This window comes from Vibrio sp. Of7-15 (genome assembly GCF_022347565.1).
In the GTDB taxonomy this organism is placed as follows: Bacteria; Pseudomonadota; Gammaproteobacteria; order Enterobacterales; family Vibrionaceae; genus NORP241.
This window is the reverse complement of the sequence record NZ_JAKRGH010000001.1, coordinates 576,714-625,677: the sequence shown is the minus strand read 5'-3', so window position 1 is coordinate 625,677 and position 48,964 is coordinate 576,714. Positions and strand designations below refer to the sequence as shown.

General features: G+C 41.3%; 38 protein-coding genes, 1 pseudogene and 1 riboswitch (1 of these 40 running past the window's edge). Of the genes and pseudogenes, 22 read left to right on the top strand and 17 right to left on the bottom strand.

Features of this window, described 5'->3' with window-relative positions:
* Window positions 1–615: 615 nt before the first annotated feature.
* Window positions 616–1,131 (top strand): outer membrane beta-barrel protein, encoded by a 516-nt coding sequence (locus MHO82_RS02490; RefSeq protein WP_239182261.1) that lies wholly within the window; start codon window positions 616–618, stop codon window positions 1,129–1,131.
* Between the two features lie 48 nt (window positions 1,132–1,179).
* Here the strand turns inward: MHO82_RS02490 and yciH are convergent, their stop codons facing one another.
* Both yciH and MHO82_RS02480 read right to left on the bottom strand, forming a co-directional pair.
* Window positions 1,180–1,491 carry a stress response translation initiation inhibitor YciH gene (gene yciH, locus MHO82_RS02485; RefSeq protein ID WP_239182260.1) on the bottom strand — a complete coding sequence of 104 codons (312 nt, stop codon included), beginning with the start codon at window positions 1,489–1,491 and terminating at the stop codon, window positions 1,180–1,182.
* A 53-nt stretch (window positions 1,492–1,544) separates the two neighbouring features.
* On the bottom strand, window positions 1,545–1,901 hold the full coding sequence (locus tag MHO82_RS02480) for a DUF3319 domain-containing protein (protein ID WP_239182259.1): 357 nt from the start codon (window positions 1,899–1,901) through the stop codon (window positions 1,545–1,547).
* 175 nt (window positions 1,902–2,076) lie between these two features.
* Here MHO82_RS02480 and MHO82_RS02475 point away from each other — a divergent pair, with 175 nt between their 5' ends.
* Window positions 2,077–3,045 (top strand): tyrosine-type recombinase/integrase, encoded by a 969-nt coding sequence (locus MHO82_RS02475; protein WP_239182258.1) that lies wholly within the window; start codon window positions 2,077–2,079, stop codon window positions 3,043–3,045.
* A 37-nt stretch (window positions 3,046–3,082) separates the two neighbouring features.
* On the opposite strand, the gene lpxC is transcribed toward MHO82_RS02475, so the two are convergent.
* The 3 genes from lpxC to MHO82_RS02460 form a co-directional block, all read right to left on the bottom strand.
* A complete protein-coding gene (lpxC, locus tag MHO82_RS02470; RefSeq protein ID WP_239182257.1) occupies window positions 3,083–4,000 on the bottom strand; it encodes a UDP-3-O-acyl-N-acetylglucosamine deacetylase in 918 nt (305 codons plus the stop codon).
* A gap of 141 nt (window positions 4,001–4,141) precedes the next feature.
* Window positions 4,142–4,227, bottom strand: a riboswitch (cyclic di-GMP riboswitch).
* A gap of 173 nt (window positions 4,228–4,400) precedes the next feature.
* A complete protein-coding gene (locus MHO82_RS02465) occupies window positions 4,401–5,393 on the bottom strand; it encodes a D-alanine--D-alanine ligase (RefSeq protein WP_239182256.1) in 993 nt (330 codons plus the stop codon).
* A 230-nt stretch (window positions 5,394–5,623) separates the two neighbouring features.
* A complete protein-coding gene (locus tag MHO82_RS02460; RefSeq protein ID WP_239182255.1) occupies window positions 5,624–6,208 on the bottom strand; it encodes an SPOR domain-containing protein in 585 nt (194 codons plus the stop codon).
* Between the two features lie 249 nt (window positions 6,209–6,457).
* Here MHO82_RS02460 and MHO82_RS02455 point away from each other — a divergent pair, with 249 nt between their 5' ends.
* Entirely contained in the window at window positions 6,458–9,139 is a 2,682-nt protein-coding gene (locus MHO82_RS02455) for a bifunctional acetate--CoA ligase family protein/GNAT family N-acetyltransferase (protein ID WP_239182254.1), read from the top strand.
* A gap of 54 nt (window positions 9,140–9,193) precedes the next feature.
* On the opposite strand, the gene MHO82_RS02450 is transcribed toward MHO82_RS02455, so the two are convergent.
* Window positions 9,194–10,075 carry a LysR family transcriptional regulator gene (locus MHO82_RS02450; RefSeq protein ID WP_239182253.1) on the bottom strand — a complete coding sequence of 294 codons (882 nt, stop codon included), beginning with the start codon at window positions 10,073–10,075 and terminating at the stop codon, window positions 9,194–9,196.
* Between the two features lie 303 nt (window positions 10,076–10,378).
* Here MHO82_RS02450 and MHO82_RS02445 point away from each other — a divergent pair, with 303 nt between their 5' ends.
* Window positions 10,379–12,526: a TonB-dependent hemoglobin/transferrin/lactoferrin family receptor gene (locus tag MHO82_RS02445; RefSeq protein ID WP_239182252.1), complete on the top strand. Its 2,148-nt coding sequence runs from the start codon at window positions 10,379–10,381 to the stop codon at window positions 12,524–12,526.
* Window positions 12,527–12,589: 63 nt separating this feature from the next.
* Here the strand turns inward: MHO82_RS02445 and MHO82_RS02440 are convergent, their stop codons facing one another.
* The 3 genes from MHO82_RS02440 to MHO82_RS02430 all read right to left on the bottom strand — a co-directional run bounded on the left by MHO82_RS02440 (window position 12,590) and on the right by MHO82_RS02430 (window position 17,532).
* Complete coding sequence (locus MHO82_RS02440; protein ID WP_239182251.1) at window positions 12,590–14,092, bottom strand: EAL domain-containing protein; 1,503 nt, start codon at window positions 14,090–14,092, stop codon at window positions 12,590–12,592.
* 304 nt (window positions 14,093–14,396) lie between these two features.
* On the bottom strand, window positions 14,397–15,413 hold the full coding sequence (gene galE / locus MHO82_RS02435) for a UDP-glucose 4-epimerase GalE (RefSeq protein ID WP_239182250.1): 1,017 nt from the start codon (window positions 15,411–15,413) through the stop codon (window positions 14,397–14,399).
* Window positions 15,414–15,489: 76 nt separating this feature from the next.
* Window positions 15,490–17,532, bottom strand: a complete 2,043-nt coding sequence (locus MHO82_RS02430) for a diguanylate cyclase (protein ID WP_239182249.1) — start codon at window positions 17,530–17,532, stop codon at window positions 15,490–15,492.
* Window positions 17,533–17,970: 438 nt separating this feature from the next.
* Between MHO82_RS02430 and MHO82_RS02425 the strand changes: the two genes are divergently transcribed.
* The gene (locus tag MHO82_RS02425) at window positions 17,971–18,699 is read left to right on the top strand and encodes a transporter substrate-binding domain-containing protein (RefSeq protein ID WP_239182248.1); all 729 of its coding nucleotides are present in this window, start codon (window positions 17,971–17,973) and stop codon (window positions 18,697–18,699) included.
* Window positions 18,700–18,775: 76 nt separating this feature from the next.
* Complete coding sequence (locus MHO82_RS02420) at window positions 18,776–19,507, top strand: transporter substrate-binding domain-containing protein (RefSeq protein ID WP_239182247.1); 732 nt, start codon at window positions 18,776–18,778, stop codon at window positions 19,505–19,507.
* A gap of 106 nt (window positions 19,508–19,613) precedes the next feature.
* On the opposite strand, the gene MHO82_RS02415 is transcribed toward MHO82_RS02420, so the two are convergent.
* The 4 genes from MHO82_RS02415 to MHO82_RS02400 form a co-directional block, all read right to left on the bottom strand.
* Window positions 19,614–21,065, bottom strand: a complete 1,452-nt coding sequence (locus tag MHO82_RS02415) for a bifunctional 2-methylcitrate dehydratase/aconitate hydratase (protein ID WP_239182246.1) — start codon at window positions 21,063–21,065, stop codon at window positions 19,614–19,616.
* A 19-nt stretch (window positions 21,066–21,084) separates the two neighbouring features.
* Window positions 21,085–22,251, bottom strand: coding sequence for a 2-methylcitrate synthase (gene prpC, locus MHO82_RS02410; protein ID WP_239182245.1), 1,167 nt, complete (start codon window positions 22,249–22,251; stop codon window positions 21,085–21,087).
* Between the two features lie 132 nt (window positions 22,252–22,383).
* Window positions 22,384–23,268: a methylisocitrate lyase gene (prpB, locus tag MHO82_RS02405; protein ID WP_239182244.1), complete on the bottom strand. Its 885-nt coding sequence runs from the start codon at window positions 23,266–23,268 to the stop codon at window positions 22,384–22,386.
* A 58-nt stretch (window positions 23,269–23,326) separates the two neighbouring features.
* On the bottom strand, window positions 23,327–24,046 hold the full coding sequence (locus tag MHO82_RS02400) for a GntR family transcriptional regulator (protein ID WP_239182279.1): 720 nt from the start codon (window positions 24,044–24,046) through the stop codon (window positions 23,327–23,329).
* A gap of 306 nt (window positions 24,047–24,352) precedes the next feature.
* Here MHO82_RS02400 and MHO82_RS02395 point away from each other — a divergent pair, with 306 nt between their 5' ends.
* Window positions 24,353–26,323, top strand: a complete 1,971-nt coding sequence (locus MHO82_RS02395; RefSeq protein WP_239182243.1) for a RecQ family ATP-dependent DNA helicase — start codon at window positions 24,353–24,355, stop codon at window positions 26,321–26,323.
* A 16-nt stretch (window positions 26,324–26,339) separates the two neighbouring features.
* On the opposite strand, the gene MHO82_RS02390 is transcribed toward MHO82_RS02395, so the two are convergent.
* Both MHO82_RS02390 and MHO82_RS02385 read right to left on the bottom strand, forming a co-directional pair.
* Window positions 26,340–28,286 carry an ATP-binding protein gene (locus MHO82_RS02390; RefSeq protein WP_239182242.1) on the bottom strand — a complete coding sequence of 649 codons (1,947 nt, stop codon included), beginning with the start codon at window positions 28,284–28,286 and terminating at the stop codon, window positions 26,340–26,342.
* Window positions 28,287–28,298: 12 nt separating this feature from the next.
* Window positions 28,299–29,249, bottom strand: a complete 951-nt coding sequence (locus MHO82_RS02385; RefSeq protein ID WP_239182241.1) for an ABC transporter substrate-binding protein — start codon at window positions 29,247–29,249, stop codon at window positions 28,299–28,301.
* A gap of 446 nt (window positions 29,250–29,695) precedes the next feature.
* On the opposite strand from MHO82_RS02385, the gene MHO82_RS02380 reads away from it, so the two are divergent.
* The 6 genes from MHO82_RS02380 to MHO82_RS02355 all read left to right on the top strand — a co-directional run bounded on the left by MHO82_RS02380 (window position 29,696) and on the right by MHO82_RS02355 (window position 37,072).
* Window positions 29,696–30,781, top strand: a complete 1,086-nt coding sequence (locus MHO82_RS02380; RefSeq protein WP_239182240.1) for a TRAP transporter substrate-binding protein — start codon at window positions 29,696–29,698, stop codon at window positions 30,779–30,781.
* Between the two features lie 65 nt (window positions 30,782–30,846).
* Entirely contained in the window at window positions 30,847–31,371 is a 525-nt protein-coding gene (locus MHO82_RS02375; RefSeq protein ID WP_239182239.1) for a TRAP transporter small permease subunit, read from the top strand.
* Between the two features lie 12 nt (window positions 31,372–31,383).
* The gene (locus tag MHO82_RS02370) at window positions 31,384–32,667 is read left to right on the top strand and encodes a TRAP transporter large permease subunit (RefSeq protein WP_239182238.1); all 1,284 of its coding nucleotides are present in this window, start codon (window positions 31,384–31,386) and stop codon (window positions 32,665–32,667) included.
* A gap of 128 nt (window positions 32,668–32,795) precedes the next feature.
* Window positions 32,796–34,163 carry a cache domain-containing protein gene (locus MHO82_RS02365; protein WP_239182237.1) on the top strand — a complete coding sequence of 456 codons (1,368 nt, stop codon included), beginning with the start codon at window positions 32,796–32,798 and terminating at the stop codon, window positions 34,161–34,163.
* A 17-nt stretch (window positions 34,164–34,180) separates the two neighbouring features.
* Entirely contained in the window at window positions 34,181–34,819 is a 639-nt protein-coding gene (locus MHO82_RS02360) for a response regulator transcription factor (protein ID WP_239182236.1), read from the top strand.
* 123 nt (window positions 34,820–34,942) lie between these two features.
* Window positions 34,943–37,072 carry a methyl-accepting chemotaxis protein gene (locus tag MHO82_RS02355; RefSeq protein WP_239182235.1) on the top strand — a complete coding sequence of 710 codons (2,130 nt, stop codon included), beginning with the start codon at window positions 34,943–34,945 and terminating at the stop codon, window positions 37,070–37,072.
* A 191-nt stretch (window positions 37,073–37,263) separates the two neighbouring features.
* Here MHO82_RS02355 and MHO82_RS02350 read toward each other — a convergent pair.
* Window positions 37,264–37,807 (bottom strand): annotated as a pseudogene (locus MHO82_RS02350) (DUF3332 domain-containing protein).
* Window positions 37,808–38,038: 231 nt separating this feature from the next.
* Here MHO82_RS02350 and MHO82_RS02345 point away from each other — a divergent pair.
* Window positions 38,039–40,021: a methyl-accepting chemotaxis protein gene (locus MHO82_RS02345; RefSeq protein ID WP_239182234.1), complete on the top strand. Its 1,983-nt coding sequence runs from the start codon at window positions 38,039–38,041 to the stop codon at window positions 40,019–40,021.
* Between the two features lie 308 nt (window positions 40,022–40,329).
* Complete coding sequence (locus MHO82_RS02340) at window positions 40,330–41,568, top strand: OFA family MFS transporter (protein ID WP_239182233.1); 1,239 nt, start codon at window positions 40,330–40,332, stop codon at window positions 41,566–41,568.
* Between the two features lie 139 nt (window positions 41,569–41,707).
* Here the strand turns inward: MHO82_RS02340 and MHO82_RS02335 are convergent, their stop codons facing one another.
* Window positions 41,708–41,893 (bottom strand): restriction endonuclease subunit S, encoded by a 186-nt coding sequence (locus MHO82_RS02335; protein ID WP_239182232.1) that lies wholly within the window; start codon window positions 41,891–41,893, stop codon window positions 41,708–41,710.
* 202 nt (window positions 41,894–42,095) lie between these two features.
* On the opposite strand from MHO82_RS02335, the gene MHO82_RS02330 reads away from it, so the two are divergent.
* The 7 genes from MHO82_RS02330 to MHO82_RS02300 form a co-directional block, all read left to right on the top strand.
* A complete protein-coding gene (locus MHO82_RS02330; RefSeq protein ID WP_239182231.1) occupies window positions 42,096–43,340 on the top strand; it encodes a glycosyltransferase in 1,245 nt (414 codons plus the stop codon).
* Between the two features lie 222 nt (window positions 43,341–43,562).
* Complete coding sequence (locus MHO82_RS02325; RefSeq protein ID WP_239182230.1) at window positions 43,563–44,519, top strand: MoxR family ATPase; 957 nt, start codon at window positions 43,563–43,565, stop codon at window positions 44,517–44,519.
* A complete protein-coding gene (locus MHO82_RS02320) occupies window positions 44,516–45,490 on the top strand; it encodes a DUF58 domain-containing protein (protein ID WP_239182229.1) in 975 nt (324 codons plus the stop codon). Before MHO82_RS02325 ends, MHO82_RS02320 begins: the two co-directional genes overlap by 4 nt.
* Window positions 45,480–46,004 (top strand): DUF4381 domain-containing protein, encoded by a 525-nt coding sequence (locus MHO82_RS02315; RefSeq protein ID WP_239182228.1) that lies wholly within the window; start codon window positions 45,480–45,482, stop codon window positions 46,002–46,004. Before MHO82_RS02320 ends, MHO82_RS02315 begins: the two co-directional genes overlap by 11 nt.
* Window positions 45,997–46,959 carry a VWA domain-containing protein gene (locus MHO82_RS02310; protein WP_239182227.1) on the top strand — a complete coding sequence of 321 codons (963 nt, stop codon included), beginning with the start codon at window positions 45,997–45,999 and terminating at the stop codon, window positions 46,957–46,959. Before MHO82_RS02315 ends, MHO82_RS02310 begins: the two co-directional genes overlap by 8 nt.
* Entirely contained in the window at window positions 46,952–48,877 is a 1,926-nt protein-coding gene (locus MHO82_RS02305) for a VWA domain-containing protein (protein WP_239182226.1), read from the top strand. Before MHO82_RS02310 ends, MHO82_RS02305 begins: the two co-directional genes overlap by 8 nt.
* Window positions 48,878–48,895: 18 nt before the next feature.
* Window positions 48,896–48,964, top strand: the beginning of a protein-coding gene (locus tag MHO82_RS02300; protein WP_239182225.1) for a BatD family protein. Its footprint extends 1,650 nt past the window's final position; 69 of the gene's 1,719 nt are visible here — the first part of the coding sequence; it begins with the start codon at window positions 48,896–48,898; its stop codon lies off the right edge, out of view.

Sequence of the window (48,964 nt, the reverse complement as noted above, 5' to 3'; positions counted from 1 at the left end):
TAAACCTCACGATTCTTTTTTTCTTTTGATGGTTTTTATCGATGGGTAAATCGGGTTTTAATCGACAAAAGCGATGAAACGGCCAAAAGTGACATAATGTCCGAAGCGTGCCCAATTTACTGGACACATAGATACAGACAATTGAAATGGAGATAAATACAAAGAAATGAGAATAACTGGTTGATGAACATAGAAAAAATAAGTCAGCGTTTACAAAATAGATGACCTTAATCCAAATGTTACAATAACTTACGCGAGTGCGTATTATGTACGTTATGTTAAATTAAGTTTGGCGGTATAAGTATAAGCTTATCTATTTATAGCCTCTTCTAGTATTCCTATCACCCACTCCATACTCTGAAGAGATATCAGAAGTTTATACAATTTAACCATAATTGGTATTTACCATAAAATAGCTAATAAACACTATCTGTGAGACTGGCCAACAAAGTTGCTCAGCCTCACAGCTAATCTTTTTAGCTTTCTGTATTGTAAGATTAGGATTACAAATTCTAGAATACAGTGCCTGTAAGTTAGTAAATTAAAAAAGATTTTAGTAGTAGTTGCGTAATTTTGATATATGCTTAATTAATATGGAATGACATGGAGGTTTCAATGCATTTAACAAAACCCATTACCTTACTTGGAGCAGTTGCAGTCTCCATATTTCCGATACTAAGTCATGCTGAAGTTTTACCACTTGCTATTGATGTTAGTGCTGGTACTACACAAGTTGAGTACAAAGAACAGAAAGAAACAGGTATAACTTGGTCTGTAAATGCACGGTATCAGGTAGCCCCAATGAGCAGTATCTATACTGGGTATAGTGAAACCAGTGCCGATCTTTCTACAGCGACCAACCCAAATACAACATTTAAATCTTATACGATTCCAGTAGGATTACGATTTGATGTGCCATTGATTATTGGAGATACCTACCTTCGTGGTGGTGGTGAATATTATAGCTTAGAACATGGAACTGATTCAGAAAAAGGCTGGGGATACCAACTCGGATTTGGGTATCGGTTAGGTATGATCGTAGGCCCAAGCTTAGGCTTTGAAGTGCTTCTATCTGAAAATGATGATATTACGACGACGACATTTTCACTAAATGGTAGTGTGGCTTTTTAGTTAAAAAATAAGGGCAGTAATCATTTACTGCCCTACTCTTTTTATATTTTATCCGCCAGCAAGCTTAACTGTATGTCCTTTCTTTTCAAGATGTTGTTTGATTTTATCTCTATTGTCGCCTTGAATTTCAATCGTGCCATCTTTAACAGCACCTCCACAACCACACACTTTTTTAAGCTCTGCCGCAACCAGCTTTAGCTGAGGATCATCTAGGTCTAATCCAGTAACAATACAAACGCCTTTGCCTTTTCGTCCTTTGGTTTGGCGAGAGATTCTCACAATACCATCGCCTTTAGGACGTTGCACTGGCGCTTTTTCTTCTGTGACTCGACCAACACCTGTGGAGTAAACTAAAGTCATTTTTCTTCTCGAACTGTTGTTAATTTATTGAGAGTAACAAAGAGCATACAGGATTATTCTTTCTTTGGTAATTTATCAATGTAGCCTTTTAAGGCTTTTAATGAGCCTTTTACCAATTGGCCACCATGCATGACATACCATTCTTTTGGTTCACCAGTATCATTTCGAAGATTATAGCCAAGATATTCTTCTTGCTGTTTTTTACCTTCTTTTTCAGCTTTGGCTTCTGCACCCATATCACCCAGTTCACTCGGGTCGATAATAGAGGCAGTATCACACCACCAATCAATACTTTTTTTAACTGCAGCTAAATGCCCTGTTAATACTCGGTTTTTGATTCGTATTTTCCAACCATCTTCTGCATCGCCAGTATTTTCGATGCAATACCCTTTATGATAAACTCGGCCCATGGATATCTCCTGTTCTGCGTACTTATATGATTTATAGCAAAAAAAACACAGAATGTATGCTTACCTGCTAACTTTATTCTGTCATATTTTTTTTTGTATATGTAGCCATTTATAATGAAATAATTAATAAATTTGACTATGCTATCACTAATTATAGTGCACTAGGTAAAATTTGATGACTAAAAAGATTGCTCCTATCGATTGTCCGCAACAAGTGAAAAAAAGTCTTACTCAGTTTTCACAGTTTCTGGAAGATGAAGAACTATTACGCGTATTAACTCACCATCAATATGCAAAAAATTCTCTTATTTCAATGAAGAACGATTGGAATAATTTTTTGCTATTTTGTCTGGATAAATCAGTGTCTCCTTTACCTGCTTCAGTAACAGCGGTGAGACTTTATATTGAAAAGCAAGCACAAACAAAAAAATTATCAACCATAAAAAGATATTTAGTCACGATTGGACTGTTACATCGGTGTCATTCATTACAAGATCCTACCAATCATCGTCAGGTTCGCTTTTTAGTTAAATCTCTGCAAATAGAAAAGAAAGACGATAGTCAGCAGGCCGCCGCCTTTACGCACAATCACCTACTCGCCCTGAATAACAGTTTTGCTGATTCAAGCATTTTAAAAGACATTCGAGATGTATGCATATGGAATGTCATGTTTGAAACCATGCTAAAACGCCGTGAAGCTGGTGATCTCGATGTTAGGCAAATTGAATACAATAATGATGGAACTTTGGCATTAAATATTGAGCTCACCACTTATCAGCTCAGCGATGATACCTCTTCCTTTTTAAAAAGATGGTTAGACTCTTCTGGAATTGAGTATGGCCCTATTTTCAGGCGACTCGATAGACACGGAAATGTCGGCGATAAACCACTGGATGATTCCTCTTTGTACCGAGTATTTCGTAGAGCCAGTGATGAACTGGGCCTAGCCAATGAGCAAGCCTTTTCTGGTCAATCGACACGTGTTGGTGCAACAAGAGAGCTAGCAAAGCAAGGGTACAACTTACATGATATTCAATCTTTTGGGCGATGGGTTAGCCCAGTAATGCCAGCACAATACCTTGGACACAAAGAAAACAGTGAGAAAGGTAAACTAGTATTTAAGAAAATAAAAAGCTGGGATTAATTACCCAGCTTTCATCAATTTAAGAAGAAGAGAAATATTAAGCCGTTAGCATTGTTGGTAAAGCAAATGGTTCAGACGAGGTGGTTTCATTTTCAAATGTAACCCATTCCCATGCTTCTTGATTAGCTAAAACCGCTCGTAGTAGTTGATTATTCAAAGCGTGCCCAGATTTATACGCCCTCATCTCACCAATGATGTTATGGCCGCACATATAAAGGTCACCAATCGCATCAAGGATTTTGTGCTTAACAAACTCTCCTTCGAATCTTAGGCCATCGTTATTCAAAATATTGTAGTCATCCAGTACGATGGCGCAATCGAAGCTTCCTCCTAAGCACTTATTCTGACTTTGTAGGTATTCAATATCTCTCATAAAGCCAAATGTTCTCGCTCTTGAAATACAATCAACAAATGCTTGAGATGAAAAATCAAAGATTAAATTTTGCTCATCATCTTCAATTGCAGGGTGCTTAAAGTCGATTGTGAAATTTAATCGGAACCCCTCATGTGGATGGAACTCTGCCCATTTATCTCCGTCTTCAACACGAATTACATCCTTAATACGCAAAAAGCGTTTAGGTGTATTTAATGTTTCAATTCCAGCAGTTTGCAAAAGGTATACGAAAGGATTGGCACTGCCGTCCATGATTGGAATTTCAGGAGCGTCGATTTCTACAATGACGTTATCAATGCCAAAAGCTGCTAATGCCGCATTGAGATGCTCAACAGTGGCAATCGTCACTCCATCATCATTTATCATGGTGGAGCATAGAGTTGTATCACGAATAAGAGATGGGTCAGAAGAGAAATCTACAGGTGGGTTTAGATCCACACGTCGGTATATGACACCAGTATTAGCAGCAGCTGGTCTTAGAGATAATGTGACCTTTTCACCAGAATGAAGCCCAACCCCTGTCACTTGAACTATTGTTTTTAACGTTCTCTGCCTAATCATAATCTCCTCCCATAAGATTTTTTTTGATTTCTGTATGCATTTTCATTTCCTTTTAAAATCAGAGGATAAAAATAGAAAGAACATGCTAAAAAGGCAGTAATACAGCGCTATAACATTAAGGAGGGAGTTAAACTCGCCAGCCTTGGTAACCCCGCTATCGTAAGAATCTTTCCCTTAGACCGGAGGCTTTGCGTCCTAAGCTTTCACTTAGTTTGCCATTTCAACTTGCTTTGAAAAACACACGATGTCATCAAAAGATAACCACCGTGTAACACAGTATAACAACAATGACAGAATATATAAAATATCTATAAGTTATATAATTAAGCTTAAGACCCTATGAGTACGATGAGCACTCATGAAGGTCTTAAAAATTGCTTGATTTAGATACCTAGTATGTCTATTTTCGACGTACAGCCTGAGCTAAAAACTCTTTGAAATCATGGCCATTATGTTCTAGAAGTTTCGGGAACATTGAAATTGGTGTCATGCCAGGGAACGTATTTACTTCGTTCAAGAAAATCTCATTATCTTCTGTTAAAAAGAAATCAATTCTAGACAGATCTTTCAGTTTCATCTGAACAAACACTTTACGCGCATAGTGTTCGATTTTCTCTAGTTGTTCCTGTGTTAACCCTTCAGCTTCTAATGACGTTGTTGAATGGCTCGTACTGCTGTACTTCTCTTCGTACGTATAAAACACACCGTCAGGACAGCTTACTTCACCTGGTTTAGTAATGAAAAGTTCACCATTAAACTCGTAAGCTGACACTTCAAGCTCCCTTGGTTTCACTGCTTTTTCAACCAATACTTGCTCTGAAAATCCAAATGCCTTTTCTACTGCATCCTGAAGCTCAGTCTTATTAGTGACACGGTAACAACCAACCGAAGAGCCTTGGCAAGCAGCTTTAACAAAAAGAGCTCCCCACTGATTCAACGCATTGTGCGCTTTTTCGTATGAAGCCGTTGTGTTTTCCGTTAAGAAAACATAAGGAGTATTTGGGATCTCTAGCGCGTCATACCACAGCTTTGATGTGATTTTATTAAAACTATGCACACTTGATTCTGCATCACACCCCAAATAAGGCACCTGTGCCAATTCAAATAGAGATTGAATATCACCAGTTTCTCCAGGAAAGCCATGTAAGCATGGAATAATATAATCAATATTAACAGTGCCATCACTAAGCCCTGTTAATGTGCCGTCGAGGCTGAACTGGCATGGATGATTGTTCGATGCTAAAAACCAGCCTGATGATTGTATTTCAACACGAATTACATTGAATCCATCCGTTTGATTCAATTGCTGTTCTAAATAGTTTGCTGAAACCAAAGACACTTCATGCTCTGAACTGCCTCCACCACAAAGGAGTAAAATATTCATATTGCTCATCTAATTAATCATTCCATGTACCATTGAACATACCACATACCAAGAGATCGATATCACCTATGGCATTGGCTGTCAGTAATACCATGTAAAATACCAGAAAATCAGACTTCTCTACTACTAAAAAATAATCATAGAGGAAATACTTAGTACTACATGCTATTTGAATGGATATATTTCTTTATTTTATAAAAAAGGAGAGCCGAAGCTCCCCTTATCAATTTTGTTTATGTTTAATTTAACTTTTGCATTTTAGGGTATGCTGAGTTTTTAATGTCATCGATACTGCGTACAAACGGACCATAAGCTCTTACTTTTGCAGGTAAAGAAGCAATTGCGGCTTTCGCTTGCTGTTTAGTAGCAAAATCACCATACAAAATCGTATACCAAGGTGAGCCATTGACTTCTTTTTGGTTCATCCAGATTGGGTTGCTACCTGGCAATACTTGAGCACGTTTTTTAATTTCTTTATCGTGACTTAATGCCATTACCTGAATCGTGTAACCAAAGCGGCGGTGTTCAACCATCTGCTTTTTCGTTGGCGGCATAATTTTAACGCCACCATTTACTGGTACCGTATCTTTTACAATCACTTCTTTTGATACTGGAGGCATAGCAGCCGTATGAGTAACAATAGGCTCCATTACTTCAACAGGCGGTGGTGCTGTCTCCATAACAGGTTCCATTTCAACAACCGGCTTTTCCTGAGCGAAGCTATACGTTTCTTCCGATGAATTTGATGTAATTTGAGTTGTGTAGCTACCACCTGCACAACCAGTAATTACAGCAGCTAGAGCTAGGGTGACAATTTTTTTCATGTTAAATGTTGCCTACAAAGAGAGTTGATATCATTCTGCCCCGATGCTGCACAGCAATCAAGTGTAAGATCATGATTACACAATGACTATCCGTTATAAGTCACAACTTTCCTCTTTGTATTCCCATCTATTTTCTTTGTGTATAAAAATCTATTAGTGATTGATCACAACCAACCTATCGAATTCTCCCACTATGATATTTTACGCGTAAGATATTTTACTAGGTGCTTATTGATGTAAGGATGATGAATGCGCGGGCTGGATAAACTCTTAAAACCTCAATCAATCGCAGTTATTGGTGCTTCAGATACGCCATACCGAACTGGCAACATAGTCATGAAGAACTTGTTATCTGATGGCTTTCAAGGCCCTATTATGCCAGTGACACCCAAATACGCATCAGTCCGAGGAGTTCTGGCATACGCCAGTGTTGATGACTTACCCATTTCTCCTGATCTTGCTATTCTGTGTACAAATGCTCATCGTAATCCGCAAATTATCAGACAACTAGGTGAAAAAGGTGCAAAAACGGCCCTTATTCTCTCTGCGGAAATGGCCATTAATACAAATAGTGAGGGGATTTCCGAGCAGCAAGAAATGCAGGCCATTGCGAAGAAGTATAACATGCGACTTTTAGGTCCAAACAGCATGGGGATCATTCTACCTTGGCTTAATTTGAACGCCTCTTTTTCTCCTATCAAAGCCCTTCCTGGAAAAATTGCTTTTGTTTCACAATCCGCTGCCGTATGTACCACCATTCTCGACTGGGCTAATGAAAAGAAAATCGGTTTCTCTACTTTCATATCTTTAGGTGACGCTTGTGATATCAACTTCGCTGAGCTCTTAGATTGCTTATGTACCGACAGTAAAACCGATGCGATTCTTCTCTATGTCGATTCAGTTAAAGACGCTAGACGCTTTATGTCGGCTGCTCGTGCTGCTTCACGAAATCGCCGCATTCTGGTGGTTAAAAGCGGACGAACAAAAGCAGGAAGTGATGCTGCGCACATACATACGGGGGGAGAAATAGGCTTAGATGCGGTGTACGATTCTGCCATAAGGCGTGCTGGTATGCTCCGCGTATCAAATACTCATGAGCTCTTTGCCGCCGTAGAAACACTTGCCCATTCCGTACCGTTAAGAGGCGAAAGACTCGCTATCATCACAAATGGCGGTGGCCCAGCAATCATGGCCGTCGATGCCTTAATTGAACGAGGTGGTAAGCTTGCAGCATTAAGTGAAACAACCACTCAAAAACTAAACGCGTTACTTCCTAAAAGCTGGTCACGCACAAATCCAATCGATCTCGTCGGAGACGCAGATTGTGATCGCTACTGTAAGGCATTGAACATTTTACTCGACAGCGACGATTTTGATGCGCTGCTTATCATGCATTGCCCCTCTGCTATTGCCCCCTCCACCGATTCAGCCAAAAAAATCATTGAGCTAATCAAAGACCACCCCAAAAGCCGTCACTATAATATTCTGACTAATTGGTCAGGTGAACAAACGTCTAAAGAGGCGAGAAACTTATTTACTGATGCAGGATATCCAACTTACCGAACACCAGAAAGTGCGGTGTCTGCCTTCATGCACCTTGTGGAGTACAGACGTAACCAAAAGCAACTAATGGAAACTCCTGTCTCCACTGGACATATACCAAAGCAAGATGTGGCTAAAGCAAGAAAATGGCTAAGCCAATGTTTAACGGAAGGGCTAAAGCAGCTAGATAGCCACCAAGTCACCTCTTTATTCGAGTCTTATGCATTTTCTACGTTAAGAACCTGGATTGCCTCTGATCCATCCGAAGCGGTACTGGTTGCTGAACAAATTGGTTACCCTGTTGCGGTAAAACTGCGTTCTCCGGATATTCAGCATAAGTCGGATGTACAGGGAGTTATGCTCCATTTGCGCAGTGCCAATGAAGTAGCCAATGCCGCCCACGCCATACTTGATCGTGTTGCTCTTACCTACCCCAAAGCCCGCATTCAAGGCTTGCTCGTCCAAGGAATGGCTCACCGAGCTGGCGCACAAGAACTACGCATAACCGTGAAAACCGACCCCGTTTTTGGCCCTGTGATCTTGCTCGGTGAAGGCGGCTCCGAATGGGATATCACTAAAGATGCTGCTGTGGCTATTCCGCCACTTAATATGGCTCTAGCACGCTACTTAGTTATTAATGCGATAAAAACAGGCAAAATACGTAATCAAAATTTACCACAAAAAATGAGCATCACTGGCTTATGTGAGTTTTTAGTCAAGCTGTCTCAAATGATCATTGATTGCCCTGAAATTACTCAGCTAGACATTCACCCTCTGTTAGCTACTGGCAACGACTTCACCATTATCGATGCATCGGTCAATATAGAACCATTTATTGGTGACTCACACAGCAGACTAGCGATCAGACCTTACCCCAACCACTTAGAAGAAAACACTGTCCTACGTAACGATGCCGAAGTGTTATTACGGCCGATTCTTCCTGAAGATGAACCAAACCATAAAGAATTTATTTCGCACGTTTCTGTAGAAGATCTTTATAAACGCTTTTTCTCCGATGTTGGTGAGCTCAACCATGAAGCACTAGCCAATTTAACTCAAATTGATTACGACAGAGAAATGGCCTTTGTGGCAGTTCAAATGGTAAACAATAAAGAACGTATACTTGGTGTCGCCCGAGCTTTAGCTGACCCCGAAAACATCGATGCGGAATTTGCGATTCTTGTCCGGTCTGATTTAAAAGAACAAGGGTTAGGCAAGATACTGATGAATAAAATCATCCAATATTGTAAGGATCATGGAACTAAACAGATCTCAGGAATGACCATGCCTTCTAACCGAGGCATGATCATGCTCGCTCAAAAGGTTGGGTTTAAAATCGATATTCAAATGGAAGATGGTGTAGTAGATATGTTACTGCCTCTGCAATAAAAACGACTTAATGAAGTTAATGAGCCAAAGTAAACTCATTAACTTCATTTCGAATTATACCCCATGTTTTTTAAGATAATTTACACACCAGCTCTTGGCCTTACCCATCCTATTTCTTCGCCAAGCAATCACTAACTCAATACCAGATTCTTCAGCGCCATGAATCACTTTTAGCGCTCCACTTTCAATCAATGGCTTAATCATCTTTGTTGGAAGAGTTCCTATGCCTAAGCCTGCGACAATGGCATCTTTTTTGGCACTCATGCACGATACCGTTAATCTAGGCTGCTCATCTAATAAATTATGGCTCAGTGGCGGTGCTTGTCGTGCTGTATCTGCGGCTGCTATTCCTCGGTATTTCGCCCGAGTTTCTGGTAATAAAGGCTCCGGCTCTGAATGAATTGGATGTTCAGGAGCGGCAACCCATATGCTGTCAATTTTACCTATTGCCTCAATTTTAACTTCCGAAGGAACCACCATCGGCATTGGAGCAATCAGTATATCGGCTCGATCTTGAGTAAGAGCCTCCCAACATCCCGCGAGAATTTCTTCTTGTAATTTAACTCTCGTTTTAGACTTCTTCCCTAATAATTCCACCATAGGAAACAATTCAGAAGCACAAATTAGACCATCAAACGCAATCGTTAGATCTAACTCCCAACCATGAGCAAGCACATTAGCATCAGCCACGATTTCTTCCGCCGCATGAATTAGCATCCGGCCTCGATCAAGAAGTAATTGGCCTGCTTTTGTAAAACTAGCCCTATGCCCCGAACGATCAAAAATCATTAAATCTAAGTCTTGTTCTAATTTTTGAACTTGATAACTCAAAGAAGATGGTGCTCGATTCAGCTCTTCAGCCGCCGCTGCAAAACTCCCCCTGCGATCAATCGCATCTAATACAACCAAAGCCTCAAACGACAATAACTGACTCACAATCTTCCTTAACATAAGTATTTAATAACGACAGTTTATCCTTCCTGACATAGGTCTTCTAGAAAAATATATAAAGCATCGTACGTGATCTGAATCTCATTTTTCATACATTTACACCCTGAATACCTAAAATTAAAAAAATTCTAAGACAATGATTTTAATACATATTGGCAGGCATACGATTAAATATCGTCAAAAATAAAACCTAAGTAATAAAATTAATGATAGCCATTATCATTCTCATTGATCTATTATGCGCACAACCAACGATAAGTTATCCATTTGTATTTACGGAAAAACACGATGTCTTACAAGAAAAGTTTCCTCGTAACTTCTATTCTAGCCTCCCTTTCTAGCCCAGTTTTAGCAGAAGAGCACACCCAATTTGATGAGGTTGTTGTCTCTGCAATACGTACAAATCAAACCATCGAAAACACAGCCGCTTCTGTAGCCGTTATTTCTGATAAAGAAATTGAAGAAAATATGGCTAAGAGCGTTGAAGAGGTTTTTGAATATACGCCTGGTGTAACCATGAATTCCAGCCCTCGCCAAGGTGCCCAAACCATTAACATTCGTGGAATGGAAGGAAAGCGAGTAAAAATTCTTGTTGATGGATCATCCCAGCCTGGCTCATTTGATGGTGGCCCGTACAGCTTTATCAATTCTAGTGCTATCACGATTGATCCAGACATGCTAAAAAGTGTTGAAATAGTCAAAGGCGCGGCATCAAGTTTACACGGTAGTGATGCTATTGGGGGCGTTGTTGCCTTTGAAACGAAAGATCCAAGTGATTTCCTAAAAGACGGTGAAGATTTAGGTGGTCAAGTTAAACTGACCTACTCTTCTGAAGATAAATCATTCAGTGAGCATGTAGCTCTAGCAAATCGCTTCGGTGATCTAGAAACTTTAATCGCATTCACACGTCGCGATGGTGAAGATGTTCAGAACTTCCGTGATCAAAATAACCTTCAAAACTATTCAATTGATTCACAAGATACCGCTGCGAATAACTTACTGGTGAAGCTGCAATACCAAGTTGATGATAATCACCGCATCGAATTTCTTGCTGAATTAATCCAAGACACAACAGACTCAGATATTCACCATTCATCCTACCCTAGTTTTACTGGTGAAGATGAAACCAAACAAAATCGCTTTGCAATTAAGCATATTTGGTTCGCTGATTCACCATTTGCAGATACCATAACCAGCAAAGCATCTTATATTGCTAAAGATGAAAACGGTGTGACTAAGCGATTCCAACCAGCAAGTGCCGGTAGACCACCATGGGTACCTGCTAACAATGACAATAACCAAACAAAAGATTATGTTTACAAGGAAGATAAAGTCGAGCTTGAATCTCAGCTAGATAAAGAAATTAATAACCATTATTTAGTTTATGGCCTTTCTTACACACATAGCGACATCAGTAATACCAATATGGAGTACAACTCCGATCCCGCTACTGCTGATAAGATCTACGTTTATACACCAGATGCAAAAGAACAAAAATTTGGTTTCTTCTTACAAGACGAGATCGCTTTAGCTAATGATAAACTCGTTATAACTCCTGGTGTTCGATTTGATCATTTTTCAACAGATCCAGGCGATAATACAGGCGAAAAACTAGAAAAATTCAGTGATTCAGCAGTAACTGGGCGTATCGGTGCGACTTACCAAGCAACAGACTCAGGTACTGTCTTCGGTCAGGTAAGCCAAGGTTTCAGAGCGCCTTCATTTGATGAGCTCTACTACACTTATGATAACCCTGCCCACAGATATGTGAACGACCCGAATCCTAACCTAAAGTCTGAAACAAGCCTATCTTATGAACTAGGCTACCGTCACCGAACACAAGCGACCTCTTCAGAATTTGCTGTCTATTACAGTGATTACGATAAGTTCATCGAGCAAGTTATCACTGAAAAAACAGGTACTTTGACTCGTTATTCTTATGTAAACATTGAGTCAGCAAAGATTAAAGGTATCGAACTATCTAACCAAATTTTATGGAATGAGCTTGTTGGGGCTCCTGACGGCCTATCCACAAACTTTGTTGCTTCTTACACTGAAGGTGAAGACGGAAAAGGTAATGCGCTAAATAGTGTTAACCCATGGAATGCAGTACTGGCATTAAACTTTGATGCACCAAGTCGCAATTGGGGTACAAGCCTGAAGTTAAACTACACAGCTGATAAATCACGTCGTGATATAAATACTGACGAAAATAACGGCGGTAAAGCAGATCAAGTTGAGCTGCCTAGTGCGACAGTTCTTGACTTAACCGCTTACTATAAGCCAGTGAAAGATGTAACAATTCGAGCCGGTGTCTTTAACCTAACAGATAAAGAATACTACCGCTGGAATGACGTTCGTGGAGATGATGAACTATTTAAAGACAACTCTCAGGCAGAACGTAATTACTCAATTTCAGTAAAATACGATTTCTAAACAAATCATACTGTGAGTAAAAAAGGCTTCTGAGATTTTCAGAAGCCTTTTTAGTTTTGACTATTAAATACTATATTGAGAAAACTGCTCTACAGGCATTGGTTTACCAAATAAAAACCCTTGCTGTAAGTACACCCCTCTCTCACTCAAATATTCTGATTGCTCTTGTGTCTCGACCCCTTCTGCAATCATCTCCATGCCAGATTGCTGTCCAAAAGCAATGATGGAATCCAATACTGAGAGTTTCAAATCGCTGGTGCCAATCGTTTCAACAAACATCTTGTCTATTTTCATACTCCGAAGGTTCAAAGATTGAATATAACCAAATCCACCATATCCTGTCCCAACATCATCAAGTTTAACTTCGACACCTTGTAAACGAAGTTTATCGATCACCGCAGACGCCGCAGTAATATCACTAAATCGTTTACGCTCAGTAATTTCAAAAGAAACTTGGGTCGACGACATTTTATGATTTTTCAGTAATTCAGCTAACTGCTCAGCAAGTTGCTCACACTCCAGTTGATCAGGTATTACATTAATCGTTAAGACATGAGCTGTCTCTTGCCAGCCTAATTCACTTAACTCTCTGATCGCTTTTTTCATTAGCTGGTGAGTTAAAGGTTTAATTTGACCACTATTTTCAGCGTACGGGATAAATTCATCTGGTTGGATAATACTCTTTCCAATTCGGTTCCAACGCGCTAATACCTCACATCCATAAAGTGCATTTGTCTGTGTATTTACAATAGGCTGATAATAAGGCACAAATTCATTTTTTATCAAGGCTCTCTCTATAACAGAATAAATTGACACTTTTCGTTGAAGTAAGCTTTTTTGCAAGGAGAGGAGCAACAACGTAATGATAATCCCCAACATAGCCAAAGGGATCATGGCTAGATCGCAGTATTTTTGAATAAGTTCACGTGAAGCCCGTGCAGATAAAATGATGGAGTCGTTAATGTTATAGTTGAGTAAAGCTGGCTGACTAAAAAGTTGATGCTCTCCCCGCCAATATACGATTGTTGGGTTAGATAAGCTGTAAATGGAGGTTAATAAACAGGCTGAACAATATTTATGACTTAGTGCGCTCATTACTAAAGGTTCAAGGTAAATAATCAATTCACCTTTTGGTGTTTTTTCTTTTACAACAAGCACATTATCTTCTTGATTCGGGTAATTAGTGACCCATAAAGAAAGATCTTTTTTAAAATTAGGCTCAAGCAGTTTGAACTTTGAATTACCCAATACATCATCATGACTAGAGCATTGGACACCATTAGCAAGATTTAATGAAATTCGACGAACAGTAAGATCCGTATAAACCAGTTTTCGTAGACGATGAAGATCTTCAGGTGTGCAAGTGTATGAAAATGAACTGCTTAATAAAGCAATATTATCAAGGTAGGTATTATATTGCTCTCTATAACTAGAAAAAAGCTGGGCGGTGTCATTCTTAATTTGATGCTTAAGGTACAGTTGGCCAGAAATAGGTGCTAAAGAAATACATAAGCCAATAATGACGCTGAAAAGTACAATTCTGGGTATCACAACCTTTAAAAGCATAAGGCCACATTTATTGTATAAAATGAGGTGATAACACCGTCAGCATGTCCTATTTGTCTGACATCTCTTTTTTAACAATAACCGCTGCAACAACAATAAATGCAACTAATAAAACAATTTCCATCACCAACACTCCCCGTTTTAAACAAATTTTAAACCACTAATCAACAAGCACCGCAAATCTATCATACAATTGATTGTGAGTTCGAGCGCACATAATAATTTGTGAGCAATATCGATACAATTTAATAAAACAAATGCAACAAGGGCCTAAACATGGCCCTTTATAAATCAATCAATTTTATCAACTATTTGGATAACCATGAGGGTTAGCTTCTTGCCAACGCCACGTATCTTGTGTCATTTCATCGAGACCACGGCGCGCCTTCCAACCAAGCTCTGACGCTGCTTTTTCTGGTGCTGCCCAGCATTCCGCAATATCTCCTGGACGACGATCCACCAGCTTATAAGCTACTTCTTTCCCAGAAGCATTTTCAAACGCTTTTACCATGTCAAGCACACTATAACCATTACCTGTGCCAAGGTTATAAACATGTAAACCAGCCTTGTTGCCTACGCGATTTAACGCCGCTAAGTGGCCATCTGACAGATCAAGAACATGAATATAATCACGCACACCAGTCCCGTCTTTTGTTGGGTAATCGCTGCCAAATACAGATAAAAATTCACGACGACCAACTGCCACTTGAGACACAAACGGCATTAGATTATTAGGAATACCTTGTGGGTCTTCACCTAATTGACCTGAAGGATGGGAACCAACAGGGTTAAAGTAACGCAGCAGTGTAATGCTCCAATCTGGGTTGGCTTTTTGGAAATCCGTTAAGCACTCTTCCACCATTAGCTTACTGCGACCATATGGGTTAGTCGCACTGGTTGGAAAATCTTCTTTAATGGGAACAGACGCAGGATCGCCATATACAGTTGCCGACGAACTGAAGACTAACGAAGTAACACCCGCTTCGCGCATAGCATCAACTAAAACCAATGTGCCATTAACGTTATTATCGTAATACTCCAACGGCTTTTCAACAGACTCACCCACGGCTTTCAAGCCAGCAAAGTGAATCACAGCATCGATTTGTTGTTCAGAAAAAACATGATTTAAGAAAGACTTATCTCGAACATCCCCTTGATAGAACAGCGGCCTAGTCCCTGAAACAGCTTCAATTCTTTCTAAAACCGTTTGTTTACTGTTATCTAGGTTATCTAAAATCACTGGTGTCATACCAGCTTCGATCATTTGAATACAAGTGTGACTTCCGATGTAACCCATACCACCTGTAACTAATACACGCATCATTAAATACCTAATCTGTAAAAATCTAAAAGTAGTTTACTCGATAATTTTAGTTTATATACAAGAAAACAGCCATTTAACACTTATTTGATACTATCTCATCACCATAGTTTTTATTTTCACTATTGTCTGAAGAGAAATGAATCATATGGTAACGCCCTTTCCCGGACATTTTTGCATGATACATGGCACCATCAGCCGCCTTGAGTAATTCGTCTTGTAAGTAACGCTTCCCGCCCGTAACAATATTAACCCCGATACTTGCTCCAACAAACATGGCTTCATTTTTATAAAACATAGGCTTTTTCAATGATTCCAGCATACGTGTCACAAGAGCTTTAATGTGTTTTTCGTTATCCACATAATCAATTAAAATAACAAATTCATCACCCGCTAATCGAGCCACAGTATCGGTACTTCTTACCGACTCACATAATCGTTGAGCCACCGCTTTAAGCACTAAATCCCCGGCATCATGGCCAAATGTATCATTAACTAATTTAAAACCATCCAGATCCAAATACAGTACAGCAAATTGAGCATGAGTATTTAAGTGAGCATGAATTGTCTTATCAAGAACTTGATGTAATTTGGCTCTATTGGCTAAGCCCGTTAATGAATCATGATGAGCCATATGATCTAAACGCTCGACTTCTTTAACTGTACTCATGTCAGAAGCCATTAATACAATACTATCTTCTTCGGTATGTTGTTCAGCATGAATTTTGGTTGCTTTAACAAACATCGGGACCAAGCCTCCATTTTTATGGCGCTCCCATAGCTCTCCTTGCCATTGACCATACCTTTCTAGCGACTCTGCAATATCATCGGCTAATGCAGCAAACTGCTGACATTCAAAAACAGAGCGTAATTTTTTCCCATGTAGCTCTTGCTGACTATAACCAAGCAACCTCGTGACAGCTGGGTTTGTCATTGTAACCACCCCTTCAGGCGTTAAAATAATCAAACCATCTTGGCTATTTTCAAAAACACCCGCAGCCAACTTTTGCCTTCTAATGGCTCGTTGTTTTTCCGTTACGTCTTCAATAGCAAATAAAATCTGTTCTTTATCCGCTAACCTTTTTGAAGACATACTATAAGTAATACTTTTTCCAAACGAATCAGTCGATGTAATGAAAGTATCGTCTAAAAAAATCGTACCGTGAAAGGCTTGTTGAAGTAAGTTTTTATCTGGTTCCGATGGATTAACAATAGATAAAAAACTCTGATCAATGAGATCAGTTGGAGATTGCTTAAATACCCGCCCAGAAGCTTCATTGGCTAGGTCCACCGTTCCTTTGTTATTTACCGCTAACAAAGCATGTTGAACAGTTTGAATAACATCGTCAGCGTAAGCTTTTTCTTTTGCTAACTTATCAAGTGTGTAATGAACTTGCCGCTCACGCTCATGCAGTTTATCCAACATAGTATTAAAGCAGTCCACCAGCTCTCCAAGTTCATCTTCTGTTCTTACTACTGGTCGAACAAAGTCACCACGATGCTCAATCACCCCTCTCATAGCATGAATAAGATCAGTAACTGGAGTAATAACCCAGTTTTGAATTCGCTGAATTAAACACAAACCTAACAGCAATAAAATAACGAACAGAAGTGTACTGGTTTGAAATAAGCGCAGCTTACCTTGAGTAAAGCGCTCTAATGACACGGTAATACGCATCATTGCTAATTGTTCAGTACCTACTGTAACGGGAAGAAGGATATAAAGAAAATTACTACCAATACTAACCCCGTCGCTTCGAATTTCTGCTGCTTCTAGCTCATTAGGTTGTATAAAGCTCACAGATGGCTCTTGATAAGTCACAAAAGATTCATCACTTTTTATGTCCCAAACCACCACTTTTACAATTTCTTTATCCACTTTAAACGCCGATAATACTTCTTCCGCTGCATACTTATCATCAAATAATAAAGCCGCTTGCATGTTTACAGCCACCCCATTAGCAAGCACTTGTACCCGTTCAATTAAGCTCTTCTTTTCATATTCGATGGTGGTGTAATAAGTGTAAATTTGGAAACTGCAAAAAACGCAAAAAGTAAACGCAAGGATGGGAATAGACAATTTTTGGCGCAAAGATAGACGATGAATAAAATAATTCATTATTCACCTCCTTGTACTAATGTCGCTACACACAAAAGTGGAGAAGTAATACTCAGCCCGGAACTTTTTATAGTGGTATATGTGAAAGGACTTACCCAAAAGCATGATAAAGACAGAATAAATACATACAAAAATCGATTCATCAACACTCCCATGCCGATCTCAAATAATTTCTTTTATATCTAAGGCATACCCCTCATCGTAATGAAGGCCACCATAACTTACTGCATATCATTCTATCTTCTTATTGAGAATTGCATACACTACAGACGCAACATCATCTGAATTTTCCAAATTTCGGGACACAAGAAGAGACTTGAGTAACAACTTGAGATAAACCACCCAATGACATCTGTACAAGTTTGAGAAGCCACTAAATAAACCTATCCTGTAAATTGACTACACTTGTTAAGAGCAAAATAGTTTTGAGTGAACACCATGAAAGTATTGGTTTTGTTAATTCTGGCTTTCATATCTTCAGGGTTACACGCTAGACAAATCTCAATGGAAACAACCTCTTGGGAGCCTTTTTATAATGACACCTTACTTAACAATGGTGTCATTGTGGAAATTGTTAACCGAGCTTTTCAGCGTGTTGGACATGATACAGCTGTTCGCTTTGTGGTGTGGCGCAGAGCCATGAGAAATGTAAAAGCGGGTGATGTGGATGTTCTAGTCGGGGCTTATTACACTAAAGAAAGAGATAAAAACTATCGCTTTAGCGATCCTATCTTTGATATCGATATCGGCTTTATCGCTTTAAAATCTTTAAACCTGACACATTACCGCAAATTAGATGATCTAAAAGGTTACAGCATAGGTATTGGTGATGATTGGTCTTATGGAGAAGAGTTTGATAAAGCACCATTAAAAAAGGAAACGGTGATCAGCTCTACACAGAACGTCAAAAAACTCTTTCGAAATCGAGTCGACCTAATCGCGATGGCCATTCCTGTATTCCACTATGAACGTAACATGCTAAAGCACAATAAGAATGATGAGATTGTCATTTTATCTCCCCTCATAACCAGTCAACCTTTACACATCATGGTCGGGCGAAACTTGAAAGATGGTGTGCAGATCATCGAAGATTTTAATCGTGGATTAAAAGCCATCAAAGCCGATGGCACTTATGATCATTTATTAAAAAAGCACGGCTTTAAGTAACTTCAAATCTCAAAAGCCTGTTTCTGACATTGACTACACTATAAGTATTCCTATTTGCTACAACGGTTACTTACTAATGAAAGCTCTGCTTCCTTTACTGCTTATTTTCTGCTCCATTACCACGTATTCTCGTGAAATAACCATGGAATCGGTAGCTTGGGAGCCATTTTACAGTGATACTCTTTTAAACAACGGCATCGTTAATGAAATCGTGGATACCGCATTTAAAGAAGCTGGCTATACAACAGACATCCAGTTTTTTTCTTGGCGTCGTGCTATGCAGAATGTGAAAGAGGGAAATACTGATGTGTTGCTTGGTGCCTACTATACCGAGGAAAGAAACAAAATCTATCGCTACAGTAAGCCTATTTTTGATATCGATATTGGCTTAATTGCTCTTGAAGAGCTCGGGATTGTGCAATACGACCAATTGGAAGATTTAAAAAAATACACTATTGGTGTTGGCGATGACTGGTCTTATGGAGAAGAGTTTGATTCCGCGACCTACTTAAACAAAGATCCTGTCATCAGCTCTACCCAGAATGTGCGTAAGCTCTTTAGAAATCGCGTTGATATGATTGCGATGGCTATTCCTGTTTTTAAATACGAGTACAACCAAATTCGCCGTAATAAGAAAAACAAAGTTGTAATTTTAAAACCCTTACTCGCCTCCCAACCTATCTATATCATGGTTGGTAGAAGCCTTCCTGATGGAGAAAAAATCATCGAAGATTTCAACAGAGGATTGGATATCATCAAAAAAAATGGTACTTACGATCATCTACTCAAAAAGCATGGGTTTAAATAATGGACACTATTATCAAGAAGAAGCAGGCAGCCGCATCGAACTGCCTGCTTTGACCCTTAATGATTTGTAGTACTCATGCTTAACGGCATTAATATTTAAATAGGCACTAGTTTATCGTAAACAACTCCATAAACTCGTTCACATAAGTCGCTTCTAAGCGTTGTTGATCACAGCACAATTCAAAAATGTTATTGCTTTTAGCCACAGGGAATCGAGTATTTAAGTTACTCAGAAACTTCTGTTCAAGCACTGGAATACCTTCTTCACGGCGACGACGGTGCCCTATAGGATATTCCACTTCAATTTTTTCCGTTGAAGTGCCATCAGAAAAATGAATTTGAATGGCATTCGCGATGGATCGCTTATCCGATTCCAAGTATTCGGCGCTATAACGTGGGTCTTCGATAATTTCCATTTTCTCGCGTAGCAAATCAATGCGAGGATCAGCATGATGGAAGCTATCCTCATAGTGTTCTGCAATCAAATCACCATATATAAGAGGCACTGCTATCATATATTGCAAGCAATGATCGCGATCTGCTGGGTTTGCCAAGTCACCCACCTTGGAAATGATACGTATTGCTGACTCGTGAGTGATGACTTCAATCTTCTCGATTTGGTCAATACGATCTTTCACTTGTTCATGTAGAGTTACCGCTGCCTCAACCGCAGTTTGTGAATGGAACTCTGCTGGGAATGAGATTTTAAAAAGCACATTTTCCATAACATAGCTATTAAATGACTGATTAACTTTAAAAGACTCTCCTTTAAACAGCACATCATAATAACCCCACTGTGGTGCTGTTAGTACCGATGGTAATCCCATTTCTCCCTTCATGGTGATCATGGCTAAGCGTACTGCACGTGAAGTTGCGTCTCCTGCTGCCCATGATTTTCGTGATCCTGCATTAGGCGCATGGCGATAAGTACGAAGTGAGCAACCATCGACCCAAGCTTGAGACACCGCATCAATAATCTGCTCTTTCGTTCCTCCCAGCATCTTGGTGACGACAGCAGTCGAAGCCACTCGAACCAACAAGACATGATCTAATCCAACACGGTTATAGCTGTTTTCTAAAGCGAGTACACCTTGAATCTCATGCGCTTTGATCATTGCCGTTAGCACATCACGCATGGTTAGTGGCTCTTTCCCCTGAGACACAGCAACACGACTCAAGTAGTCCGCAGTGGCCAAAATTCCACCTAAATTGTCAGATGGGTGCCCCCACTCTGCCGCCAGCCAAGTATCATTAAAATCTAACCAGCGGATCATGCAACCAATATTAAATGCAGCAGTAACCGGATCCAGTTCATGAGAAGTACCTGGCACACGAGCCCCATTTTGCACGGTTGTTCCAGGAACAATAGGTCCCATGTGTTTTGTGCATTCAGGAAAGCGCAGTGCTAGCAAACCGCAACCTATGGTATCCATCAAGCAATTTCTGGCTGTGTTATAAGCTTCGGTTGATTCAATCTCGGTATCGACAACGTATTGCGCAATTTCTACCAATAATGCATCTGGTGCTGGGCGTTCATTAATATCTACATTTGTACTCATTATTCTTACTTCCTTGTAATTATCGCTTCTCAATTGGTAACCAATCTTGATGTTCTGGGCCTTCGTAATCCGCGCTCGGGCGGATAATACGGTTATGCGCCCGTTGTTCGAACACATGAGCCGCCCAGCCTGTCACTCGACTCATAACAAAAATAGGCGTGAACAATTTAGTGGGTATACCTAAGAAGTGATAAGCAGAAGCATGGAAAAAATCCGCATTACAAAACAGATTTTTCTCGCGTTTCATGACTTGCTCAACACGCTCTGAAACCGGATATAACACAGTGTCCCCAGCGTCATGAGCTAATTTTTTCGACCACTCTTTGATCAGCGCATTACGAGGATCCGATTCTCGGTAAATTGCATGACCAAACCCCATGATTTTTTCTTTTTTGCTCAACATAGATAAAATGCCAGCTTCCGCTTCATCAGGAGTTTTCCATTGAGAAATCATCTGCATGGCCGCTTCGTTTGCCCCGCCATGTAATGGCCCACGTAATGTTCCGATTGCCGCCGTAATACAAGAGTGCAAATCCGATAGAGTGGAAGCACATACCCTTGCAGCAAAAGTGGAAGCATTAAATTCATGCTCAGCGTACAAAACCAATGAACAATGCATCACTCTACGATGTAATTCAGATGGCGATTTATCGGTCAACATTTTTAAGAAATAGCCACCAATACAATCTTCATCACCACCATCGTCGTTATAGTTCGTGTTAATTCGAACACCATCATGACTAAAACGGTACCAATAACAAATAATGGCAGGTAATAAGGCCAAAATACGATCGGCTCTTTCTTCTTGCTCACCAAACTCTTTTTCTTGCTCAAGATTACCTAACATGGAACAACCTGTGCGCATCACATCCATTGGGTGAGCTGTTTTAGGAATCGTTTCTAGTACTTGGCGTAATTCAATAGGCAAGCCGCGATACCCAACCAAGGTGGCTTTATATCCTTCCAGCTCAGCGCGAGTTGGTAGCTTGCCTTTCAAAAGCAAGTACGCCACTTCTTCAAACTCAGCATGATGAGCCAAATCTGAAATATCATAACCACGATAGGTTAAGCCAGTTCCCGTTTTTCCGACAGTACACAGTGAAGTATGGCCAGCACATTGACCACGCAGACCTTCACCAGCAAGAGTAGAATGTCCTTTTGTTGCAGCTACGACTTTATCAGACATAGCAAGCTCCTTATATTAGTGCTTTCATGCTCTACGGCACGTAAAAGCGTTCACGTTATTGGATTTATTGTTTTTATGCTTATTTTCTTATTCTAAATTTGCGCTAATAAAAACCTACTTAGCCACCAGCTGTTATTTTGATTTATCAGCATCAAACAGTTTATCGAGTGTTTGCTCATAGCCGTGATAACCAAGATAGTGATAAAGTTCTTCTCGGGTTTGCATACTCTCTAGCAACCCTTCTTGATTACCCGTAGTCAACAGGTGCTGATAAGTATTTAAAGCCGCTTTATTCATCGCTCTGAATGCGGTTAACGGATACAAAACCATATCCACACCTGATCGCGCTAACTCTTCACAACTAAACAACGGGGTTTGACCAAACTCAGTAATGTTAGCGAGTACCGGCACATTAACGGCCTCACAAAATTGCTTATACTGATCTAATGTTTTCACCGCTTCAGGAAAAATCATGTCTGCCCCCGCTTCTACACATGCCACCGCACGTTCTATAGCAGCATCCATACCTTCAACGGCCAATGCATCGGTACGAGCCATGATCACAAAATAATCATTAGTTCGAGCATCCACCGCTGATTTAATCCTATCGACCATTTCTTGCTGGCTCACAATGGCTTTGTTTGGTCGGTGACCACAACGCTTTTGCGCAACTTGGTCTTCCATATGTATCGCTGCAACACCCGCTTTTTCCATCTCTTTCACAGTACGAGCTATATTGAATACACCGCCAAACCCCGTATCAATATCTACTAGCAGTGGAACCGTTGATGCCGAGGTAATACGCCTTACATCTTCCAGTACATCATTAAGTGTGGTTATGCCTAAATCAGGTAATCCATAAGAGGCATTTGCTATCCCACCACCAGATAAATAAATCGCTTGGTGGCCTACTTGCTCAGCCATCATGGCGCAGTAAGGGTTAATCGTGCCGACAATTTGAAGTGGATTATTTTCCTTAACTGCTAACCGAAATTTAGCCCCCGGACTTAAATTCATTGCATGTTCTCCTTAGGTCTTTAACTACCTAATCATAGATACTCTAAGTAATAGCAGCTCAATCAAAAGATTCTGATAACTGCTGCTCCAGTAATTTTCGACTTCGTGAAATATGGCGACGCATTAATAATTCTGCCAACTCCCCATCACGTTCACGGATCGCTGATAAAATTTGATGATGTTCATGTAATGCATTTGATGGACGAGAGTGGGAACGTGGCGATTGATAACGATACATTCTAAGTAGATGATACAATTCATCGCATAGCAAACCGATAAGCTTTTGGTTCCCACTCCCTTTGATTATCCGGTAATGAAAATCAAAATCGCCATGTTGATGAAAATAAGACGCCCCTTCCACCTGATCAATATGATCGCTGTGTGTATCTAGGAGATGCTGTAACGATGCAACTTCTGATTCCGCCATATTGATGCAAGCCAAACGTGCTGCCATTCCCTCTAACGCTTCGCGTACAGAATAAATATCAATAAGCTGTGATAAACTCATGGTCACTACTCGGGCACCAACATGAGGAACCCGCTCAACCAAGCCTAACGATTCAACTCGCATCATGGCTTCACGTAAAGGACCACGACTAACACCAAACTGCCGAGCCAGTTCAGGCTCTGAGATTTTACTCCCCGGAGGGTGATCTCCGTTAACAATCGCCTCGATTAAACACTCTGTCAGATTTTCTGACTTAGTCAGCTCTTTATCAGGCTCAACCTTTTCGACACTGTTTCTGTCGACAGCATTTACCACCTCTGTATTTTCCATCATCACATTGTCTACAAAATAAACTCAATGACTAAAAAATAGTCTGCAAATCTGGTCAAATCAAGAATATTGTCAACAATAAAGACTAAAGTCGTACAGAAAAGTAAGGAAAAGGCTAATTTAAAACAAAGTTGTCGACAGTCTATGAAGAATCCCCAAAATGCTCATAAAGCTTGGCGAAAACTATCTACCGTTTAAGAGTAGCAGCGGAACTAGAGATTTATCGCAATGAGATGAAGGAGTTATTACGAAAAATACTGGAAATGAAGTATGATGAGTTCATATCAACACTTGAGTAGCAAGATTATGCTTAACCAGATCCTAAAAGAACATTTTGGTTTTGACCAACTAAGAACAGGCCAACAAGAAGTCATTGAAAAGATTTTATCCGGCCAATCCACTGCGGCTATTTTCCCTACCGGATCTGGAAAGTCTCTTTGCTACCAACTTCCAGCAACTCAGCTGCCCCATTTAACTTTGGTTATATCGCCTCTATTGGCATTGATGAAAGATCAACTCGATTTTCTGCACAGCAAAAACATTCCAGCCGCTTCCATAGATTCCAGCCAAACTTGGGATGAAAGCCAACAGGTAATGCGTTCTGTGCGCGAAGGCGAACTTAAGGTTTTGATGATTTCAGTAGAAAGATTAAAAAATGAGCGATTCCGTTCATTCATTTCTCAAGTACCTATCTCACTGCTGGTGGTTGATGAAGCCCACTGTATTTCAGAATGGGGTCATAATTTCCGCCCGGATTACTTAAAGTTATCTCATTACCAAAAAGAGCTGAACATTCCTCAAGTTTTATTGTTAACAGCCACAGCGACCACCAAAGTGATCAGCGATATGAGTGAAAAATTTGCCATTAAAAAAGACAACATTGTTGTTACTGGCTTCTATCGCTCTAATTTAGATTTAACCGTTGAAGCCGTGCCAGAAGATGAACGCTTAGAAAGACTCTCTTCTCTGCTGCTTCATGATCATCAATTACCTTCAATTGTGTATGTAACGCTACAACACACCGCTGAAGAGGTGGCAGAACACTTACAATCCTTAGGACTTAAAGTGCAAGCCTACCACGCGGGAATGGACTCAGAAAAACGCCAGCAAATTCAAGCAGAGTTTATGGCCGGAGAGCACCACTGCATTGTCGCTACCATCGCTTTTGGTATGGGCATTGATAAATCCGATATTCGTCGTGTGATCCACTTTGATTTGCCAAAATCTATTGAAAACTACAGCCAAGAAATTGGTCGTGCTGGCCGTGATGGCAACAACTCCACCTGTACCGTTCTAGCCAATAAAGACAACCTCACGGTATTAGAAAACTTTGTGTATGGCGACACCCCAGATCAAGAAGCAATTCAAGAACTACTCAACGAAATTAGTGCAGTTGAAACCGTAAACGGCCGCTCGTTATGGGAAGTAATTCTGGTGCGCCTATCCAATCATACGAATATTCGCCAACTTCCACTAAAAACTTTACTCGTGTATTTAGAAATGCGCGGTATTATCACCCCAGCTTACAGCTATTTTGCCGAATACAAATTCAAGTTTTTGGTTGAGCCACAAGTCATATTGAAACATTTTGAAGGGGAACGCTTACAGTTCGTCTCAGCCGTATTCCAAGCTTCGAAGCAAGCCAAAGTATGGTGTACGCCTGATTTTGATGTGATCTGGCAAACCTATGGTGCCGACCGTCAGCGTGTCATTGCCTCTTTAGATTTCTTCCATGAAAAAGGTTGGATTGCACTGGAGACAAAACTCATGACTGAGGTTTATCACGTCAATCAACGTCCAAATCAAGTGTACAATCTAGCTTCCGATCTACATCAACTCTTTACTCAAAAAGAAGATAACGAAATCAACCGCATTGCCAATTTAATTGATTTCTTTGAGTCCACCAGCTGCCTGAGCGCAAAACTTGCCAGTTATTTTGGTGATAACAACGCCCCACAACAATGTGATCATTGCTCGGTATGTCGCGGAAAAAATGTTCAGCTACCAAACAGTTATGAAGGGCTGACGATCAACCCCAATTTATTACAAGTGTGGTTACAGCCTTTTATTGCCGCTTTTCATAAAGAAACTCATGTTGTCCCTAGTTATAAGGCACAAACACGTTTCTTATGCGGCATTACTTTCCCAATGGCCACCAAAGTTCGAGCGAGGAAAATGGAAGGGTTTGGCCAACTGGAAAGACTGCCTTTCAAACAGGTCCTAGAGCAGCTAACAAACAACGGCGAGCAGCATAATATTTATCAGCCGCCTTTCTAATCGTCTCCTAGCCCAGTCAGAGTTCACTCTTTAGCTCTGATTGGGCAACTTGTTTAAACCGAGCTTTACCTTGCCATTTTTCTAATGCCCGCGTAATTTCATCAACTTTAAGAGGCTTAGTAATAAAATCATTCATACCAGCGTCATGACATTTATCTTTGGTTTCTTGTAGCGCACTGGCAGTAACAGCAACAATGGGACAAAAACATTCACTGCTTTCCCACTCTCGTATCTTTTTAGCGGTTTCATAACCATCAAGCACTGGCATTAAGCAGTCTAAAAACACTAAATCGAAACTTTGCTCAGTAAAAAGCTCAAACGCTACTTGGCCATTTTCTGCCAACACCACCTCATGCCCCATCTTACTCAACATGGCATTCAAAATTTTCAGGTTTAAAGGGGTATCATCAACGACTAGAACACGTAAAGGCTTCAATACACTGAGTTGCGGCGTTACATAACGGTGCACAGAGCTTTTACAGCCAACCTCCTGCTCTGCTACTGGCATCCGAACGCACACTCGAAATCGAGTACCAACACCAACCTCAGAAGAAACGTCAATGGAGCCTTTCATCGCTTCAACTAAACTTTTGCAAATGGCAAGCCCAAGCCCAGTACCTGCTGTTTTACGTGTCGAAGAGGAGTCTAGTTGCACAAACTGTTTAAACAGCTGCGTTTGCTGCTCTTTACTCATACCTATGCCAGTATCTTCGATGACAATTTGAAATTCAGCGTCTTTCTCCGTAAGCAAGATGACTTTCATACTCAACTTAATATGACCATACTCGGTAAATTTATAAGCATTACTTAGAAGATTCACAATCACTTGCTTTAGCCGTGCCGCATCACCAATTAACGACGGAGTCTTTCCTTCCTGGCAATCAACAACAAACTCAAGACCTTTAGCAATCATTTGGTTACTAAACATGAGTTTACATTGCTCGAACATAAGACGGACTGAAAAAGATTCACACTCTAGTTCCAGTTTACCCGCTTCAATCTTAGAAAAATCGAGGATATCATTCACAATCAGTAGCAGCTGCTCGCCACTCGTAACCAAGCTATGTACATACTCGCTTTGCTCTTTCGACAACTCTGTTTGTTTGAGCAAGGAACCGATACCAATCACTCCATTTAATGGCGTACGAATTTCATGCGTCATGGTGGCTAAAAATTCACTCTTGGCCTGTGTGGCAGACTTAATCGCACGACTGGATGCTTGTAGCTCTTTATGTTGCTGATATTGAGTTTTCGCTTGCTCTGACAAAGCAAAGCCAAGCTGTGCAATTTCATCTTTACTCTTCGTAATATACGCTTTTGGCTCAACGTTTAAGTTCGTATCAGTAAAAGATGCTGTAATATTTTTAATGGGTTTCAACACGATGAATCGAATTAGCCCATAACAAAAACCGAGAATAATCAGCACACTAAAGCACATCACTAAGAATACTTCATGAGACAGCTTTTCCATTGAACGGCTAATTTCGTTGGTATTAATGGTTAAAAACAACGTATAAGGCACTAAACTGCGGGATGCATTATCGGGCAAATGAGTATGATAGGAAAAATATAGGACATTATTTTCGTAAGAGAGCCGATGAATCCCTGTGTCATTGCTGCTCTTCAACATGAACCTTCGTAAAGGGGCTATATCGATAAAAGAAACATGCTTATTACGGTAACGCCCTAGATTCGAAGCCACAACCATGTTGGTGCGCCTCGATAACAGCACAATATGAGAGACATCTTCATTAGCGCCGATAGAACTAACCACCTTAATGATCTCACTCGTTTTATTATCCACTGCCGCCAATAAAAAGGTATCGGTAAGTTCAAGCGCCCTGTTAGTCACTTTTCTTTCGATCAGTGAATCGGCTAAATAATGAATCCCAATCCATAAGGCAACGACAAGAGCACTAAAGAGTAAAAAAAATGGAGCAATAATCTTTGTGGATATATTCATATATACCCTCCATTACTCTTGCTTGTAAGGGGTAATCAAAGGCACTGCATCTGCACATTTAAAGCTGACTGTTTTTGATTCGCTCAGCACTCGGCATACGTTACTGATATTGTGTTTTAAAACCGTGCTTTTTAATATTTCAGGCTGAGATTCAGAGGAATTAATGGCCACCCCATTTAACGCTTCTGTAAATTCCCCAACCGTTATCCCTTCTCTATCGGCCATGATTTTATATGCCTCAGCGCGGTTTCTTTGGGCATAATCCAGTGCCATTTGCCAAGCTTGATGAAACTTCGCTACCCATTCGGGATCAGAATCAATCATATCTAATCTTACCGAAACAACATCAATGACTTCTAGAGGGATTTCCGACGTAGAAAAGAGCTCTTTAAATTCATGATTTCTCAATATTTCTGTAGAGTATGGTGGATAAGTCACCGCAGCATCAATGGTTCCATTTTTAATTTTTTCAAGCATATTCAACTGCTCGACATGCGTGAAATCGACATCGTCTAACGTCAAGTCTATACGTTCTAATGCCCTAACAAGAATAAACATGCCCAACGAGCCAATCTCACCAGCAATCCGCTTCCCCTTTAAATCAGATAAAAAAGTCAGTTCCGATTTGGCAACAATCACATCGCCACCATCGGAATAATCAGGTACAAGCACAATCGAAAGAGGTACTTGCGTGATCCCCGCCGCTTGTACGGCCTCAATCATGGTACTGGCCATACCGTCTACTCGTCCTTGAATATACAAACGCTGAACATCGGAAAGTGAAGACATTTCGACCAACTCAACATCGAGCCCTACCTCAGCAAAGTATTTCTTTTGAGCCGCCAAATACAAAAACTCATAACCGGGCCAAGGGTTAATGGCGATTCGAACTTTGGGTGGAACAAACGCATCAGAACAAGCAGTAAGTACAAATACGGCAATAAGAATAGTCGCTCTCTTCATTAATTCCTCCCTGAAATCATAACTCATTGAAGTTAAGCGCTAACTTATTATAGTAGATAAATTCAATCCTTCTTTTATCTACCCTAGCACTGTATCCGAATACGTTCATTCCGCGGTACTTTCAAGCCCTATACAGGCTAAATCAAAGTCTCCAAACAAAACTAAAATTGACAATCATCACAGTTTCATTACTTTCCTCCTAACAAAGTAAGAAGAAAACTACGTAGTCGACTTTGTAAAATGAAAAAGAAACACGAAGTCATAAGCTATTAATTTAATAGGATATTTATAAAAAGCACCAGTAAACCACTACGTGTAACTACGTAAGACTTAAGTAAAAGAAGATTAACTTTCACTAATTTCTTGCGTGATTCCCCTGATTTAAGTCCTATCAAACATTCGCCAACCTGATATCGAATACAACAATCATATCAAGGACGTAAATCATGAGTCTTATCAAAAGATCCATAAAAAAAGCACTCATTACGGTCAGTGCCTGCGCCGCAATCATGGCAAGCAGCAGCGCGATGGCCGCCGATAAGGTATACCGTTTAAAGCTCGCTGAAACTTGGGGACCAAACTTCCCTATTTTTGGCGATGCCACAAAGAACATGGCAAAAATGGCCGAAGAGATGTCTAACGGACGTTTAAAAATCCGTATCGACTCTGCCAATAAACACAAAGCCCCATTAGGCGTGTTTGATATGGTTAAATCAGGTCAATACGACATGGGCCACTCTGGATCTTATTATTGGAAAGGAAAAGTACCCAATACCCTTTACTTTACTTCAATGCCATTTGGCATGGTAACTGCCGAGCAATATGCATGGTTCTACCATGGCGGCGGTATGGAGCTGATGGAAAAAGTATATTCACCACATAACCTACTTTCTTTTCCTGGCGGCAATACCGACATCCAAATGGGTGGCTGGTTCCAAAAAGAAATTAATACCGTTGAAGATCTAAAAGGCCTGAAAATGCGTATTCCAGGTTTTGCAGGAGAAATTCTGGCAAAACTAGGGGCCAAACCCACTAACATTGCACCAGGTGAACTGTATACATCTCTAGAGCGTCGTACTATCGATGCGCTGGAATGGGTCGGTCCTTCGCTCGATTTACGAATGGGGTTCCACAAAATCGCTCCATACTATTACACAGGTTGGCATGAGCCGGGCTCTGAGCTGCAATTTTTAGTAAACAAGCGTACTTGGAACCGTTTACCAGAAGACTTACGTGAAATTTTACGTATTTCCATGCGTACCGCAGCGTACGACATGTACATTCATGCGACACACGAAAATGGCAAAAACTGGTCAAGCATGAAATCTGAATTCCCTGATATTCAAGTGAAAAACTTCCCACCAGAAGTGATGTCAGCCATTAAAAAAGCCAATAGCGACTTACTTGCGGCTCAAGCCTCTAAAGATGAGCTAGCAAAAGAGATCTTAGAATCTCAAGCAAATTACTTAAAAACGGTTCGTCCATGGACAGACATCTCACTAAAAGCTTACTTAGATAGCCAATCACAGTAATCACTTCACTTTATGGCTGAAGACACATTTCTTCAGCCATTTCAGCTCAAGTTTGTGGAGCTTTCATGCACAGTCTTATTTATATTGAACGTTTAATAAATCGCATTAGTGATTTTTTAGGTTGGTTATCTGCCACTCTTTTTCTTCTTTTACTCGTTAATGTCGTTTACGACGTCGTCATGCGCTACGTATTTAACGATGTTTCTATTGCCTTCCAAGAACTTGAATGGCATCTCTTTTCTGCCGTATTCTTACTCGGCATTCCTTACGCCATAAAAACAGGTGGCCACGTTCGAGTTGATATCATTTACGAACGACTAAGTATTCGTGCCAAAGCCATTATTGATTTACTCGGCACTCTTATTTTCTTGCTGCCTTTTTGTTTATTGGTCGCGTGGTTTGGCATCGATTTCGCCAAAGAGTCTTATTCGTTAGGAGAAACCTCTGGTGATCCGGGAGGTCTTGCTTACCGCTGGATAATCAAAGCCGTTATTCCGCTCTCTTTCTTTTTTATGGCAATCAGCGGGCTCGGTATGATGCTCCATGCCTTAAATCGCATTTTTAACCCGCACCTCTCTCATGATAAATAACAGGACGTAATCATGATCGGAATAGTGATGTTTCTTGTTGCACTTGGTGCCTTACTACTAGGTTTCCCTGTTGCATTTACCTTTGGCGGTATCGCTTTAATTTTTGGCTTATGGGCAGAAGGCCCTGAAATGTTTGCTTTTATGCCTTACCGCATTCAAAGCATTATGGAAAACACCATTTTAATGGCTGTCCCTCTCTTTGTTTTTATGGGGCTCGTACTGCAAAAAACCAAGCTAGCGGAGCAACTGCTGGTTTCTATGGGGCGCTTATTTGGCGGCATGAGGGGCGGCTTAGCCATTTCTACCGTATTAGTTGGATCTCTCCTTGCGGCTTCAACAGGCGTTGTAGGTGCTTCTGTTGTGGCTATGGGCTTGATTTCTCTACCCGTAATGATGAAATACAATTACGATAAGGGCCTTGCCTGCGGTACTATCTGTGCATCTGGGACATTAGGGCAAATTATTCCCCCTTCGATTGTTCTTATCCTACTCGGTGATGTGCTTGGTGTACCTGTGGGCGATTTATTCCAAGCGGCAGTCTTACCAGGGTTAGTTCTCGTCGGCGCTTATATTGTTTATATTATTATTTACAGTAAGCTCAACCCTAGTGCTGCAGAACCAATTGGCCGTGATGAAAGTGTCTCTCGCAGTGATGAAATCAAAGATGCACTCAAAGCCATCATTCCACCGTTAGCACTCATTGTTGTGGTACTAGGCTCTATTTTTGCCGGAATTGCGACTCCAACAGAATCAGCGGCACTTGGCGGAGCCGGAGCCATCATACTGGCATTAATTTACCGACAGTGTTCGTGGTCTATGCTTTACGACAGCGCCTACGAGACAGTAAAAGTAACCGCAATGGTATTTGCCATTTTATTGGGTGCAACTGCATTCTCTATGGCGTTTACCTACACGGGTGGCGATATCTTAGTCGAAGAATGGATGCTGGAGATCCCCGGAGAGAAGTGGGGCTTTTTAATTATCACCATGCTTGTCATTTTGATTCTTGGCTTCTTCATCGACTTTGTCGAAATCTGTTTTATTATTGTTCCTATTCTGGCACCTGTGGCAGAGCTTTTAGGCATTAATATGGTGTGGTTTGCCATTCTTATCGCCATGAACTTACAAACCTCTTTCTTAACACCACCGTTTGGTTTCAGCCTCTTTTATCTAAAAGGTGTTGCACCCAATGGCGTAACAACCCGACATATCTACCGAGGTGTCATGCCCTTCATACTGATTCAAGTTGCTGTATTAGGGTCTCTACTCGCTTTCCCTGAGTTTTACGGGATGTGATCTCAGGCGAGTAATCCGTGATATCACCTTCTCCTCACCCTTTAATGTTGATACTGTAACCTCTCGTTAACATTTAAGGTGAGGAGCCTCTGCCTTATCCTACAACCACCAGCAATAAGGCTTGGTTTATGTCGTTAAAATTTAAACTGATCCTGCTCACACTCATTCCAATTCTACTGATCACCGCAACTATCAGCTGGATCTCCATTCATCAAGCCCGGCAACTTGGTGAAAAAGAAGTAAAAACCTTCGAACAAAACCTGATCAAAAACCGTGAAATCGCTTTAAAAGACAGTGTCGATTTGGCCTTTGGTGCCATAGAACACATTTACCATTATGCTCGCCCTGACGATGAACAAGCCAAACAACAAGTCAAAATAATCCTGTCTAAACTGCGTTATGGCTCTGATGGTTACTTTTTTGCTTATGACGAAGAAGGCATCAATTTAGTCCACCCAGTAAAACCTGAGCTTATTGGTCAGAATCTCATCAACCTAACGGATGAAAATGGCAATTTCATTATTCAATCACTGATCGATCAAGCGCAAACAGGCGGAGGCTTCCATCGCTACCTTTGGCATAAGCCTTCAACCCAAGAAATCGTACCAAAGCTCAGTTACGCTGCTTGGTTACCGAAATGGAACTGGATGATTGGTACAGGCTTATATATTGAAGACATCAGTGAACAAGTGGAAGAAATTCGTACCACTGTTGAAACCAACATCGAAACGACTTTCATCTCCGTTATTGCCCTACTTTCTGTCACTGTCGCTGTGATTAGTGCCCTCACTTTAGCCATCAACTTACACGAGCACAAACTGGCCGATAAAAACCTGAAAGAGTTAGCTTATAAAACCGTTATGTTCCAAGAAGATGAAAAAAAACATTTAGCACGTGAGCTTCATGACGGAATCAACCAATTACTGGTTTCCAGTAAATGCCATTTAGAACTGCTTTCTCATCATATTGACTCTAACCTTAATCATCGTGCTCAAGAGCATTTGCATAAAAGTGAACACTCTCTATTAACCGCCATTAATGAAGTAAGACGCATTTCCCACAATCTACGCCCAAGCTCTTTGGATGATATTGGGCTAGAAGCTGCACTACATAGCCTGTTAACGGACTTTTCCGATCACACCAATCTCACAGTAAATACTTATATAGAAACAAAAGTGCTCGACTTACATCCCGATGTAGTCACAACCCTTTATCGTATCGTGCAAGAGTCTCTCACCAACATAGAAAAACACGCCAACGCCAATTTAGTAGAAGTTACTGTCGAACAATTGGGTGATCTACTCCAACTAGTCATACGTGACGACGGCGTAGGATTCAAAGTACAAAGCGCACTGGACGGCATGGGAATTGGTCTAAGAAACATGAGAGAACGCGTCGAGTTTATTGGCGGGCAATTTGAAATTACTGCTGAACCTAATTATGGTACAGAAATCATGGTATTACTTGATTTACCGCCACACCGTAATCACCAATAGCTAGGGAAGAAATGGCAATGGATAATATACGCGTACTACTTGTTGATGATCATAAAGTCGTTTTAGAAGGCTTTGTCGCAAGATTAGAATCAGAGCCCAATATACAAGTCGTGGCAACCGCCAGTAATGGTGAGGAGGCACTAAAAGCAGCAAAAACTCATCAACCCGATGTGGTACTCATGGACGTCAGCATGCCCGTAATGGGAGGCATTGAAGCCACCGGACTACTTAAAGAAGCCGATCCCAATATAAAAGTGCTCATGTTAACCATGCATGATAACCGTGAATACATAATGGAGGTCATGCAAGCGGGCGCTGTGGGTTATATGTTGAAAGAGATCTCCGCAGAAAACATGATCCAAGCGATCAAAACCGTTTACCAAGGATCAACTTACTTCTGTGGCTCTGTGACTCATACCCTTTTTAATCAACCTGTTGAAGTCAAGCCAATTCAGCGCACTAACCCACTAAGCCGCCGCGAAGAAATGGTATTAAGCCTTGTTGCTAAAGGCCACAGCAGCAAAAAAATCGCCAATGAATTAAACATCAGTGTGCGAACGGTAGAAACACACCGTCAAAACATTAAACACAAGTTAGATCTTCACTCTACTGCGGAGCTCGCTAAATACTGCATTGATAGAGGATTAATCTTATAGACCGAGAATAGAACTTAGGCAAACCTGATAAAGATCGACTAACTTTATAACAAAATGGCAGACCATATTGACATAGTCCCTAACTGATTATGGCCTGAAGTTATATGGAAATGGTTACCTATCATGAATCACCTTTCTATTCGCTGGAAAATGAGCTTGATCAGTGCGTTAGTGCTAACACTCGTCGTGACCATTATGGCAGTGGTTTCTATACGCTCCAGTTACACGACACAACAACAAGTCAATCAAAAAGCCCTCGATATTCTCACGCTCAAAGCTGAAAACACAATTAAACTGGCCTCTCAAAATCAAGCCTTAAACGTTAATAAAGTCTTTGACTCTGTTATCAGCCATGCAGAAATGATTGTTCGTCAGTCTCAAGCTTTTCAAAAGCAGTTTACTGAAAAAAAAATTGACGCTGGCACCTTGCGTGAAAACCTGGTTACTTTATTGCGCGACAGTACAAGAGATTTTACTGATTATTTAGGCATCTATATCGGTTATGAGCCTAATCAACTGGATAATGAGGATGCAAGTTTTGCCAACGCCTCTGATTATGGCAGTAATAGCGCAGGCCGATTTGGCACCTACTGGGCTAGAACCCCTAAAGGCGAAATAGTCAGTGAACTATTAACGGAAGAGGATCTTCTTGATACCAGCATCGCCAGTAATGGCGCTTACGAAAACAGTTGGTACAGTTGCAGTATCATGAATAAGTCCCAATGCATTCTACAACCTTATTTCGACACCATAAATGATCATGAAATATTGATGACTTCAGTCACATTACCAATCATGAGCAATAACAAAGCCATTGGTATGGTCGGCATTGATATGTCACTGACCTCACTCAACAACTTCATCAATCAGGTGGATAATGAATTTGCAAATGGCGCAGGTCGTGTGATCCTCATCGATGAGAAAAATAAGATTGTCGCTGATGATTCAAAAAATGATCATGTTGGGCAAGCCTTTTCTTCACTTTACCCTGAGCTTTCCCAGCACCTAGGTTCAAAACGCGACTTCTCTCCTATATGGGGAGAATCAAACCTATCAATTGGTACTGCAATCCCTCTAAATCAAAACCAAACCTGGACTCTAGTACTCGAAATCCCTTCTAGCTACGTTTTAGCTGATATCACTAAATTAGCCGAAACATCAGATCGTTTAATGCGAGACGGTGGACAAACGTTTATTTTCATCAGTATTGCGGTTGTGGTTACTTTGGGGTTAGGCAGTAGCCTATTTATTGGAGCGCGCATTGCGACACCACTTCAACAATTAGCTCAGCGTTTCACTGAAATTGCCAGTGGTGACGGAGACTTAACTCAAAGAGTCAATTCAAAGCGTAAAGATGAACTTGGCCGCTTAGGCTCTGGGTTCGATCAGTTCTTAGCACGCTTACAATCTACCATAAGTGAACTTGCTATCGGCATCAGCGATACGCAAAAAGCAGCCCTTCAAGCAGCAGAGCTCTCCCAAAACAGTCACAAAGGTGTCGTGCGCCAAAACGCAGAGGTCGATCATGTAGCCAGTGCTTCCGCCGAACTTTCGGCTATGGCACAACAAGTCACAGACAATGCCAATGAAGCCTCTAGTGCGGCCGATACAGCTCAAGACCGAGCAGAAAATGGTAAGAAAGTGGTCGCCACGACAGGCGAATCTATATCAGAGCTGGCTGAGCAAATTTCTGATACAGTGCCAATAGTAGATCAACTGGCTAAAGACTCTGAAAGCATAGGCTCTATTCTGGAAGTCATCCAAGGTATTGCCGAGCAAACCAATTTACTTGCCTTAAATGCCGCCATTGAAGCCGCCCGGGCAGGAGAGAATGGTCGTGGTTTTGCCGTGGTAGCCGATGAGGTTCGTACTTTAGCCAGCCGAACTCAAGATTCAGTTGAACAAATACGCACTGTGATCAGTACCTTGCAACAAGGCACAACAAAAGTTGTCACCGCGATACAGCAAGGTAATAGTAAGGCAATTCAAGTTCAAGATATTGCCCAACAAGCAGAACAAGCATTAGATGAAATTCTTCACGAAATGAATCACATCCAACAAAAAAACAACCAAATTAAAACGGCCAGTGACGAGCAACATCAAATTGCACTCAAGTTAGATGACACCATCGCCAAAATACGAAGTATTAGTCAGGAGCTGACTCATGATGCTCAGGCTTCATTAGACATGAGCGACAACTTAACCACTCTATCCCAACAACAAAAAGCCCTGATTGAAGGTTTTAAAGTTTAAACAAAGAACATAATGCCCTTTTGAGCTAGCCTACTATTCTATTTTAAAACTAAAGGAAATAAATTTTTAATAAAAAAGTTCGGAGTTTAATATTCGAAACCTATATTATTAAAAGCCATGAGTTTCATATTAAAAGCTCATAGCCTTTATACTAAAGTCGCATTGTAATTAATTAGAAAATAAAATTTCGTTTAAATATTATTCGCATGTACATAACTTTCTAATTCAGTTAATGAAGCCGTTGTAATAAATTCTTCATTCAAATAGAAATTCACTGTATCCCCCACTTTTTCACCGCGTAAAACTTCGGAGCGCCCATCAGCATAAGAGACATTCATTTCGAGCGTTTTTGCATCAACCTGGCTCATTTCAACTTTTTCAAATGAGGTATTATTTGCTTGCAATGGCACCTCAGTTAACGATTTATCTAGCTTATCATTAACCTTAAAGATCGCATCAACAGGCTGATCAACAACAGCAGGTCCTTTACCTGTAATGGGGTTCTTACCCGTCCAAAATTCGACTGAATTAAAAATGAACAAGTCAGCCAACGATGCAATTACCATACACAGGGCTAAGTAATACAAACAAGCCAGCACGACCGTAACGATTATCAACCGCAGATAAGTTCCCTTTTGTAACCATTTGTGAAGCCCCCATTTGCCCCATACAGCCGCTTAACAGACTGGTACTCAAAGCGATTACGATCGCTACTTTCATTTTATTTATATTCATTTTCTATTCGCGCATGTTTATAAAATGCAATGTGCACTTATTTATATTTTTATACTATCAATATATTCGTTTCATTATATGGAATGAGATAAGATTTGACGTTAATTTGACACAGTCAATAATTCAATTACGTGACAGCAATGCCATTTCAAAATAAAGTGCTACAATGCCCCCACTTTTAATAATACAATTGACACAATAATAAATACCATTGTTGATAGGTCTATCTACATGCCAACTATAAATATAAGAACACGTTTAATTATCATTGCTGCCGTTCCACTATTTCTTGTACTCTTTTTACTCTCGAAGCAACTCTTTCAAACCAATCAAAATTATCGCCACGCCGCCACATCACATGAAGCCATCACCTTTTTTAACTTACTTGATCAAGTGGCTCATAATTTTGCGGTAGAGCGCGGCTTAACTGCTGGTTTTGTTGCTTCAAAAGGGGAAAAAGGGAAAAACGCTTTAAACAACCAACGTAGACTAGCTGATGCGGCACATTCACAACTGGTTAGCTTTACGCCTGAATACCTTGAACCAGCATTAGTAAGCCAATTAATGTCTGACATTCAAAATCAATTACGTAACAAAAAGGCGATGCGTACCCAAGTAGATAGCCTGTCGCTAACCCAATCCCCGTTCGAATATTATTCCACACTGAACAAGCTCTCCCTCGATAGCATGGCAATAATATTAACTCAGGTAAATTCTCAGGAACTGACACAAAGCATGCAGGGACTTCTTTCTTTGTTGCAAATGAAAGAAAAAGCAGGAAAAACTCGCGGTGCACTAAACGGTGCGTTTGCAGGCAAGCAATCCTCCCTTGATAAATATGCCAACATTACCGCTTACATTGCTTCAGAGAAATTCGCTTTACGACAAGCCAAACTGACTCTTCCACATCCAGGAAGCAACCTTCTTAGCCAAGCAACCAATTCCAGTGAGTGGCAACAGGTTCAGGCGATTCAAAATCAGTACTTAGGGCAAAAACAATCTTTATCAAACTTAGAAGGGCCAGAAGCAAGTACTTGGTTCTCTATAGCCACTAAGCGTATTGGTTCAATAAAAAATGTAGCTGATACCGTGTCTGAAAATGTTCAAAACCAAGCAAAAGAACTCATGTCTAGCGCAGCATGGGCTCGTAATATTTATATCGGGATTTGCATTTTTCTTGTTGTACCAATGGTTGTGCTAACCGTTATTTCAGTTCGAGCCATCAGCCAACGAGTCAACTTTTTTGGCCAAAAAATTGAAGAGATCGCTTCGACGAAAAACTTAACCAAAAAGTTGAGTGATGATAAAGATGATGAATTTACTAACCTCGCAGGTCATATTGATCATCTACTTGAGAGCTTAGCCACCCCACTAAACAATGCACACGATGTTGCTTCAAGAACACAGCACGAGTTAGTTGAATTAAACCAACGTATCATCGAAGCGAAACAAGCCAGTCAAGACACATTTCATCGCTGTGACAGCATTGCCACCGCAATGACAGAAATGGCACAAACCAGTACACAAGTAGCCGATGTAACCAATGAGGCACAAAGTACAACAGATAAAGCCAGTCAGAATGCCCAAGTTTGCCTAGACCACAGTGCTCAAACTTTTGAGGCGACTCGCCAACTTCATCAAAGTATTGAAAGCACCTTCAATCGTGTTGAAGAGCTTGAGAAACAGACCCTGAATGTCTCGCAGATCCTCGATACCATTACCGCTATTTCCGAGCAAACGAATCTATTAGCATTAAACGCAGCCATTGAGGCCGCACGTGCTGGTGAACAAGGCCGTGGCTTTGCTGTCGTCGCAGATGAAGTAAGAACACTCGCGCAACGCAGTCAAACAGCGACAGAAGACATACGTAAGCTACTGGATGATATCAGTGTCAACGCCAAAGCCTCTTTCGAAAACATGCAAAAGAGTAAAACAGCCAGTGACAATACACACGAATCTGTAGACGACACACGCAATTACATTGATTCTTTATCTGGAGCAGTACAAGAGATATCACATTTCAACATTAATATTGCAGCCGCGACTAACCAACAATCTGAAACGGCCAACATCGTAAACGCCGATTTGGATGAACTCACAGGCTTGGTCAGCAGCACAGGCACAATGATTAGCGCAGTAGATGAAGAAATAAAAGTGCTTGAAGCCCGAATGCACGAACTTACTGAACAAATAAACAGCTTCACCTTAAGTTAACGCAACTTTAGCAGGATCTGCTTAATTTTCAGGCACTGAAAACAAAATTCAGTGCCTTTATTATTTATTCATTGATAAACAGAAATTAACACTTCACATTTACGCTACAAAGCATACCTTTGATTAACATCACAAAATCACATTTAAAATGTAACATTTATTACTTCCATTGCTCTCTTTAGGTTGGTAGAATCCGCGCGCCTTAAAAATGCTACTTTAGTTGAATAAGGCAAACATATTTTTATGAATGTGTACTTTTTATACTGTCTATTAGATGTAGATGTCAGCCAAAATTATTGAGAGCAATAATGAAAAAATTTGATAAAGCAATGCGTATTTTGCTTGCAGGTTTCTGTATTAACCTTTGTATGGGTATTCTGTACGCTTGGAGTGTATTTAACAAAGCTTTAGTAACTGATCTTGGTTGGTCAGCTGCTGATGCATCACAACCTTATGCAATTGCAACTCTTACCTTTTCTATTTGTCTTTTAGTTGCTGGTATTTTACAAGACCGTATGGGTCCACGTTTGGTTCTTATCTTAGGTACAGTATTAGTTGGCCTAGGTATGATTGCTTCTAGCTTTGCAACAACACCAATGATGCTTGCTATCACCTTTGGTGTGGTAACTGGTGCTGGTATCGGCTTTGGTTACGCTTGTCTTGCTCCTTCAGCAATGAAATGGTTCCACCCTTCTAAAAAAGGTATGGTTAACGGCCTAATCGCTGCTGGTTTCGGTCTTGCTGCGGTTTACCTTGCACCACTGACTTCTGCCTTGATCACAAGCTACGGTATCGAAACAAGCTTCTTAATTCTTGGTGTTGGTATTCTAGTTATCGCGGTTCCTCTAGCATGCACAATCAATAACCCACCAGCAGGTTACACACCTGAAGCACCAGCGCAAAAGCCAGGCCAAGCTCCAGCAGCCGCTATCAAACAAGTTGATATCAACTGGCGTGGTATGCTAAAAACGCCTCAGTTCTACTCTCTATGGGTAATGTACGCATTCGCCGCTTCTGCTGGCCTAATGCTGATTGGTAACATCACTACAATTGCAAGCGTACAAGCGAACATTCCAAACGCTGTTTACCTTGCTTCTATCCTAGCGGTATTTAACTCAGGTGGTCGTATTGCAGCAGGTATCCTATCTGACAAAATCGGTGGTGTGAAAACTCTGCTTCTTGCCTTTATCCTACAAGGCATCAACATGGTTCTTTTCGCAACGTTTGATTCTGAGTTCACTCTGATCATCGGTACAGCGGTTGCTGCGGTTGGTTACGGTACGCTTCTAGCGGTATTCCCATCAATCACAGCTGACTTCTACGGTCTGAAAAACTACGGTACTAACTACGGTGTGCTTTACACATCTTGGGGTATCGGTGGTGCAATCGGTTCAGCGGTTGTTGGCCTATCGTTCGCGTACTCAGATTCTTACGGCCTAGCTTACACTATCTCTGCTGCTATGCTGGGTGTGGCTGTTGTTCTGGCTCTTATCACTAAGCCTGTGAACGCAGAAAAAGCAAGCGCACTAAAAGCAAGCGCTGCGTAATCTAAACTACTCTTTATATCGAAAGGCGAGGTTTTCTGACCTCGCCTTTTTTGTACCTGTTTTATGTTGAAGCTTGATAGCCACATAATAAATGCCCACTGAAGATAGTGGGCATTTGAACATCTAATTCTAAGAAAACTTAGTGAGGCTTCTTCTCAGCAAAGAATTTTCCAAAGTGCTCTTCCATGATTTCTGGAGTCAGCTTACCTTCAGCTTCCAGTTTTTTCAGTTCAGCAACAATTTTTTTCTGCTCTTCCATTGATGGTAATGCCACTTCAGGTTCATCACTTGGCATTGCTTGAAGTTCTTTTTCAAAATCTTGCATATTCTCTTCCAAAATTATCGACAAAATAATATCACTGCCTGTAATTCTACCGTACTGCACACCATCAACCAAATACCTACTCGCTTAACTGACTAAAACTCCGTCAATCAAGCAATTAGAAAACAAATCTACTACGATAAAAACGACTTTTACGTGTGATATGGATTACCATAATGGCAACACTCTCGATTGGATAAATCAAATGAAAACGGTACTTGTAATTGGCTACGTATGGCCTGAACCTAATTCTTCAGCGGCGGGCAGCCACATGATGTCACTGTTGAGGCTATATAAACAACAAGGTTGGCAAGTAACGTTTGCAAGCCCAGCTCAACAAACAGAGCACATGGTGGACTTATCTTTAGACGGGATTTCGAGTAAAGCCATTGAACTGAACGACTCCAGCTTTGATGAATATATTCATGAACTTCAACCTGACATGGTTATGTTCGATCGGTTTATGATGGAAGAGCAATTTGGCTGGCGAGTAGAAAAGCAGTGCCCTAATGCCCTACGCTTATTAGATACAGAAGATCTACAATGTTTACGTCAAGCACGCCATCAAGCACTCAAACAAGGCAAAGATCTGACAAAGCAAGACCTCTTTAAAACCGATTTAGCCAAACGTGAAATTGCGGCTATTTTGCGCTCAGACATGTCGCTGATCATTTCCGATCACGAAATGAAGCTGTTAACCGACACTTTTAAAATAGATGGTGACTTGCTACACCACTTGCCTTTCATGTTGAACTTAGAAAAGCTGCCGACTCAAACACTACGCTTTCAAGAACGTGAACACTTTTTGGTGATCGGTAACTTCCGCCATGCTCCAAATTGGGACTCTGTGCTTTATTTACAGCAAATCTGGCCATTGATTCGTAAACAATTACCAAAAGCCGAGCTGCATATTTATGGATCTTACCCACCACCAAAAGCAACCGCTCTAAATAACCCAAAACAAGGCTTCTTTATTAAAGGCTGGGCGGACGATGCCCTTGAAGTGATGCAAAATGCCAAAGTGTGCCTCGCACCTTTGCGTTTTGGTGCTGGAATTAAAGGCAAACTATTAGATGCCATGCATGTTCAAACCCCAAGCATTACCACAAATATCGGTACTGAAGGCATGACAGGCCAAACACCGTGGCCAGGCATAGTGGCAAATGATGCCCAAGGGTTTGCTGATGCCGCTGTTGCTCTTTATCAAAACGAAGAACAATGGAATCAAGCAAGCGGACATGCTCATGAACTGCTTCATGAACGTTTTAACGGTAAACAATTGGGGAACGGTCTCATCGAGCGCATCACACAAACTTATGCCAATTTAGAGCAACATCGTGCAAACAACTTTTTCGGTGCTATGTTGAACCACCATACAATGAAAAGCACACAATACATGTCACAATGGATTGAATCTAAAAACAGGCTTGCTGAGTTGGAGTCTCAATAAAGTACTACCGTAATCCGGGGAGAGCTTGAAATTCAACCAAACAACCCCATTCATACCATTAAGAGCGAACTTTTCGGCTCGCTCTTTGTCGTATATCCATGTTTTCAGTAGCATGTTTAAGATTTGCTACTGAAAGCACATCATTAGACACTGCCTTATTATCATGAATCATAGTTTTCTTCAGGCAGTGCATGTTATTCAGATTTTGAGGAATGCACCACCATGCTAACGGATACGTTTCAACGCTTACAACGCCACCTTGAGTCTCAGGTTATTGGTCAACCTGAATTAGTAAAACAATTGCTGATTGCCTTACTTGCAGATGGACACATACTTGTTGAAGGGCCTCCAGGTTTAGCTAAAACACGTGCCGTAAAAGTATTATCGGACTCAATTGAAGGTGATTTTCACCGTATTCAGTTCACCCCTGATTTGCTGCCATCCGATTTAACAGGTACCGATATTTTCCGCCCTGAAACTGGTGAATTCACTTTCCAGGCAGGTCCTATTTTTAATTCACTCGTTCTGGCCGATGAAATTAACCGTGCCCCCGCTAAAGTGCAGGCTGCAATGCTTGAAGCCATGGCAGAAAAACAGATCACCGCAGGCCGAAACACCTATTCATTACCTGATTTGTTTTTAGTCATGGCAACCCAGAACCCAATTGAACAAGAAGGGACTTACCCACTACCAGAAGCGCAGTTAGATCGTTTCTTACTGCATTTGAGTGTGGATTACCCAAATGAAGAAAGTGAACTGGATATTCTAAGACTAAACCGCGGCGAAGCTCTTGGGCAGTCAAACCCAGAACCTGTGTCTATCAGTCAGAGTGATATTTTCTCAGCGCGCAAAGAAGTGCTTTCGATCCACATGGCCGATGCCATTGAGCAATACATTATTCGTTTAGTCATGGCCACTCGCCAACCAGAGCGATACGACGATCAGCTCGCTAGCTGGTTACAAATGGGGGTTAGTCCACGTGCCACACTCGCTCTCGATCGCTGTGCACGCGCTCATGCCTGGCTATCCGGCCGCGACTTTGTAACACCGGAAGATGTTCAAGTCATGGCATACCCTGTTCTTCGCCATCGTTTATTGCTTAGCTATGAAGCTCAAGCAGAAGGCATTCACCCAAATATCATTGTGAATAAGCTGATCACACAGGTAACAAGCGCATGAATGGCAAAACCGCCAGTTCAGCTTTAGCATTACCGCCAAATAGTGACGGTGTCACACTATGTTTGGCTGAACTGCTGTATTACAAAAATCAGGCGGTCAAATGGCTGCCTCCGGCGCAAAGTGTGTGGTCTCAACTCAATGGTAACCACACCAGTCGCCAAAAAGGACGCGGAATGAACTTTTCCGAAGTACGTCAGTATCAGCCGGGCGATGATATTCGCTCTATTGATTGGCGTGTTACCGCTCGTACAGGAAAAGCCCATACAAAACTGTTCAGTGAAGAAAAAGAGCAACCAGTAATGCTCTTTATCGATTTAAGCCCAAGCATGTTGTTTGGGTCTCAATTGCTTTTAAAATCTGTGCAGGCCGCTCACTTTGCCAGTCTGCTCAGTTGGTTAACAGTACGAGAAAAAGATCGTGTCGGTGCCATTATTTACACTGGCAATAAGCTTATCGAGTGCAAACCAACCGCGAGACAGCAAGGGCCTCTGCGCTTAATTAATGCCTTAATACAGGCACATGATGCTGTTCAGAACCCACAAACTGGCGCTGATACAACTGAGCAATCAGACTTTGGCTTTACTCACGCGTTAAAAAACCTTCTTCACCTTTGCCCTAAAGGCAGCGAAATTGTCATGATCAGCGACTTTTATGATCTGCGCATTGAAGATAAAACTTTGCTGAGTCAGCTACGCCAACACAACCGAGTTCAATTTGTCCAGATTTCCGATCCGCTTGAACAAGGCCAAACCGGCTTTAGAGGGTTAGAAAACGTCAGTGACAGTAAACGCTCTGCTTGGCTTGATTTTTCCGCAAAAAAAACGCGTACCGCATTACTGCACCACTACCAGCTCCATCAACAGTTTATTATGACTATGGCTCAACAATTAGGTGTTCCCATTCACTCACTGTCTGCCGCACTCCCTTTGCTCACCCAACTAGGTGATAAGGAGAAACGCCGTGGCCAGTAACCTAACTCAACCAGCGACTGAACCAACAACACCGCTATTACCCCTTGCCGACATCCATTTACAAGCCGCCCCAAGCTGGTGGCCTTTAGCTTGGGGCTGGTGGGTACTCGCGGCTGTTGTACTTTTTACCGTGGCAGGTACATTGTTTCTCATTAAAAAGCGCAATGCTAATCACGCCGCAAAGAAAGAGGCACTACAACTGCTACAAACTTCGGCTTACCAAAACGACATTGCAATGGTATCAGAGCTGCTAAAACAAGCAGCAATGAGTTATTTTTCTCGTGGCCGAGTGGCTTCTTTAAACGGAGCACAGTGGCTTCACTTCTTAGATCAACAACTGCCCGCAAAGTATCGAAAATCACATGGCTTTCAGGCCAAAGAAGCAGAATGGCTTGCCGCACTCTACGCGCCAACAGCTAGCCTACCAGCTGATACTCAGAAGATGTGCCTAGAGCAAGCCAAAATCTGGCTCACTCATGCTTTGCCTCCTAAGAAAGGAAACCAAAATGTTTGAATTTATTTGGTGGTGGGTATGGTTTCTTTTACCTCTGCCTTGGCTTGTGTATCGTTTTGTGCCTGAGGTTCCACAACCTGCAGCCATTCGATTACCAAGCCTTCCTACCGACATTTCTGAACAACAGCCAAAGCAATGGTGGCGAAAAAGCTTGATTGTTTTATGTTGGATTTGCCTTATTGCAGCCACCTCTCGTCCTGTTTGGTATGGCGACCCTATCGAAGTTCAACCCAAACACAGAGACATGCTACTAACGGTTGATCTGTCTGGCTCTATGGCCATTGAAGATATGGTGACTGGTAATGGCAATATTGATCGCCTAACCGCAGTGAAACAGGTTCTGTCTGATTTCATTCAAAAGCGACAAGGCGACCGCCTAGGGCTAGTATTATTTGCCGATCATGCTTACCTGCAAACCCCGCTAACCTTTGACCGTAAAACCGTAGAACAACAGTTAAACCGTGCAGTGCTGAACCTAATTGGTAAAAGCACTGCCATTGGTGAAGGGCTTGGCATTGCGACAAAAACCTTTATTGAAAGCGATGCCCCACAGCGTGTGATTGTGCTGCTAAGTGATGGCGCAAATACTTCCGGTGTGATCGACCCACTTGAAGCCGCTGAGCTTGCCAAAAAAAGTAACGTCACCATTTATACCGTTGGTGTTGGTGCAGAAGAAATGCAACAACGTCAGTTCATGTTCACTCGCACTGTGAATCCATCACAAGATCTAGATGAAAAAACACTGACTGAAATTGCCGAGTTAACGGGCGGGCAGTATTTCCGAGCTCGTAACCCACAAGAGCTAAGCACAATATACGACATCATCAATCAATTAGAGCCAGTGAGCGAAGCTCAGCAAACGTGGCGACCTCGTGAAGAGTGGTTCCGCTTCCCTTTAATGGGCGCTCTATTGTTTTCCATTATTATTCTGATCATAAGGAAGCGTCATGGCTAATTTTACGTTTCTTTTTCCACTGTGGTTTTTAGCCTTAATACCACTCGCCATCTTGTTGCCTTGGCTTAAAAAGCACAATAAAGGCAGCGGCTTAATTGCTCCGCACTTGGCAAAACATTTTGGTATTCAAGTCAAAAAAGAGTCTTCTGTTCCCTATATTTTGCTTGCCATTGGCTGGTTAATGTCTGTTATCGCATTGGCAGGCCCTAGCTGGAATAGCACAGTAATGCCAACCTATAACCTAACTGGTGCGAGAGTGTTGGTCATGGATATGTCTCGCTCTATGTACGCGACCGACATTTCCCCTAACCGCCTAGTACAAGCTCGCTACAAAGCACTCGACTTATTACCAGGATGGAAAGAAGGTGCAACAGGCTTAGTAACCTATGCTGGTGATGGCTATATCGTGAGCCCTTTAACTGAAGATAGCCAGACCTTGGCAAACTTAGTTCCAAATCTGTCTCCTGCGATCCTTCCTATCCAAGGCAGTAACGCAGCTGCCGGCCTTAGCAGTGCTATCGACATGCTAAGCCAAGCAGGTCACCAACAAGGGGATATTATTTTAATTACTGATGGGCTAACCGATAAAGAGCTCGATGAGTCTCTTGAATTACTGAGCAACACAAAATGGCGAGTATCTGTATTAGGCATAGGGACAACAGCAGGCGCACCAATTAAATTGGAAAGCGGCCAACTGCTTCAAAACCGCGCGGGACAACCTGTTATTGCCAAAATGGATATATCGTCTCTGGCTAAGCTAACTCAAGAAACCGGTGGCGCTTTACAGCTTGTTCAACCAAATAACACTGATATTCAAGCCATCATTACAGCGACTGAAAAGCCACAAGAAAGTGTAAGTACAAAAGGCGAAAATAAGCTGGAAGACAAAGAAAATGGCGGCTATTGGCTGCTCATTCCTCTGTTATTACTCACCTTAATGGGCTTTAGGCGAGGTGTGGTTTTAGCTTTATTTTTCATGGTGTTACCCATCCCTGATGTTTATGCTGCTCCTTGGGTTAACCAAAACAGTGCTGCCTACCAAGCTTATCAAAATGAAGACTACCAACAAGCGGCTGAACTATTTAGTGATCCTGCTTGGAAAGGTATTGCCCAATATAAAGCTGGAGATTTTAAAAGTGCTATCAGCAGTTTAACTGGCCTAGAAGATCCTACTTCTCGGTATAACCTTGCCAATGCACTGGCTCAATCAGGTCAATTGGAACAAGCTAAAAAAGCGTATGAAGATATTTTAGAGAAGCAACCTGATCACGCTGATGCCCAGAAAAACCTAGATGTTGTAAAGAAAGCGCTAGAGCAACAGCAACAGCAACAGCAACAGCAACAGCAACAGCAACAGCAACAGCAACAGCAACAGCAAGATGAGTCCTCCGACTCTGAACAAAATAAAGACCAAGAGCAAAAACAAGAGGAACAACAAAACCAGCAATCTGATAATAAAGACAGTGAGAATCAAAACTCATCTCCAGACTCGGACAAATCAGAGTCAGAGTCAGAGTCAGAGTCAGATAAGAATGCTGAAAATAAGCCTCAGGACAAGAGTAACGAATCGGAAGAGCAACAGCACAATAGCTCACAGCAACAACAAGAACAGAAAAATGAAGAAAGCAAACCGGAGTCTTCTAAAGAACAAAACCAACAAGAGCAACAACAAGAAAGCCAAATGGCCAATGAGCCTGCTAAGCCCGCAGAAAAAAGCGAGCAAGAAAACGGTGAACCATCAAGTATCGCGCAAGCAGAAAATACAGGAGAAGAGTCTGAGCATAACACCGCTTACGCTGATCCGATTTTGAAAAAGCTTGAGCAAATCCCTGATGATGCTAGCCGATTACTGCACGCACAGTTGTTGTTACAAGCGCAACAAAAAGACACACCACCTCAAACAGAACGTTCTTGGTAACTAGGTGTTAAGAAAATAATGAACATGAAACTACATACATCTCAAACCTACTCTCGTGCTTCCGTTCTTAATACCAAAGAACGTAAA

Coding starts and splice junctions, on each gene's coding strand:
- MHO82_RS02490 (WP_239182261.1), top strand. CDS start 616: ATGCATTTAACAAAACCCATTACCTTACTTGGAGCAGTTGCAGTCTCC.
- yciH (WP_239182260.1), bottom strand. CDS start 1,491: ATGACTTTAGTTTACTCCACAGGTGTTGGTCGAGTCACAGAAGAAAAA.
- MHO82_RS02480 (WP_239182259.1), bottom strand. CDS start 1,901: ATGGGCCGAGTTTATCATAAAGGGTATTGCATCGAAAATACTGGCGAT.
- MHO82_RS02475 (WP_239182258.1), top strand. CDS start 2,077: ATGACTAAAAAGATTGCTCCTATCGATTGTCCGCAACAAGTGAAAAAA.
- lpxC (WP_239182257.1), bottom strand. CDS start 4,000: ATGATTAGGCAGAGAACGTTAAAAACAATAGTTCAAGTGACAGGGGTT.
- MHO82_RS02465 (WP_239182256.1), bottom strand. CDS start 5,393: ATGAGCAATATGAATATTTTACTCCTTTGTGGTGGAGGCAGTTCAGAG.
- MHO82_RS02460 (WP_239182255.1), bottom strand. CDS start 6,208: ATGAAAAAAATTGTCACCCTAGCTCTAGCTGCTGTAATTACTGGTTGT.
- MHO82_RS02455 (WP_239182254.1), top strand. CDS start 6,458: ATGCGCGGGCTGGATAAACTCTTAAAACCTCAATCAATCGCAGTTATT.
- MHO82_RS02445 (WP_239182252.1), top strand. CDS start 10,379: ATGTCTTACAAGAAAAGTTTCCTCGTAACTTCTATTCTAGCCTCCCTT.
- MHO82_RS02440 (WP_239182251.1), bottom strand. CDS start 14,092: ATGCTTTTAAAGGTTGTGATACCCAGAATTGTACTTTTCAGCGTCATT.
- galE (WP_239182250.1), bottom strand. CDS start 15,413: ATGCGTGTATTAGTTACAGGTGGTATGGGTTACATCGGAAGTCACACT.
- MHO82_RS02430 (WP_239182249.1), bottom strand. CDS start 17,532: ATGAATTATTTTATTCATCGTCTATCTTTGCGCCAAAAATTGTCTATT.
- MHO82_RS02425 (WP_239182248.1), top strand. CDS start 17,971: ATGAAAGTATTGGTTTTGTTAATTCTGGCTTTCATATCTTCAGGGTTA.
- MHO82_RS02420 (WP_239182247.1), top strand. CDS start 18,776: ATGAAAGCTCTGCTTCCTTTACTGCTTATTTTCTGCTCCATTACCACG.
- MHO82_RS02415 (WP_239182246.1), bottom strand. CDS start 21,065: ATGAGTACAAATGTAGATATTAATGAACGCCCAGCACCAGATGCATTA.
- prpC (WP_239182245.1), bottom strand. CDS start 22,251: ATGTCTGATAAAGTCGTAGCTGCAACAAAAGGACATTCTACTCTTGCT.
- prpB (WP_239182244.1), bottom strand. CDS start 23,268: ATGAATTTAAGTCCGGGGGCTAAATTTCGGTTAGCAGTTAAGGAAAAT.
- MHO82_RS02400 (WP_239182279.1), bottom strand. CDS start 24,046: ATGGAAAATACAGAGGTGGTAAATGCTGTCGACAGAAACAGTGTCGAA.
- MHO82_RS02395 (WP_239182243.1), top strand. CDS start 24,353: ATGCTTAACCAGATCCTAAAAGAACATTTTGGTTTTGACCAACTAAGA.
- MHO82_RS02390 (WP_239182242.1), bottom strand. CDS start 28,286: ATGAATATATCCACAAAGATTATTGCTCCATTTTTTTTACTCTTTAGT.
- MHO82_RS02385 (WP_239182241.1), bottom strand. CDS start 29,249: ATGAAGAGAGCGACTATTCTTATTGCCGTATTTGTACTTACTGCTTGT.
- MHO82_RS02380 (WP_239182240.1), top strand. CDS start 29,696: ATGAGTCTTATCAAAAGATCCATAAAAAAAGCACTCATTACGGTCAGT.
- MHO82_RS02375 (WP_239182239.1), top strand. CDS start 30,847: ATGCACAGTCTTATTTATATTGAACGTTTAATAAATCGCATTAGTGAT.
- MHO82_RS02370 (WP_239182238.1), top strand. CDS start 31,384: ATGATCGGAATAGTGATGTTTCTTGTTGCACTTGGTGCCTTACTACTA.
- MHO82_RS02365 (WP_239182237.1), top strand. CDS start 32,796: ATGTCGTTAAAATTTAAACTGATCCTGCTCACACTCATTCCAATTCTA.
- MHO82_RS02360 (WP_239182236.1), top strand. CDS start 34,181: ATGGATAATATACGCGTACTACTTGTTGATGATCATAAAGTCGTTTTA.
- MHO82_RS02355 (WP_239182235.1), top strand. CDS start 34,943: ATGAATCACCTTTCTATTCGCTGGAAAATGAGCTTGATCAGTGCGTTA.
- MHO82_RS02345 (WP_239182234.1), top strand. CDS start 38,039: ATGCCAACTATAAATATAAGAACACGTTTAATTATCATTGCTGCCGTT.
- MHO82_RS02340 (WP_239182233.1), top strand. CDS start 40,330: ATGAAAAAATTTGATAAAGCAATGCGTATTTTGCTTGCAGGTTTCTGT.
- MHO82_RS02335 (WP_239182232.1), bottom strand. CDS start 41,893: ATGCAAGATTTTGAAAAAGAACTTCAAGCAATGCCAAGTGATGAACCT.
- MHO82_RS02330 (WP_239182231.1), top strand. CDS start 42,096: ATGAAAACGGTACTTGTAATTGGCTACGTATGGCCTGAACCTAATTCT.
- MHO82_RS02325 (WP_239182230.1), top strand. CDS start 43,563: ATGCTAACGGATACGTTTCAACGCTTACAACGCCACCTTGAGTCTCAG.
- MHO82_RS02320 (WP_239182229.1), top strand. CDS start 44,516: ATGAATGGCAAAACCGCCAGTTCAGCTTTAGCATTACCGCCAAATAGT.
- MHO82_RS02310 (WP_239182227.1), top strand. CDS start 45,997: ATGTTTGAATTTATTTGGTGGTGGGTATGGTTTCTTTTACCTCTGCCT.
- MHO82_RS02305 (WP_239182226.1), top strand. CDS start 46,952: ATGGCTAATTTTACGTTTCTTTTTCCACTGTGGTTTTTAGCCTTAATA.